At 71.9% G+C, this 56,070-nt stretch carries 53 protein-coding genes (1 of these 53 only partly in view); 18 read left to right on the top strand and 35 right to left on the bottom strand.

What is annotated here, in order from left to right; all coding sequences use genetic code 11:
* The 3 genes in view from ACFYPS_RS22695 to hutH are tightly spaced (each overlapping or abutting the next) and all read left to right on the top strand, a layout consistent with a single transcriptional unit that may run on beyond the window.
* On the top strand, positions 1–841 hold the 3' portion of the coding sequence (locus ACFYPS_RS22695; RefSeq protein WP_354967994.1) for a formimidoylglutamate deiminase. The gene continues 515 nt to the left of window position 1, outside the view; only the last 841 of its 1,356 coding nucleotides appear in the window; its start codon lies off the left edge, out of view; the stop codon is at positions 839–841.
* Positions 838–2,022, top strand: a complete 1,185-nt coding sequence (gene hutI / locus ACFYPS_RS22690) for an imidazolonepropionase (RefSeq protein ID WP_354967966.1) — start codon at positions 838–840, stop codon at positions 2,020–2,022. Before ACFYPS_RS22695 ends, hutI begins: the two co-directional genes overlap by 4 nt.
* The gene (gene hutH / locus ACFYPS_RS22685; RefSeq protein ID WP_354967965.1) at positions 2,019–3,557 is read left to right on the top strand and encodes a histidine ammonia-lyase; all 1,539 of its coding nucleotides are present in this window, start codon (positions 2,019–2,021) and stop codon (positions 3,555–3,557) included. Before hutI ends, hutH begins: the two co-directional genes overlap by 4 nt.
* Positions 3,558–3,615: 58 nt before the next feature.
* Here hutH and ACFYPS_RS22680 read toward each other — a convergent pair whose 3' ends face one another.
* The 15 genes from ACFYPS_RS22680 to ACFYPS_RS22610 all read right to left on the bottom strand — a co-directional run bounded on the left by ACFYPS_RS22680 (position 3,616) and on the right by ACFYPS_RS22610 (position 19,927).
* Positions 3,616–4,980 carry a lipopolysaccharide biosynthesis protein gene (locus ACFYPS_RS22680; protein ID WP_387326835.1) on the bottom strand — a complete coding sequence of 455 codons (1,365 nt, stop codon included), beginning with the start codon at positions 4,978–4,980 and terminating at the stop codon, positions 3,616–3,618.
* A 10-nt stretch (positions 4,981–4,990) separates the two neighbouring features.
* On the bottom strand, positions 4,991–5,947 hold the full coding sequence (locus ACFYPS_RS22675) for a glycosyltransferase (protein WP_354967963.1): 957 nt from the start codon (positions 5,945–5,947) through the stop codon (positions 4,991–4,993).
* Complete coding sequence (locus ACFYPS_RS22670) at positions 5,944–7,272, bottom strand: hypothetical protein (RefSeq protein WP_387326832.1); 1,329 nt, start codon at positions 7,270–7,272, stop codon at positions 5,944–5,946. The genes ACFYPS_RS22675 and ACFYPS_RS22670 overlap by 4 nt, the downstream gene beginning before the upstream one ends.
* 327 nt (positions 7,273–7,599) lie before the next feature.
* A complete protein-coding gene (locus tag ACFYPS_RS22665; protein ID WP_387326829.1) occupies positions 7,600–9,660 on the bottom strand; it encodes an acyltransferase family protein in 2,061 nt (686 codons plus the stop codon).
* A 199-nt stretch (positions 9,661–9,859) separates the two neighbouring features.
* Positions 9,860–11,278, bottom strand: a complete 1,419-nt coding sequence (locus ACFYPS_RS22660; protein ID WP_354967960.1) for a glycosyltransferase family 39 protein — start codon at positions 11,276–11,278, stop codon at positions 9,860–9,862.
* Positions 11,279–11,584: 306 nt separating this feature from the next.
* The gene (locus ACFYPS_RS22655) at positions 11,585–12,853 is read right to left on the bottom strand and encodes an alginate lyase family protein (protein ID WP_387326826.1); all 1,269 of its coding nucleotides are present in this window, start codon (positions 12,851–12,853) and stop codon (positions 11,585–11,587) included.
* A gap of 109 nt (positions 12,854–12,962) precedes the next feature.
* A complete protein-coding gene (gene rdgB / locus ACFYPS_RS22650) occupies positions 12,963–13,583 on the bottom strand; it encodes an RdgB/HAM1 family non-canonical purine NTP pyrophosphatase (protein ID WP_354967958.1) in 621 nt (206 codons plus the stop codon).
* Positions 13,580–14,305, bottom strand: a complete 726-nt coding sequence (gene rph, locus ACFYPS_RS22645; protein ID WP_354967957.1) for a ribonuclease PH — start codon at positions 14,303–14,305, stop codon at positions 13,580–13,582. The genes rdgB and rph overlap by 4 nt, the downstream gene beginning before the upstream one ends.
* A 133-nt stretch (positions 14,306–14,438) precedes the next feature.
* Positions 14,439–15,182, bottom strand: a complete 744-nt coding sequence (locus ACFYPS_RS22640; RefSeq protein WP_354967956.1) for an MBL fold metallo-hydrolase — start codon at positions 15,180–15,182, stop codon at positions 14,439–14,441.
* 224 nt (positions 15,183–15,406) lie between these two features.
* Positions 15,407–16,372: a PLP-dependent cysteine synthase family protein gene (locus ACFYPS_RS22635; protein WP_387326821.1), complete on the bottom strand. Its 966-nt coding sequence runs from the start codon at positions 16,370–16,372 to the stop codon at positions 15,407–15,409.
* Between the two features lie 11 nt (positions 16,373–16,383).
* Positions 16,384–16,773: a MoaD/ThiS family protein gene (locus ACFYPS_RS22630; protein ID WP_354967955.1), complete on the bottom strand. Its 390-nt coding sequence runs from the start codon at positions 16,771–16,773 to the stop codon at positions 16,384–16,386.
* A gap of 66 nt (positions 16,774–16,839) precedes the next feature.
* Entirely contained in the window at positions 16,840–17,328 is a 489-nt protein-coding gene (locus ACFYPS_RS22625) for a M67 family metallopeptidase (protein WP_354967954.1), read from the bottom strand.
* 53 nt (positions 17,329–17,381) lie between these two features.
* Positions 17,382–17,876: a DUF2017 domain-containing protein gene (locus ACFYPS_RS22620; RefSeq protein ID WP_354967993.1), complete on the bottom strand. Its 495-nt coding sequence runs from the start codon at positions 17,874–17,876 to the stop codon at positions 17,382–17,384.
* Between the two features lie 61 nt (positions 17,877–17,937).
* Complete coding sequence (gene clpS, locus ACFYPS_RS22615; protein ID WP_354967953.1) at positions 17,938–18,228, bottom strand: ATP-dependent Clp protease adapter ClpS; 291 nt, start codon at positions 18,226–18,228, stop codon at positions 17,938–17,940.
* Between the two features lie 148 nt (positions 18,229–18,376).
* Positions 18,377–19,927, bottom strand: a complete 1,551-nt coding sequence (locus tag ACFYPS_RS22610) for a hypothetical protein (RefSeq protein WP_387326817.1) — start codon at positions 19,925–19,927, stop codon at positions 18,377–18,379.
* A gap of 197 nt (positions 19,928–20,124) precedes the next feature.
* On the opposite strand from ACFYPS_RS22610, the gene ACFYPS_RS22605 reads away from it, so the two are divergent.
* The 4 genes from ACFYPS_RS22605 to ACFYPS_RS22590 are packed head-to-tail and all read left to right on the top strand — an operon-like array spanning position 20,125 to position 26,033.
* On the top strand, positions 20,125–22,803 hold the full coding sequence (locus ACFYPS_RS22605; protein ID WP_387326815.1) for a LuxR C-terminal-related transcriptional regulator: 2,679 nt from the start codon (positions 20,125–20,127) through the stop codon (positions 22,801–22,803).
* A gap of 16 nt (positions 22,804–22,819) precedes the next feature.
* Positions 22,820–24,106, top strand: a complete 1,287-nt coding sequence (locus tag ACFYPS_RS22600) for a nicotinate phosphoribosyltransferase (protein WP_387326812.1) — start codon at positions 22,820–22,822, stop codon at positions 24,104–24,106.
* A 51-nt stretch (positions 24,107–24,157) separates the two neighbouring features.
* Positions 24,158–24,739, top strand: coding sequence for an isochorismatase family protein (locus tag ACFYPS_RS22595; protein ID WP_387326809.1), 582 nt, complete (start codon positions 24,158–24,160; stop codon positions 24,737–24,739).
* 40 nt (positions 24,740–24,779) lie between these two features.
* Entirely contained in the window at positions 24,780–26,033 is a 1,254-nt protein-coding gene (locus ACFYPS_RS22590) for an MFS transporter (RefSeq protein WP_387326806.1), read from the top strand.
* A 386-nt stretch (positions 26,034–26,419) separates the two neighbouring features.
* Here ACFYPS_RS22590 and ctaD read toward each other — a convergent pair whose 3' ends face one another.
* Entirely contained in the window at positions 26,420–28,180 is a 1,761-nt protein-coding gene (gene ctaD, locus ACFYPS_RS22585) for a cytochrome c oxidase subunit I (protein ID WP_387326803.1), read from the bottom strand.
* Positions 28,181–28,299: 119 nt separating this feature from the next.
* A complete protein-coding gene (locus ACFYPS_RS22580; protein WP_387326800.1) occupies positions 28,300–29,406 on the bottom strand; it encodes an FAD-dependent monooxygenase in 1,107 nt (368 codons plus the stop codon).
* Between the two features lie 303 nt (positions 29,407–29,709).
* On the opposite strand from ACFYPS_RS22580, the gene ACFYPS_RS22575 reads away from it, so the two are divergent.
* Entirely contained in the window at positions 29,710–30,849 is a 1,140-nt protein-coding gene (locus tag ACFYPS_RS22575) for a cellulose binding domain-containing protein (protein WP_387326797.1), read from the top strand.
* Between the two features lie 133 nt (positions 30,850–30,982).
* Here ACFYPS_RS22575 and ACFYPS_RS22570 read toward each other — a convergent pair whose 3' ends face one another.
* The 3 genes from ACFYPS_RS22570 to ACFYPS_RS22560 form a co-directional block, all read right to left on the bottom strand.
* Positions 30,983–31,948, bottom strand: coding sequence for an N-acetylmuramoyl-L-alanine amidase (locus ACFYPS_RS22570; RefSeq protein WP_387326794.1), 966 nt, complete (start codon positions 31,946–31,948; stop codon positions 30,983–30,985).
* The gene (locus ACFYPS_RS22565) at positions 31,948–32,100 is read right to left on the bottom strand and encodes a hypothetical protein (RefSeq protein WP_354967943.1); all 153 of its coding nucleotides are present in this window, start codon (positions 32,098–32,100) and stop codon (positions 31,948–31,950) included. Before ACFYPS_RS22565 ends, ACFYPS_RS22570 begins: the two co-directional genes overlap by 1 nt.
* Positions 32,101–32,227: 127 nt before the next feature.
* The gene (locus ACFYPS_RS22560; RefSeq protein WP_387326790.1) at positions 32,228–33,013 is read right to left on the bottom strand and encodes an aldo/keto reductase; all 786 of its coding nucleotides are present in this window, start codon (positions 33,011–33,013) and stop codon (positions 32,228–32,230) included.
* Between the two features lie 93 nt (positions 33,014–33,106).
* On the opposite strand from ACFYPS_RS22560, the gene ACFYPS_RS22555 reads away from it, so the two are divergent.
* Together ACFYPS_RS22555 and ACFYPS_RS22550 are read left to right on the top strand one after the other, a co-directional pair.
* Positions 33,107–34,189, top strand: a complete 1,083-nt coding sequence (locus ACFYPS_RS22555) for a DNA polymerase ligase N-terminal domain-containing protein (protein WP_387326787.1) — start codon at positions 33,107–33,109, stop codon at positions 34,187–34,189.
* Positions 34,190–34,203: 14 nt separating this feature from the next.
* Positions 34,204–35,394 (top strand): threonine synthase, encoded by a 1,191-nt coding sequence (locus ACFYPS_RS22550; RefSeq protein ID WP_387326784.1) that lies wholly within the window; start codon positions 34,204–34,206, stop codon positions 35,392–35,394.
* A gap of 52 nt (positions 35,395–35,446) precedes the next feature.
* Here the strand turns inward: ACFYPS_RS22550 and ACFYPS_RS22545 are convergent, their stop codons facing one another.
* From ACFYPS_RS22545 to ACFYPS_RS22530, 4 genes are all read right to left on the bottom strand, one after another.
* Positions 35,447–36,799, bottom strand: a complete 1,353-nt coding sequence (locus ACFYPS_RS22545) for a pectate lyase (RefSeq protein ID WP_387326781.1) — start codon at positions 36,797–36,799, stop codon at positions 35,447–35,449.
* Positions 36,800–37,056: 257 nt separating this feature from the next.
* Positions 37,057–38,856 (bottom strand): glycoside hydrolase family 15 protein, encoded by a 1,800-nt coding sequence (locus ACFYPS_RS22540; RefSeq protein WP_354967938.1) that lies wholly within the window; start codon positions 38,854–38,856, stop codon positions 37,057–37,059.
* A 48-nt stretch (positions 38,857–38,904) separates the two neighbouring features.
* A complete protein-coding gene (locus ACFYPS_RS22535) occupies positions 38,905–39,297 on the bottom strand; it encodes a cupin domain-containing protein (protein WP_387326778.1) in 393 nt (130 codons plus the stop codon).
* Positions 39,298–39,562: 265 nt separating this feature from the next.
* Positions 39,563–40,456 carry a sulfotransferase domain-containing protein gene (locus tag ACFYPS_RS22530; protein ID WP_387326776.1) on the bottom strand — a complete coding sequence of 298 codons (894 nt, stop codon included), beginning with the start codon at positions 40,454–40,456 and terminating at the stop codon, positions 39,563–39,565.
* 91 nt (positions 40,457–40,547) lie between these two features.
* Between ACFYPS_RS22530 and ACFYPS_RS22525 the strand changes: the two genes are divergently transcribed.
* Positions 40,548–41,648, top strand: a complete 1,101-nt coding sequence (locus ACFYPS_RS22525) for a hypothetical protein (protein WP_387326773.1) — start codon at positions 40,548–40,550, stop codon at positions 41,646–41,648.
* Positions 41,649–41,654: 6 nt separating this feature from the next.
* On the opposite strand, the gene ACFYPS_RS22520 is transcribed toward ACFYPS_RS22525, so the two are convergent.
* Both ACFYPS_RS22520 and ACFYPS_RS22515 read right to left on the bottom strand, forming a co-directional pair.
* The gene (locus tag ACFYPS_RS22520; RefSeq protein ID WP_354967934.1) at positions 41,655–41,936 is read right to left on the bottom strand and encodes an adhesin; all 282 of its coding nucleotides are present in this window, start codon (positions 41,934–41,936) and stop codon (positions 41,655–41,657) included.
* Between the two features lie 193 nt (positions 41,937–42,129).
* Entirely contained in the window at positions 42,130–43,203 is a 1,074-nt protein-coding gene (locus ACFYPS_RS22515; RefSeq protein ID WP_387326770.1) for an NAD(P)-binding domain-containing protein, read from the bottom strand.
* Between the two features lie 109 nt (positions 43,204–43,312).
* Here ACFYPS_RS22515 and ACFYPS_RS22510 point away from each other — a divergent pair, with 109 nt between their 5' ends.
* Positions 43,313–44,029 carry an MIP/aquaporin family protein gene (locus ACFYPS_RS22510; protein ID WP_387326767.1) on the top strand — a complete coding sequence of 239 codons (717 nt, stop codon included), beginning with the start codon at positions 43,313–43,315 and terminating at the stop codon, positions 44,027–44,029.
* 67 nt (positions 44,030–44,096) lie between these two features.
* On the top strand, positions 44,097–45,680 hold the full coding sequence (gene dacB, locus ACFYPS_RS22505; protein WP_387326764.1) for a D-alanyl-D-alanine carboxypeptidase/D-alanyl-D-alanine-endopeptidase: 1,584 nt from the start codon (positions 44,097–44,099) through the stop codon (positions 45,678–45,680).
* 35 nt (positions 45,681–45,715) lie between these two features.
* Here dacB and ACFYPS_RS22500 read toward each other — a convergent pair whose 3' ends face one another.
* The 4 genes from ACFYPS_RS22500 to ACFYPS_RS22485 form a co-directional block, all read right to left on the bottom strand.
* The gene (locus ACFYPS_RS22500; protein ID WP_354967930.1) at positions 45,716–46,045 is read right to left on the bottom strand and encodes a hypothetical protein; all 330 of its coding nucleotides are present in this window, start codon (positions 46,043–46,045) and stop codon (positions 45,716–45,718) included.
* 115 nt (positions 46,046–46,160) lie between these two features.
* Positions 46,161–46,598, bottom strand: coding sequence for a nitroreductase family deazaflavin-dependent oxidoreductase (locus tag ACFYPS_RS22495; RefSeq protein WP_354967929.1), 438 nt, complete (start codon positions 46,596–46,598; stop codon positions 46,161–46,163).
* Positions 46,599–46,688: 90 nt separating this feature from the next.
* Positions 46,689–47,705 carry a hypothetical protein gene (locus tag ACFYPS_RS22490; RefSeq protein ID WP_387326760.1) on the bottom strand — a complete coding sequence of 339 codons (1,017 nt, stop codon included), beginning with the start codon at positions 47,703–47,705 and terminating at the stop codon, positions 46,689–46,691.
* A 137-nt stretch (positions 47,706–47,842) separates the two neighbouring features.
* On the bottom strand, positions 47,843–48,436 hold the full coding sequence (locus ACFYPS_RS22485) for a pentapeptide repeat-containing protein (protein ID WP_387326757.1): 594 nt from the start codon (positions 48,434–48,436) through the stop codon (positions 47,843–47,845).
* 96 nt (positions 48,437–48,532) lie between these two features.
* On the opposite strand from ACFYPS_RS22485, the gene ACFYPS_RS22480 reads away from it, so the two are divergent.
* Positions 48,533–49,765, top strand: coding sequence for a serine hydrolase domain-containing protein (locus tag ACFYPS_RS22480; protein ID WP_354967926.1), 1,233 nt, complete (start codon positions 48,533–48,535; stop codon positions 49,763–49,765).
* Between the two features lie 47 nt (positions 49,766–49,812).
* On the opposite strand, the gene ACFYPS_RS22475 is transcribed toward ACFYPS_RS22480, so the two are convergent.
* Complete coding sequence (locus ACFYPS_RS22475; protein WP_387326754.1) at positions 49,813–50,871, bottom strand: hypothetical protein; 1,059 nt, start codon at positions 50,869–50,871, stop codon at positions 49,813–49,815.
* A 161-nt stretch (positions 50,872–51,032) separates the two neighbouring features.
* On the opposite strand from ACFYPS_RS22475, the gene ACFYPS_RS22470 reads away from it, so the two are divergent.
* Positions 51,033–51,674: an NAD(P)-dependent oxidoreductase gene (locus tag ACFYPS_RS22470; protein ID WP_387326751.1), complete on the top strand. Its 642-nt coding sequence runs from the start codon at positions 51,033–51,035 to the stop codon at positions 51,672–51,674.
* A gap of 17 nt (positions 51,675–51,691) precedes the next feature.
* On the opposite strand, the gene ACFYPS_RS22465 is transcribed toward ACFYPS_RS22470, so the two are convergent.
* Entirely contained in the window at positions 51,692–52,156 is a 465-nt protein-coding gene (locus tag ACFYPS_RS22465; protein ID WP_354967923.1) for a PPOX class F420-dependent oxidoreductase, read from the bottom strand.
* A gap of 42 nt (positions 52,157–52,198) precedes the next feature.
* Positions 52,199–52,834, bottom strand: coding sequence for a DUF6642 family protein (locus ACFYPS_RS22460; protein WP_354967922.1), 636 nt, complete (start codon positions 52,832–52,834; stop codon positions 52,199–52,201).
* Positions 52,835–53,138: 304 nt separating this feature from the next.
* Here ACFYPS_RS22460 and ACFYPS_RS22455 point away from each other — a divergent pair, with 304 nt between their 5' ends.
* Positions 53,139–53,927, top strand: coding sequence for a D-Ala-D-Ala carboxypeptidase family metallohydrolase (locus ACFYPS_RS22455; RefSeq protein WP_387326747.1), 789 nt, complete (start codon positions 53,139–53,141; stop codon positions 53,925–53,927).
* A 100-nt stretch (positions 53,928–54,027) separates the two neighbouring features.
* Here ACFYPS_RS22455 and ACFYPS_RS22450 read toward each other — a convergent pair whose 3' ends face one another.
* Both ACFYPS_RS22450 and tnpA read right to left on the bottom strand, forming a co-directional pair.
* The gene (locus ACFYPS_RS22450; protein ID WP_354967920.1) at positions 54,028–54,495 is read right to left on the bottom strand and encodes a hypothetical protein; all 468 of its coding nucleotides are present in this window, start codon (positions 54,493–54,495) and stop codon (positions 54,028–54,030) included.
* Between the two features lie 139 nt (positions 54,496–54,634).
* Positions 54,635–54,997: an IS200/IS605 family transposase gene (gene tnpA / locus ACFYPS_RS22445; RefSeq protein WP_387326743.1), complete on the bottom strand. Its 363-nt coding sequence runs from the start codon at positions 54,995–54,997 to the stop codon at positions 54,635–54,637.
* A 23-nt stretch (positions 54,998–55,020) separates the two neighbouring features.
* Here tnpA and ACFYPS_RS22440 point away from each other — a divergent pair, with 23 nt between their 5' ends.
* Both ACFYPS_RS22440 and ACFYPS_RS22435 read left to right on the top strand, forming a co-directional pair.
* Entirely contained in the window at positions 55,021–55,428 is a 408-nt protein-coding gene (locus ACFYPS_RS22440; RefSeq protein ID WP_387326740.1) for a hypothetical protein, read from the top strand.
* A partial coding sequence (locus ACFYPS_RS22435; RefSeq protein WP_387326737.1) for a hypothetical protein occupies positions 55,428–56,070 on the top strand: 643 nt, incomplete at its 3' end. The genes ACFYPS_RS22440 and ACFYPS_RS22435, both read left to right, overlap by 1 nt.

Raw genomic sequence — 56,070 nt, 5'->3', positions numbered from 1 at the left:
GGACGGCCGGGCCCTGGCCGGGCCGCAGCGACGCTTCGGCGACGGCGACGCGGCCCGGTGGGCCGAGCGGGTGACGGCGTTCCAGCCGACGGACGGGCACTCCCGGGTCGGCGCGGCCGTGCACTCGGTACGGGCGGTCCCCGCCGACCAGCTCGGCACGGTGGCCGACTGGGCGCGGGACCGGCGGGCGCCGCTGCACGTGCACCTCTCCGAGCAGCCCGCCGAGAACGACGAGTGCCGGGCCGTGCACGGGCGTACGCCGACCGCGCTGCTCGCCGAGCACGGCGTGCTCGGGCCGGACACCACGGCCGTGCACGCCACCCACCCGACCAGCGGTGACCTGGCGCTGCTCGGGGAGAGCAGGACCGGGGTGTGCCTGTGCCCGACCACCGAACGGGACCTCGCCGACGGGATCGGCCCGGCCCGGCGGATGGCCGAGGCGGGGATCCGGTTGAGCCTGGGCAGCGACAGCCAGGCGGTGATCGACCTCTTCGAGGAGGCCCGGGCGGTGGAGTTGGACGAGCGGCTGCGCACCCGACGCCGCGGCCACTTCACCCCGGCCGAGCTGCTGATCGCCGCCACCTCCGCCGGGCACGCCGCACTGGGCTGGGCCGACGCCGGGCGGATCGCCGTCGGCGCCCGGGCCGACCTGGTCACGGTACGGCTGGACAGCGCCCGCACCGCCGGGGTGCCGCCGGTGGGCGCGTTCTTCGCCGCCGGGGCCACGGACGTCGTACAGGTCGTCGTGGACGGGCGGGTGGTGGTGGCCGAGGGCCGGCACCTGACTGTGGACGTGCCGGCTGAACTGTCGGCCTCGATCGAGGCGGTGACTCCCACATGAGCAGCCTGCTGGTGGACAACATCGGGGAGCTGGTCACCAACGGCGCTGGCGAGGGCCCGCTGGGCATCCGCCGCAACGCGGCCGTGCTCGTCGAGGAGGGTCGGGTGGCCTGGGTCGGGCCGGCGGCGTACGCGCCGGCCGCCGACCGGCGGGTCGACGCCGACGGGGCCGCCGTGCTGCCCGGATTCGTGGACAGCCACGCACACCTGGTCTTCGCCGGGGACCGCGCCGCCGAGTTCGCCGCCCGGATGGCCGGCCAGCCGTACACCGGGGGCGGCATCCGGACCACGGTCGGCGCGACCCGGGCGGCTTCCGACGACGAGCTGCGCGCCACCGTGCGCCGGCTGCGCGGGGAGGCGCTGCGGCAGGGCACCACCACCATGGAAATCAAGAGCGGGTACGGGCTGACCGTCGCCGACGAGGCCCGCTCGCTGCGGATCGCCGCCGAGGCCAGCGCCGAGACCACCTTCCTCGGCGCGCACGTGGTGCCCGCCGAGTACGCCGACCGCCCCGACGACTACGTCGGCCTGGTCTGCGGGCCGATGCTGGCCGCCGCCGCGCCGCACGCCAAGTGGATCGACGTGTTCTGCGAGCGGGGCGCCTTCGACGTCGACCACGCCCGGGCCATCCTGGCCTGCGGGCAGGCCGCCGGGCTGGGCGTGCGGTTGCACGCCAACCAGCTCGGCCCCGGCCCCGGGGTGCTGCTCGGCGTGGAGCTGGACGCGGCGAGCGTCGACCACTGCACCCACCTCAGCGATGCCGACGTGGCCGCGCTGGCCGGCACCGCCCACACCGACGGGTCGGGGACCCGCACGGTGGCGACCCTGCTGCCCGGCGCCGAGTTCTCCACCCGCTCGCCGTACCCGGACGCCCGCCGCCTGCTCGACGCCGGCATCACCGTCGCGCTCGCCACCGACTGCAACCCCGGCTCGTCGTACACCTCGTCGATGCCGTTCTGTGTGGCGCTGGCGGTCCGCGAGATGCGGATGACCCCGGCGGAGGCGGTCCGGGCCGCGACGCTGGGCGGCGCGCGGGCGCTGCGCCGCGACGACATCGGCGTGCTCACCCCCGGCGCCCGGGCCGACCTGGTCGTCCTGGACGCGCCGTCGTACCTGCACCTGGCCTACCGGCCCGGTGTTCCACTGATCCGCCAGGTCCTGCTCAACGGAGTGCCGCAATGACGACCGTGACCATTCAGCCCACCGGGGTCTCCCCCGCCGACGTGCTCGCGGTGGCCCGCGGCACCGCCAAGGTCGTCCTCGACCCGGCCACCATCGACGCCATGGCGACCAGCCGGGCCATCGTGGACGGCATCGAGTCGTCCGGCCGCCCCGTCTACGGGGTCTCGACGGGATTCGGGGCGCTCGCCAACACGTTCGTCGCCCCGGAGCGCCGGGCCGAGCTCCAGCACGCGCTGATCCGCTCGCACGCCGCCGGGGTGGGCGCGCCGATGCCGCGCGAGGTGGTCCGGGCGATGATGCTGCTGCGGGTCCGCTCGCTCGCGCTCGGCCACTCCGGGGTCCGCCCGCTGGTCGCCGAGGCGCTGCTCGACCTTCTCAACCACGACATCACCCCCTGGGTGCCGGAGCACGGCTCGCTGGGGGCCTCCGGCGACCTGGCGCCGCTGGCGCACTGCGCGCTCGTGCTGCTCGGCGAGGGCTGGGTGCTCGGGCCGACCGGCGAGCGGCAGGACGCGGCCGACGTGCTGACCGCCGCCGGGCTCAAGCCGATCGAGCTGGCCGCCAAGGAGGGGCTGGCACTGATCAACGGCACCGACGGGATGCTCGGCATGCTGTTGATGGCCATCCACGACGCCGCGCACCTGTTCACCATGGCCGACGTCACCGCCGCGCTGGGCATCGAGGCGATGCTCGGCTCCGAGCGGCCCTTCCTGCCCGAGCTGCACGCCATCCGTCCGCACCCCGGGCAGGCGGCCTCGGCGGCGAACATCCACCGGCTGCTCCAGGACTCCCGGGTGATGGACTCGCACCGGGACGACCTGGCGCACGCCGTGCAGGACGCGTACTCGATGCGCTGCGCGCCGCAGGTGGCCGGGGCGGCCCGGGACACGCTGGAGTTCGCGCGGACGGTGGCGGCCCGCGAGCTGATCTCCGTGGTGGACAACCCGGTGGTGCTGCCGGACGGCCGGGTCGAGTCGACCGGTAACTTCCACGGGGCTCCGCTCGGCTTCGCCGCCGACTTCCTGGCCATCGCCGCCGCCGAGGTGGGCGCGATCGCCGAGCGGCGGGTGGACCGGCTGCTGGACGTCACCCGGTCCCGGGAGCTGCCGGCGTTCCTCTCCCCCGACGCCGGGGTCAACTCCGGTCTGATGATCGCCCAGTACACGGCGGCCGGGATCGTCGCGGAGAACCGCCGACTGGCCGCGCCGGCCTCGGTGGATTCCCTGCCCACCAGTGGGATGCAGGAGGACCACGTCTCGATGGGCTGGGCGGCGGCCAAGAAGCTGCGCACCGTGCTGGACAACCTGTCCAGCGTGCTCGCGGTCGAGCTGCTGGCGGCGGTACGCGGCCTTCAGCTGCGCGCCCCGCTGGTGCCGTCGCCGGCCGGCCGGGCCGCGGTGGAGGCGGTCCAGGCGTTCGCCGGCGAGCCGGGCCCGGACATCTTTCTCGCTCCGGCGATGGAGGCGGCCCGCCGTACGGTGTCCGACCGCGACCTGCGTACCGCCATCGAACGCGAGGTCGGTCCGCTGGCCTGACCATCGGCGGCCCCGATGACCGGCGTCGGGGCCTGCCAGGTCACCCGTCGAAGCGGGCTCAGCTCCTGATGACCGTCCGTCGGATCTCCGCCCAGGAGGGTAGTTCGGCGCCCGCCACGACGTCGCGCTTCGCTCGGGACCAGAACAGGACGAGAACGATCGCCTCGGACAGCACCGTCGCCCATGCGGCGCCGGCCACACCGAACAGCGGGATCGCGGTGGCCAGCGCGGCCAGGTAGGCGAGCGAGCCCAGCCCCTGATACAGCACCTTCTGCCGCACCAGGCCGCCGCTCATCAGCAGCGACTCGACACTGGCAGCGCCGAAGCGCAGGGGGATCGCCAGCGCGAGGATGGCCATCACCGGGACGGAGGTCCGGTACTCCGCGCCGAAGATCAGGGGAATGGCGTACCGGCCGACCAGCGCGACGACGGCGCCGAGGAGCAGACCGAGACCGATCATCCCGACCGTGCCGGCGCGGTACGCGATGAGGACCGCGTTGCGGTTGGAGCGGGACCACCGGTGCAGCTTCGCCAGGAAGTACTGCTGGTAGACGATGCGCGGCAGCAGGTAGATCGCGGTCAACAGCGTCATGGGCACGGCGAGCACCGCGGCGGACTCCGAGTTCAGAAACTCGGCGGAGACGACGATGCCCAGTTGCATGCCGAGCTGGTAGAACAGGCTGCCCAGCAGGAACAGCCACGTGGCGGCGACGAGGTGGCGAGCCCGGGGTGGACGCGCCGGGCGACGGCGCACCGGAAGGTGGCCCTCCAGCGTCGCCCGCCCGTACCAGAACGGCGTGATCATCAGGACACTCATGGCCACCGTGACGGCAGCCACGAGCGCGTAGCCCAGTGCCACCATGAGCGCCGACAGCCCGAAGGACAGGGTCAGAACGGCCACGAGGAGTCGACCGACCTGCGGCGCCAGTTGCAGCGCCGCGAGTCGCCCGTAGGCGCCCTGCAACTGGAGGGCCGACCCGGACAGCGCCATCGCGACAAGCGACAGGATGATCGGGGCGAGCCCGATCCGAAGGTCACCGGTGTCGGGATCATGCCGGTCGAGCAGCCCCCACCCGACGAGCGCGACGACCAGCAGGCCGGACGTGACCGCGACCAGTGCGATGGACGGCCGTACCCAACGGAACGCCCGAGACCCCTCGCGTCCGAACCGTTGCAGCCAGAACTCGGCGACCCCGAAGATGGCCAGCGGCCCGGCCAGCGTGACCAGGGACATCACCGACATGAAGGCGCCGAAGTCCGCCTTGGGCAGGCTACGGGCGAGCAACACCTGGGTGAGGAACGCGAGCACGGTGACGCCGGCCTGGCTGATCCCGAGCAGGCCCAACTGGCGGAGGCGGCGCGCCATGCCGCTGCCGGACCGGCTGCCTGCCGGCGGGCCGGTCCGCACCTCGACTCCGGTCATCGTCCGACCATCACGCGGCCGCTCCGGCCGGCACGTGCGATCGCAACATCTCCAACTCGGCCTCCGTGCGACCCATCCACGCCTCGCGAGCCGCCGTGATCCGCCCGGCCGCGGCCGGGTCCTCGTCGATGGCCTCGCGGACGCCGGCGACCAGGGCATCGCTCTGGTTGGCGACGAGCGTGGCGAAGCTCCCGAACAGAGCCTCGGTGGTCCGGGTGCGAGACAGGACCAACGGCCGACCCGCGCTCAGCGCCTCGCACGCGCCACTGGGCTGCGTGGCGTCCCGGTCGGTCAGCACGACAACCGCGCGCGAGGCGGCGACGGCCGCCTCGTAGTCGGGGAGGTCGAGGAAGCCCAGGGTGGTGAAGTTGGGTAGGCGCTCCGCGCGCTCACGAAGCGGCGGCGGCAACCGGTGCAGTGGCGCGGTGGTCGCGAAGGTGACGTCCGGCATCGCCTCGATCGCGTCGATGAGGACGTCCATCGGCTCGTCCGGAGCGACGGTGGCCACGACGAACACCCAGCCACGTGGTGCCGCCGGCGGGATCTCCCGAAGCGGATCGTGCACGACGAGCGTACGCAGGCCCGGGAACTCCGCACGGGCGATAGCGTCGGCCTCTTCGGTGTGGGTCAGAACCAGTTGCGCCCCCCGCAGGATCGACGCGGTGCTGGGAACCCGGCGCCACCGCGACTGGAACTGCCCGTTGTGCGCGTCGACGATGTACGGAACCCGGCTGAGGTAGGGGGCCAGCGCGGACAGGTGGGGCTGCGCCTGCGCGACCACGAACGATGGCCGACGCGAGCGGAGCAGTTGGAGATCGTTCCACGTGTGGGCGACGTAGTCGAAGGGGCGAAGGATCTTCGGCGTCGCCTTGGACGGGCGCCACGCCACCTCGGCGCCCAGCGCCTCCGCCAGCACGTCGGATCGACGCTGATAACGCTTCCACGAAATGAACAGGGGGGAGCTCATTTGTGATCACCACCAGCATCGGTTGGCGCGCCGGCCGGCGTGCTCGAAAGGGGGAAGAATCTGACAAGAAGAATGAGGGAGAGGAAGAACAACCACATGAAGTACGAGTAGGAGGTCGGCTTCTGCGTGAGAGCGGAGATGACCGTCAGGACGTAGAGGATGGTCAGCATCCACCTCGCCTCGACCGCGATGGCCCGCTTCGTCACCCGCCACAGGTTGACGAAGATAATCGTCATGAGAATGAGCCCGAGCAATCCCCACACCACGAAGACGCGCAACGGATCGGCGTGGGTGTTCCAGGGTTCGTAGCCCAGCCCGATGAGCCAGACGTCCCACGGCGCGTCCTGCCACACTTCCGCTACGCGGAACCAGATCTGCCCTCGACCGTGCAGGAACTCGTCGTTGGTCGGATTGAGTGAGCCGATCTGCGTGACGAGAAAGAGCGCGCGATCCAACAGATAGGCTCCCCAACGGATCGCCGCCAGGGCCACGAGGACGACGAGGACGACCGCTCCCCAGACGGCGGTGCGGAACGGCAGGTTGGAAATCTGCCGGAGGAGCTCCGGGAGCCGGCGCAGCTCGAACGCGACGATCACCAACGCCACACAGAGGATGGTGATCCGGTGTGTGCTGACGACCGCGGTGGCGGCCAGGAGCGCGACGGCGGCGTAGCGGGCCACCGGACTGACCCGTAGCCGGTCACCGGCGGCGTAGAGGATGAACACCGCGAAGATCAGGAGCCGGCCGAGGGACGCCGGATGGAAGTAACCCCCCGACGCCCGCCCGACCTTGCCGCTCATCAGGTTGAAGAAGTAGGTGTACGGGACGACGCCGACGACCTGCAGCCAGGCGATCACGGAATGCGCGACGGCGCCGAGGACCACGAGCAGCAGCACCCACCGCAGCCGTTCGACGGAGAACCAGTCCGGCTTGCGGAACATGACCGCCAACAGCATGATCGGCGCGAACCCGACCGCGAGCTGGGCGCCCTGCGTGATGACCCCGCTCTTCGGCGCGACGTCCGGACCGAAGAGCGCGACCACGTCGGCCGTGGTGAAGATCTGGAGGAAGTCCTCCCGCGCGGATATCGCCAGCAGGCCGATGATGGAGAACAGGCCGAGAACCAGCAGCGCGACGATGGAGGGCGCCAGATCCGTCGGGAAACGCTTCATCGCCACGACGATGGCGACAAAGGACCCCGCCATGAAGAGGGCGCCAATCACCGTCGCCACCATGCCGGCGTCAACGGTGTCGGCCGCGACCTTTTCGCCGAAGATGTCGAAGAATGATTTCACGCCGATCATTACCATGGCGAGTGCGGCCATGATCTGGGCTGTGGCCAACGGATAACGCCCGAGGCGCCGGCCACTGCCCTCAGTCGGGGCAGCCGCCGCCTTTCGAGGCATTATGTCCATTTCGTGATCCTCTCAGCGCCATCCCTCGGGGCACTATACGCGAGCGTCATAACCGATAGAGGTTGCCCGGGTCGACGGCGAACCGACCGGCGACCGCCACGGCACCGAGTGCGATTTCCCCTCTTTCGCCCACTTTCCGCGACCACGCCGCCGGAGCGAGAAGTCGAGGTGACCGCAATGGACTGTTCGGCTGCATCTCGCGGTGAACTTCCATGCCTGTGGGTCGCGGGCTCGGCGTTACATTGCGAGTCGTGCCGCGACACGCTCGACGAGGTGGGACCCCAGGGTTCGCGCGTAGGTCGCCGTCATGTGGTGCGTGTCGCGGTAGACGATGACGTTGCCGATCACCAGCGGACACTGGGTCGCGGTGCAGAACAGGTCGGTGAGATCGACCGTCCGCACCTTTCCGTCGGTCCGCTTCGCGGCCTCCTCGAGGGCGTCCCGGGTGCCGAGCGCCGCCTGCCGGTCGACGGCGCATCGCCTCGGATCCCCTCCGTTCGCCGCGTCGTCGACGAGACAGCTCAGGTCGGCCGAGCCGAGCCCCGGATTGTCCACCACCACGACGATCCTGGTTCCCCGCTCCAGCACCGGGCGCCACGCCTCGACGTATTTGCGGATCTGGCCGCCCGCCGCCCGGGGGTCGGCGCTCGCGTTCCGCCTCCCACTGACGATGACGAGGTCGTACTTCGGGCCGTCGCCAAGCCTCTGAGCCATCGCCTGCCGTCGCGCGTAGCACGGATCGGACTGGTCCGCGGCGTCGACCGTCGCCCAGATGCACCCGCGGGCGACGTAGGTGTCGACCGCCCAGTTCCGAGCGTCGAGCTGACCCTCGATCGCCGGAATCAGCATCGCCGCGTGCGAGTCCCCGACGAGTGCGACCCGGGTCGCGTCGGGCCGCTGCGATCCGATGCGACACGACGTGAGCGTGGCGCCCGGCTCCTGGTCGTAGCACCGGTACGCGGAGCCCGTGTCCTTGGTGAGCATCGACATCTCGGGGAACAGCTCCCGGCCGAGGGCGCCGTCCTCGCAGCGTTGCGGCTCGACTCTGGCACCCGCCCCGAGGCACGGCGTGCCCGCCGCCAACAACTGCTCGAGACGCGAGGTGTTCGCCTGGCTGCCCTGTTCGAGCAGGCGGTTTCCGGCGACGACGACGGACAGGACCAGTGCCATCGACATCGCCGCGGCCGCGTACTGCGGCCACAACCGGCGCCCGCGGGTGAACACGCCGAACCGCACCGGGTCCTCGACGAGGCGCTTGGTCAGCGCGGCCAACACCACCACACCCGCGATGACGACGAGCTTCACCGGCCAGATCATCCGGTCGCCGGTCGCCAGCTGGAAAATCACGATGGGCGGCCAGTGCCAGAGGTAGACGGAGTACGACCAGTCGCCGAACTTCTGCACCGGCGCCCAGGCCATCGGCCCGAGAGGAGACCAGCGCGGACCGGGTGCACCGGCCCAGATGGCGGCGAGCGTGCCGACGACCGGCAGCGCTGCGGCGTAACCCGGGAAGGGGGTCCCGGAATGGAGTACGAAAGCGGCGACGCCGATCAGGAGCAGGCCCAGCCAGGAGACCGCCGCCCGGGTACGCTCCCCGGCCGACCGGCCGAGCCCCGGCAGGGTCGCGAGCATCGCGCCGGCCCCGAACTCCCACGCCCGAGTGGGCGTGACGAAGTAGGCGGCGGCACTGTTCGCGGACGTCTCGTAGACGGAGTAGGCGAAGGAGGTTGCGACGATCAGGGCGAGCGTGACCCGGATCGCGCCCATCGGGTCCGTCCGCCGGAGCCGGCCGGCGATCACCACCGCGAGCACGATCAACAGGGGCCAGACCAGGTAGAACTGTTCCTCCACCGAGAGTGACCAGTAGTGCTGCACCGGCGACCGGACATTTTCCGCGGCGAGGTAGTCCACGGCGTCGTGCGCCAGTTGCCAGTTCTCGACGTAGATGGTCGCCGCCGCGATCTCGCGGAGTATCTGCGGCCAGTAGAGCTGTGGCACCCAGATGAAGACGGCCGCCGCGGTGGCGACGAGGACGAGCAGGGAAGCCGGCAACAGGCGCCGGATCCGGCGGGCCCAGAAGGCCCGGAGGCGAACCGAGCCGGATTGCCGCACCTCGCGCACGAGGTGCGCCGTGATGAGGAAGCCGCTGATCGCGAAGAAGACGTCGACGCCGACGTATCCGCCCGGGATCCGGTGCGGCCAGAAATGAAACAGCAGCACCAGGAGCACGGCAAGGGCCCGCAGTGCTTGGATCTCCGGCCGCAGCAGCCCACGAGACGTCGGCTTCGAGTCGCTCACTGTGCCTCACCACTGCGGTAGGGGTGGGGTGGCGTGTACCCGCCACACCGCCATGCACTAGCGGCGACGGCGAGGGTATACGGCCGGAACGCCCGTACTCCATCCGGGGACCGTCGGTGCGCAGGCGGTGCGCGTCAGCTCCGTACGAGCGGTCGCCGGACACAGTGGACATCGGTCACGGTGCGTCGGAACTCCCTGCTCAGGCCCGTCCCGTGGCTTGCCACAGTGACACGGTGACCCCGGTGAGCCGGACCACCCGGACCTGCTCGAACCCGGCGAGCTGCTGGCTCAGCGACGGATTCATGCCGGTGCGCTGGTCGGCCTCGGTCGACCCGCTGACCAGCCACAGCCGCTCGGCCGTGCGGAGACAGTCGCCGTTCCGGCAGGTCCGCCCGTACGTCGCGACGCCGCCGGGCCAAGCGGTGAAGACCGTGTTCAGCTCCGGCCCGTCGGCCCGGCGAAGGTAGTAGTTCACACCGTCCTGCAGTCGACTGGCGTATCCGGCATGGATCCCGACCGCGTCGCCAGCGTTGGCCTCCGCCGCGAGGACCGCCACCGCGCCCCGCAGGTCGGGCTCGCCCGGCACGACGTTTTCGCGGTTCGTCGCGTGCATCGGCAGCGCGAAGGCGGCGCAGAGCACGACCAGCAGCGCGGGCAGGACGGCCCGCCGCCAGGACGACGTCGCCGTACCGGGCGCCGGTTGGGCGTGCCGGGTCACGGTCGCGACGGCCAGCAGGCACCACGCCGGCAGGGTGAACAGCACGTACCGATGGATGAGCAGCGCCGCCACCGGTGAGATGAGCAGCAGTACATAGAACGGCGCGACCGCCCACGTGCCGAGCAGAGCGCCACGACGCCCCAGCGTCACGGCGCCGAGGAGGGCCAGCCCGATGATCAGCGCGCTGACCGTGACACTGCCCGTCACCCGCACGATCTCGTTGTTGGTGCTGTCCCAGGTGGCCTCCGGAATCCACGACACCTGCTTGGCCTGCTCGGACCCGATCCAGGCCAGGGGAAGCACGGGGATGACAGCCGCGACCGCCGCCAGGAACCAGCGCAGGATCACCCTCTTCTGACGGAGGCTCAGGACGTACACCATGTGCGCCGGCAACAGCAGCAGCGCGACCATGTGCAGCAACCCGGCCACGGCCACCACCACGGCGTACGCGAGCCACCGCAGCCACGTCGGCCGCTCCGCCGCACGCAGCATCAGCAGGGTCGCCAGCGCCACCGCGGCGGCGGCGAGAGCGTAGGGGCGCGCTTCCTGCGCGTACCGGGAGACGGTCGGCAGCACGGCGACGAGCAGACCGGCGAACAGACCGGTCGTCGGGTCGAACAGCTTGCGGCCGATGACCGCGGTCATCGCGGCGGCGAGCGCCACCGCGATGATGGACGGCATCCGCAGGGACGCCTCCGATTCGCCGAACACCGCGATCCAGCCGTGCATCAGGATGTAGTAGGGCGCGATGACCGCGTCGGTCACCTCCACCAGGCCCCGCAGCGCCCCCATTGACTTCGTCGACGCCGCCCACGTGGCGATCTCGTCGCGCCAGAGCTGCCGGCGCTCAAGGCCGTAGAGCGCGATGAGGAACGCGGCGAGGGCCGGTACGACCGGCACCGACCAGCGTGCGAGTCGATCCGTCAGGGGAGCTGAAGGGCGTGCTTCCGCGCGCGCCTCACCCGCTGCGGTCACCTCCGGCGAACTGGTGGAGGGGGCCAACTCGACCATTCGTCCTGGTCCTTTGGATCGCGCTGGGCCGGCACGGCGGCCGCCGCCCGGGATGTGGCTCGCAGCTGCGTAGCCTAGACGCCCCTGGTTGCGACCGGCCACGGGGTGCTGCCGGCCGTTGCGCGCAGGCCAGGGCGCGTCGACAGGGGTCCAGCGGTCAGAGCTGGCCGCGGTGGCGGGAGAGCCGACGTGCGGTCAGTTGGGGTTACCGGCGTGGGTCAGCGTCTCCCAGGCGAAGAAGTAGGCGGCCGGCCCCGCGGGCCGGTCGGCCTCCACCACGCGCCTGGTGTTCGGCAGGTCGAGCCCCATCCTGGTGGCGTAGTGGTTGAAGGCGATCTCGGGTGACGGCGCCAACCCGGTGACGAGCCGACCCCCGCACAGCCACGGCGGCGCCGGCCTGCCCAGCTCGAAGCCGGTGTGGAACTCCAGCGCACGAGTGAGCCGCTCGCGCGCCTCGGCGTACAGGTCCCGCCCCTGGATCCACGCCGTCTCGGCGACATGCGCCGCCGCTGCGAGGCCCCACCCGGTGTGCAGAAAGTCGCGGCAGGTCTCCTGGGCGAGCCCGTCGACGAGCGGGTTCTGCCCACCCCAATAGTCGATGAGCTGCGTCTTCGTGAAGACGTCGCCGGGTGGCGCGTAGGGCAGGGGGCCGTCGCCACTGAGATAGACGTACGCCCGCAGCCGCAGCCGCCACTTCTCGACGGCCTTGAGGAACGAGGCGCGATCGTCGAGGAAGACCGAGATGCCCACCGCCGCGTCGAGCATGATCAGTTCCCAGTTCCCCGCCCTGGAGCCGTTCGTCCCGGCGAGGACCGTCGGTAGGTAGACAGTGCGGAGCATCCGCTCCGTACGGGCCAACCAATCGGGGGGCCAGCCGGTGTAGGTGTGCTTGATCAGTTCCGCGGCTCGCGCGAACGTCGCCCCGGCCCACCCCGCCTGCAGCGGCGCGTTGGCGTTGGTGTGCTCCTTGAGAACGCCCGACCACGCGTCCAGGATGTCGATGGCCTTCTCCGCGTACCTGCGGTCACGCGTGAAGGACCACATCAACGCCTGGGTGTACGCGGCCACCGCGTCCTCGGCCTCGGCGGTGCATCCGCTGTCCGGCTGGGAGTAGAAGCCGCAGTCCACGGTGGACACCGGTCGGGGGCGCCAGGACAGCTCGGCGTACTGGCTGCGCTGCATGGCGAGCCATGCCGAACGCCAGGGCTCCTCACCAGCCCTGACCTTGCGGCTCACGAAGTTCAACTGCTCGCTGCGCACCAGCACGCCAGGGTGGACGAAACCGCTGCGGGCGTCGCGCGACTCGGTCAGCGGTGGCGCCGGCGGGATGGGCTCCACGACCCACGCGCCGGCCGCCTCACCCTCCGGCGTCTTGGTCGAGAAGGCCAGGAGACCACCGCTGGCGGCCAGCAGGGCAAGACCCATCAGTGCCGCCAGCACGCCGCGCCTACCGGCCCACGCCATCCCGTCTCCCCGACCACCTGCCGATCCGGATGCCCGGACTTCCGGATTCAGTACATGCCATCGTCTGATCACCTGGCCACCCCGGGCTGCCGACCGGACTGTCCCGGTCTCAGGCCGCGGTGGGCGGCAGCACCTTGGCGATCAGCTTGGCCAGCTCGCGCAGCGCCTTGCCGCGATGGCTGACCGCGTCCTTCTCGGTCGGGGTCAGCTCGGCGTTGGTCCGGTCCTGTCCATCGCCCAGGAAGATCGGGTCGTAGCCGAACCCACCATCACCGCGCGGAGCGCGCAGCACCTGCCCGGACTGCCGGCCGTCGACGAGGTGCTCCTTGCCACCGGGCAGCACCAGCGCCACCGTGCAGACAAACGAGGCGGCCCGCTGCTCGTCGGGCACGTCAGCGATCTGATCCAGCACCAGCTGAAGGTTGGCGTGGTCGTCACCGTGCTGCCCGGACCAGCGGGCGCTGAACACCCCCGGCATCCCGTTGAGCGCGTCCACCGCGATCCCGGAGTCGTCGGCGATGGTCGGCAACCCGGTACGCCGGCAGCCCTCCCGCGCCTTGATCAGCGCGTTCTCGCCGAAGGTCAGACCGGTCTCCGGCAGTTCCGGGTACTGCTCGACGTCGTCCAGCCCGAGGAGGGCGATCCGGTGCGCGCCGAGCGCGCCGTCCAGGATCCGCTGGAGTTCGACCAGCTTCTTGCGATTGCGGGTGGCGAGCAGGACCTTGTTCATGAGAGAGCCTTCCGCTGGGCCTCGGCCAGGTCGGCGCAACCGGCGACGGCCAGGTCGAGCAGGGTGTCGAGTTGCTCCCGGGCGAACACGCCCGCCTCACCGGTGCCCTGCACCTCGACGAAATCGCCCGCGCCCGTGCAGACCACGTTCATGTCCACCTCGGCGGCCGCGTCCTCCTCGTAGCAGAGGTCGAGCCGCGCCTCGCCGGCGATGATCCCCACGCTGACCGCGGCCACCGAACGGTGCATCACGTTCTCCGGCTTCCCGGCCAACGCCTTGCGGGCGGCCAGCCAGTCCACCGCGTCGTGCAGCGCCACGTACGCCCCGGTGATCGCGGCGGTCCGGGTGCCGCCGTCGGCCTGGAGCACGTCGCAGTCGAGCACCACAGAGTTCTCGCCGAGCGCCTTCAGGTCGATGCAGGCGCGCAGGCTGCGGCCGATCAGCCGGGAGATCTCGTGGGTCCGGCCACCGACCCGACCCTTGACGCTCTCCCGGTCGGAGCGGGTGTTGGTGGCCCGGGGCAGCATCGCGTACTCGGCGGTCACCCAGCCGAGCCCGGAGCCCTTGCGCCAGCGGGGCACGCCCTCGGTGACGCTCGCCGTGCAGAGCACCCGGGTGCCGCCGAACTCGACGAGCACCGAGCCCTCCGGATGTGTGCTCCAGCCTCGGGTCAGGGTCACCGGTCGAAGTTCATCGGGCCCTCGCCCGTCAGGTCGCGCCATGCCTGCACCCTATGCGGTGCGGCGCCGCACCTGCCCCGGGGTGCCCCGACCGGACACCACCGACGGCGGCGCCCTGCACCTCGGGCAGCGCGCTGGTCGCATCGACCACCACGTGCGGCCGGGGCGAGGTGGGTCAGACGTCGTAGCTGGCGCCGGCCCGGACCACCTCGAGCGGCCCGGTGTACGCGGCGGCGGCCGACTCCAGCGTGTGCGCCTCGCTGCCCCAGGCGGCCACCAGGTGGGTGAGCAGCAACCGGCCGACCACGGCCTTGGTCGCCGCCTCACCGGCTTCCCGGCCGGTGAGGTGCAGGTCCGGTGGGTTGTCCACGCCGTCGAGGTAGCTGGCCTCGCAGAGGAGGACGTCGGCGTTCTGGGCCAGCCGCAGCAGCGCGTCGCAGGGCGCGGTGTCCGAGGAGTAGCAGAGCGACCGACCGCCGTGCTCCAGCCGCACGCCGTACGTCTCGACGGGGTGGTTGACCCGGTCGACGGTGACCGTGAACGGGCCGATCGGGAAGGTGCCCGGTTGGAGGGCGTAGAACTGGTAGACGTCCTCCACGGAGCCGTCGTCGCCGTAGGCGGCGCTGAGCCGGTCCGGTGCGCCGGAGGGCGCGTACACCGGCAGCGCCGGGTAGGGACCGTCCGGGGCGTACCGGCGGACCACCACGTACGACACGGCGTCGAGGATGTGGTCGCAGTGCAGGTGGGTCAGGAGGATCGCGTCCGGGGCGTGCAGCCCCGCGTACCGCTGGAGGCTGGACAGCGAACCAGGGCCGAAGTCGACCAGTAGCCGGAAGCCGTCGGCCTCGACGAGGTAGGCCGAACACGGCGACTCGGGGCCGGGGAAGCTACCGGCGCAACCCAGGACGGTCAGTCGCATCAAGTTTTCTCGCTGTCACTGTCAGTAGCACCTGAGCCGGCCGTCGTCCCGGCCATGATCTCTACCGACGCGTACGCCACGCTGCGCAGCCTACGCTGGGGTACGCGGCCGCAAGAATCATCCAATGGAACTTGTCACGAACGTGACACCTGCTCACGGCGCGGCGGGCAGCGTACGGGCCGTCGACGTGCGCATCGACGGCCCGTACGCGGAGACCAGATCGGTCACGCCCAGAGCTGCCCCTCCAGGGCGTCCTCGGCGTCGGCCAGCGTGCCGCCGTACGCGCCGGTCGACAGGTACTTCCAGCCGCCGTCGCAGACCACGAAGGCCACGTCGGCGCGGTGGCCGTCGCGGACCGCCTCATGCGCCACCGCGAGGGCGGCGTGCAGGATCGCGCCGGTGGAGAAGCCGGCGAAGATGCCCTCCACGTCGACGAGCTGCCGGGTACGCAGCACCGCGTCCCGCGTGCCGACCGAGAAGCGCCGGGAGAGCACCGAGGCGTCGTACAGCTCCGGCACGTACCCCTCGTCGATGTTGCGCAGGCCGTAGACCACCTCGCCATAGCGCGGCTCGGCGGCCACGACCTGGATGCCGTCGACCTTCTCCCGCAGGTAGCGCCCGGTGCCCATCAGCGTGCCGGTGGTGCCCAGGCCGGCCACGAAGTGCGTGATGGTGGGCAGGTCGTGCAGCAGCTCCGGGCCGGTCGTCTCGTAGTGCGCCCGGGCGTTGGCCTCATTGCCGTACTGGTAGAGCATCACCCAGTCGGGATGCTCGGCGGCGATCTGCTTGGCGGTGGCGACGGCCTGATTGGAGCCACCCGCCGCCGGCGAGAAGATGATCTCGGCGCCGTACATCCGAAGCATTTGGACCCGCTCGGTGGAGACGTTCTCGGGCATCACGCAGACCAGCCGGTAGCCGCGCAGCTTGGCCACCATGGCCAGCGAGATGCCGGTGTTGCCGCTAGTCGGTTCCAGGATGGTGTCACCCGTCCGGAGCCGGCCGGCCTCCTCCGCGGCGCGGACCATGAACAGCGCCGCCCGGTCCTTGATGCTGCCGGTCGGGTTCCGGTCCTCCAGCTTGGCCCAGAGCCGCACCGGCGGGGCGCCCTCGGGCACCGTAGGGGAGAGCCGGGGCAGGCCGACCAGCGGCGTGCCCCCGCAGGCGTCGAGCAGGCTGTCGTACCGCGCCATGGCGGCCGCCCTCAGCGGGCGGCGACGGCACCGCGACGGCTGTCGCGGGCTGCCGCCGTCGCGCTCTGCTGGCTGGCCACGGCGGCACTGTGCTGGCTGATCGCCGCTGCCGCCGCGAAGCCGAACGCGCCGCCGGCCACGGCCGGCAGGATGGTGATGCTGTCGCCGTCGGAGAGCTTGGCGTCCAGCGCGCCGAGGAAACGGACGTCCTCGTCGTTGACGTAGACGTTGACGAAACGGTGCAGCGTGCCAGCCTCGGTGACCAGCCGGCCCCGCAGCCCGGCGTGCCGGGAATCCAGGTCGGCGAGCAGGTCGCTCAGGGTGTCGCCGGAACCTTCGACGACCTTGGCGCCGCCGGTGTAGCTGCGCAGGATGGTGGGGATGCGAACCTCGATGGCCATGATGTCGTGCTCCTCATTCGGGTGTGCCAGGGGTGACGGGACGGAACGGGTGCGGACGCTGACGGGTCAGCGGCCGGAACACTCGTAGTCGACCGTCGCCGGGCTCTGCCCGAACATGTAGGACTGGACGGCGTGCGGGTCGACCCCAGCCGCCACGATCCGAACCGGCTCCTCGGTCACCACGCCGTCGACGATCCGGAACGACCGGATCTCCTCGGAGTCGGGCTCGCGAGTCGAGACGAGCAGGTAGTGCGCGCCCGGCTCGCCCGCGAAGGAGACGTCGGTGCGCGAGGGGTACGCCTCGGTGGCGGTGTGCGAGTGGTAGATGACAACGGGCTCCTCGTCCCGGTCGTCCATCTCCCGCCACACCCGCAGCTGCTCCATCGAGTCGAACTCGTAGAACGTCATCGACCGCGCGGCGTTGTCCATCGGGATGTGCCGGGTCGGTGTGTCGCTGCCGAGGGGACCGGCGACCACGCCGCACGCCTCGTCTGGGTGGTCCCGGCGCGCGTGGGCGACGATCGCGTCGATGATCGACCGGTCGATGCTCAGCACGTGCACCAGCCTAACGCCTGCCGGGTACCGGCCTGAAGTGGTGCCGGTCACGCCTAATCGATCAAGGCGTTGAGCAGCGACTCCTGTAGATATCCGAGGTACGCGTAGACCGACAGCTGGAACACCCGGCTGGAGGCCGGGTCCTCGGCGACCGCGTCGTCCAGCTCCTCACCCAGGTCCGTCCCGTCCTTGATCTCCAGCCGGACGCCCATCGCCAGCCGGGCGTCGTTCAGCGCCCGCAGCCACGCCTCGGCCGCCTCGGCGTCCAGCCGCACCTCACCGCCCGCCTCATCGGGCAGCGCGGCCAGGATGGCCCCCGCCTGATCGATCTTCGCGGTCTTCAGGTCGCCCTCGGTGTAGCGGCGGAACTCGGCGGAGCCGGCCGCGTCCTCGGGGTAGGCCGCCGGGAAGAGCCGGCCGACGACCGGGTCAGTGTGGTCGAAGCCGTCGGTGAGCAGACCGACCACCTCGGAGGCGACCTTGCGCAGCACCCGCACCTCGTCGACGGCGAAGGTGGCGACGTAACGGCCGGCCTGGCGGCGGAACATGCTCACGATGCCCCCCCTGTTCGCGACTGCGGGGCTCGCAGAACCGGCTCACTCCTCGCGCTCACGAGCGGTCCACCGTCGCCCACAACCCGTACGCGTGCAACTGCGACGCGTCGTGCTCCATCCGCTCCCGGGCGCCGGTGGAGACCACGGCGCGGCCCTTGTGGTGCACGTCCAGCATCAGCTGCTCGGCCCTCTCCCGGCTGTAGCCGAAAAGCTTCTGGAAGACCCAGGTCACGTACGTCATCAGGTTGACCGGGTCGTCCCACACGATCGTCACCCACTGCCGCTCGGACGCCGGCACCTCGTGAGTGGCCGGCGTCTCGACCGGTGCAACCTGCGGAGCCGCCATGCCCCCCATCGTGCCACCGGTTTCCCGGAACCGAGGAACCGGAACGCCGGCCCGGCGAGGATCACCCAACCCGGCGTCCCCGGCCTCGCCCTGAACGCTGTTGGACGCGAGGTCTCGCACGAGGCCGGAGCAGGGCACAGGCACGCCGTCAGGCGAGCAGGATGCCGTGATCGACTGCATCGGAGAGAACCGCGCCCAGCGAGAGGCGGATCACCTCGAACCGTCGGGAGATCTCCCGGGACAGCCCCAGCTCGACCTCCCGCAACGCCCGCTGGGACCACGCCCGGGCGGCGTTGTGGTCGTCATTGCCGGGCGTACGCCACTGCTGCCAGCATCCACCGGACAGCGCCACCGCGACCGGCGGGAGCACCTCGTCGCGGGACGCCCGCGGATAGCCGTCGAGCGCGTCGATCGCCTCCGGACCGGTCAGCGAGGCCACGCCGGCCGTGCTGGTGATCAGCAGCACCTTGTCCAGGTCGCGGCCGGGCCGGTGATCGGTCAGGCCGTACTGCACGGCGGTGGCGATCCGGCGGCGCACACCCCCGGCCGGTGGCGCGCCGAGCACCCGGGCCGCGGCGTCCGCCACGATGCCCCGCACCGCGTGGTCGCACTGCGCGGTGGCCAACAGCGACAACGCCGCCATCTCCCGGTCCAGCAACTCCGGCAGGCCGACGCAGCCGACCCCGAAGACGATCTCCTGAACCACCCGCAGGTGGGCGTTCGCCAACTCCAGCGCGAGGTGCTGGCGGATCCGCTGTGCGCAGGAGCGGGTCTGCCGGTCGAGCTGCTCGGACCAGTCCCCCGGGTCGGACACCACCGACACCCGGTCGTGCTGGCCGGGCAGCACCGGCGGATCCGCACTGGCCCGCCGCAGACCCTCGTGCGCCGCCCAACCCACCAGCGCCCGGCGCAGGTCGGCGGCGGACTCGGCGTCGTCGACCGGGAACCACCGCGCGCTGGCCAGCGAGGGCACCGCGGCCAGCAGCGCCGCGCGGTGCGCCGCCACGGTCACCGCGACCGGGTCCACCTTCCCCGGCACGCCGTGTGCCGGCGGGACGGACGCCCCCGCGTCCTCCGTCGTCGCCGCGCCGTCGGGCAGCGGGGCCCAGCCCGCCGCGCCGGGGGTGACCGCGAAGACGACCTTCACCGCGGCCGGGGCCACCTCGGCGAGCAGGTTCAGCTCCGCGGCGGTGAACGCCTGATCGGCCGCAATCACGAAGAGCAGCGCGCCGGCCCGGCCGACCGCGTCGAGCAGCACCCGGCCGCCGGCGACGCCGAGCGTGCCGGTGTCCGGCGTGTCGACCAGGGTGAAGTGCCGCAGCAGCGGCTCGGGCACGCTCAGCTCGACCCGCCGGGGCGGGCGGGCCAGCGCCGGGCCGGCGGCGTCCCGGTCCGCGCCGTAGGAGTGCGGTTGGCGGTAGCCCGGCACGTACGCCGCCCGGGTGGGCGCCTTGGCGTGTCGCACCACCAGCCAACTGCCCGCCGGCACGGTGAGCATGACCGGGTCGAGCCCGAGCAGGGTGGCGAGCACCCCGCGACGCTCGGCGCCGGCGGGGCCGACGGCGACCACGCCGAGCGGCTCGTCCGGAGCGGGGCCGGTCACCCCGATCCGGGTGGGTAGCGGGCCGCAGCGCGGCAGGTCAGCTGGGCCGGCCATGTCGCCCGGCGAGTCGACCGAGGGGAGAGGGCCCTGCTTCATCGGGTGGCCTCCCATTGCAGGCGACCGGGCATCCGGTCGCGTGGAAATACCGGTAACGGTACCCGGATGCCGGAAGACTACGGGCGGCCCGATGACCGGGCGGAACACTTCGAATACTCACCGGTAATCGCGAGATTACTCAACTTCGGTGCGTGACGGTACCGGCGCAGACAGGTCTCGATGGATATGCTGCCGGGATGAGTCGATGGCAGTTCGTCGGCCGAACCGACGAGCTCAACCGCATGCTGGCGACAGTGACCGGGCAGGCCGGCCGAGGGCTCTTCTTCAGCGGCAGCGCGGGCATCGGCAAGAGCCGGCTGCTGCGCGAGGGCGTGAGAACGCTGCCCACCGACCGGTACGCGATCTGGTCCATCGCGGCCAGCGCCACCACGGCCGCGCTGCCATTCGGCGGGCTGGTGCAGGTCCTCCCCGCCGAGCAGCCCCAGGGCCTCTCGCCCGCCGGCATCCTGCGCTGGGCGCTGGGCGTGCTGCAACAGCAGGCCGCCGGCCGGCGGATCGTGCTCGCCATCGACGACGCGCACCTGCTCGACCCGCCCTCCGCGGCGCTGGTGCACCTCGTCGCCCGCGCGGAGAACGCCACCGTGGTCGGCACCCTGCGCGACGGCGAGCAGATCCCGCTGCCGATCCGCGCACTCTGGACCGACGACCTGGTCGAGCACGTCGAGCTGACCCCGATGCCACCGGCGGAGACCGCCGGGCTGCTGGCGGCGATCCTGGACGGCCCGGTCGACGCCGGCTCCGCCGACCGGCTCGGCCGGCTGTCGGCCGGCAACCCGCTACTGCTGCGCGAGCTGGTGCACGCCGCCAACGGCAGCGCGGAGCTCAAGCGCACCTACGGCATCTGGAAGTGGACCGGGCGGCTGGAGCTGGCGCCCAATCTGACCGACCTGATCGACACCCGGGTCGGGCAGCTCACCGACGGCGTCCGCGCGGTCGTCGAGCTGGTCGCCTTCGGCGAGCCCCTGGGCCTGCACCTGCTCAACCAGGCCGCCAACCCGGCCGACGTGGAGACCGCCGAGGAACGTGGGCTGATCAGCGTGGTGCAGCACGACCGGCGGACCAACGTCCGGCTGGCCCACCCGCTCTACGGCGAGGTCATGCGCCGCCGCTGCCCGGTCAGCCGCACCCGACGGCTCCAGGCGCACCTCGCCGAGCTGCTCGAGCGAGTCGGCAAGCGCCGCCGCGACGACCTGTTGCGGGTGGCGGTGTGGCGGCTCGACTCGGGCACCGCGCAGGACCCGGCCCTGCTGCTGGACGCCGCGGTGCAGGCATTCACCCGCTACGACGTGCCGCTGGCGACCCGGCTGGCCCGCGCCGCGCTGGACGCCGACGGCGGGTCGGACGCGGCGGAGCTGCTGGCCACCATCCTGATGTTCGCCGACCGGCCGGAGGAGGCCATCGAGGTCCTGGACGCGGTGAGCCCCGACCCCAGCGACGAGCGGCGACTCTGCCGATGGCTGACCGTGCGAGGGATGGTCAGCTACTGGGGGCTGAGCCGGGAGTCCACGGTGGAGGAGCTCGCGTCCCGTGTCGAGCAGCTCAGCGACTCCGCCGACCGGGCCCGGGTGCACGCCTTCGAGGCGATCATGCGACTGCACCGGCTGGACACGACCACCGCCGTACGGCTCAGCCAGCGGGTGCTGGACCGGCCGGCGGCCAGCGTCGCCGCCCGCGAGCTGGCCCGCAGCACCATCGCATACGTCCAGGCCGCGCAGGGCCAGCTGAGCAGCAGCGGTACGGCGATCGCCCAGGTGCACTCCGCCGCGGCCAGCTGGCGTACCGACATGCCGTACCTGCAACTGGCCCTGGAGTTGGCCCGCGGCACCCGGCTCATGCTCACCGGTGACCTGGTCGGCATCGACGCGATCGTCGCCGACGAGTTCGCCGACCTCGCGGGTGCGGGGGACTTCCGGCTCGGCACCGGATACCTGGCCATCCTCCAGGCGTACGCCGCCCGCATGCGCGGGCAGAGCGACGGGGCGATGCGGACGTCACTGGGCGCCTGCGCGGTGCTGGCCACCAGTCGGGTCTACGCCGGTCTGGCCCAGGCCGAACGGGCGCAGGCGGCGGCGCTGCGCGGCGACGCGGCGCAGGCCACCGAGGCGATGGCCGAGGCGGACCGCACCCAGGCACCGGGCATGGCGGTGCTCTACCCGTGGCTGGAGCAGGCCCGCGGCGCGGTGCTCGCCGCGTCGGGCGATCTGCCCGGCGCGATCAAACAGCTCAACAACCTGATGGACCGGCTGCGCTCGGACGGCTTCGCCGGGCACGAGGTGCACGTCCTGCACGACCTGGTCCGGCTGGATCAGGCCGGCGCGCCGGTCGGGCCGACCTGCTCCGACGGCGGCCGGCGCACCGTCGCGCAGCGCCTCGCCGAGCTCTCTGAGCAGGTCGACGGCGTGCTCCCGCCGCTGCTGGCCCGGCACGCCCGGGCCGCGGTGACCGACGCCGCCACGGATCTGCTCGCGGTCGCCGACGACTACGTCGCGCTGGAGCTGCACGTGTACGCCGCCGAGGCCACCGCCCAGGCCCTGCACCGGCTGCGTCGGCGGCACTCGGCGGCGGCCGGCGACGCCCGGGAGCGCCTCGCCGGGTTGCTCAGCCGCTGCGACCTGATCCGTACGCCGGCGCTGCACGCCGGGGCGCCGGTGCTGACCGAGCGGGAGTGGCAGGTGGCCCGGCTCGCCGCGCACGGCGCGACCAGCCGAGCCATCGCCGAGCGGCTCTACCTCTCGGCACGAACGGTGGAGAACCATCTCCAGCGGATCTACACCAAGCTCGGTGTGACCGGCAGGGCCGAGCTGTGGGCGGCCCTCCGGTCGATCCCGGGCCACGAGGGCGGCGACGCGAGCTGAACCTTAGGCTGGGGCGGTGAGCACCCTCCGCCCCTCGCTGCTGACCGACCACTACGAGCTGACCATGGTCAGCGCAGCCCTCAAGGACGGCACCGCCGACCGCCGCTGCGTCTTCGAGGTGTTCAGCCGCCGGCTACCGACCGGGCGCCGGTACGGCGTGGTCGCCGGCACGGCCCGGCTGATCGAGCTGATCCGCGACTTCCGGTTCGACCCGGCGGAGATCGACTTCCTGCGTCGGACCGGGGTGGTCGACGACGCGGCGGCGGCCTGGCTCGCCGACTACCGCTTCACTGGCGACATCGACGGGTACGCCGAGGGTGAGCTCTTCTTCCCCGGTTCGCCGATCCTCACCGTCTCCGGCGGCTTCGCCGAGTGCGTGGTGCTGGAGACGCTGGCGCTCTCGGTGCTCAACCACGACAGCGCGGTGGCGGCGGCGGCGGCCCGGATGGTGACCGCGGCACGCGGCCGGACGCTGATCGAGATGGGAGCGCGCCGGGCGCACGAGGGGGCCGCGGTGGCCGCGGCGCGGGCCGCGTACCTGGCCGGTTTCCGGTTCACCTCCAACCTTGCCGCCGGTGCGCACTACGGCATCCCCACGGCGGGCACTGCGGCACACGCGTTCACGCTGCTGCACGACGACGAACGGGCCGCGTTCGCCTCGCAGGTGGCCACGCTGGGCAACAACACGACGCTGCTCGTCGACACGTACGACATCAGCCAGGGCATCCGCAACGCGATAGCGGTGGCCGGGCCGGCACTGCGGGCGGTGCGAATCGACTCGGGTGACCTGGCGGTGATCGCCCAGCAGTCCCGGGAACTGCTGGACTCGCTGGGCGCCACCGAGACCAAAATCATCGTTTCCGGTGACCTGGACGAGTACGCGATCGCGTCGCTGGCCGCCGGGCCGGTGGACATGTACGGCGCTGGCACGGCCGTGGTCACCGGCTCCGGGGCTCCCACCGCCGGGCTGGTCTACAAGCTCGTCGAGGTCGATGGGCGGCCGGTGGTGAAGCGCTCCGAGCACAAGGCGACCATCGGCGGCCGGAAGGTCGCGGTCCGCCGGCACAAGCCGACCGGCACCGCCACCGAGGAGGTCATCTGCCCGCAGGGCGTGCCGGACCGACAGCCCAACGACCGGATGCTCCAGCGCTCGTATGTGGTCGACGGCGAACCGGTGGAGTTGCCCACCCTCGACGAGTCGCGGGAACACCTGCGGGAGTGCCTGATCTCCATCCCGTGGGAGGGGCTGAAGCTCTCCGCCGGCGACCCGGCCGTGCCGGTCACCGTCGTACCCGCCGACTGAGATCACCCGGGGCCCGCCACACGGGCGCGGCCGTGACGAGAGGAGCGCCCGGTGCGCAATGCGCTGATCATCGTGGACGTGCAGAACGACTTCTGCGAGGGCGGCTCGCTGGCCGTCGCGGGCGGCGCGGGGGTGGCCGCCGGCATCTCCCGGCTGCTCGCCGCCGAGCCGGACCGGTGGGCGCACGTGGTCGCGACCAAGGACTACCACATCGACCCGGGCGCGCACTTCGGCGATCCGCCGGATTTCGTGGAGTCCTGGCCCCGGCACTGCGTGGTCGGCACCAGCGGCTCGGAGTTCCACCCCGACCTGGACACCGAGCGGGTCGAGGCGATCTTCCACAAGGGTGAGCACGCGGCGGCGTACTCCGGGTTCGATGGGCACGCCGACGACGGCGAGTGCCTGGCCGACTGGCTGCGCCGGCACGACGTGGACCGGGTCGACCTGGTCGGCATCGCCACCGACCACTGCGTCCGGGCGACCGCGCTGGACGCCGCCCGGGAGGGCTTCGCCACCACCGTGCTGCTGGAGCTGACGGCAGCGGTCGCTCCGGACACCACCGACGTGGCGCTACGGGCGATGGACGGCGCCGGGGTGACCCTGCACGGCCAGCCTGTGATCAGGGCCGCATGAGGCGGTAATTGGTTGGTCATCGGCCCGCCGCCGGTCGAAGATGTCGCCGGAGGTACGGACCCACGTGAACATGAAGCCTTACCGGGAAGCGCTCGCTCTGCCCGGCCTGCGGTCGCTGCTGCTGGTAGCCGTCCTCGCCCGGATCCCGCTCACCGCGACCGGGGTGACGCTAACCTTTTACGTGGTGCTCGACCTCGATCGGGGCTACGGGGCGGCCGGCCTGGTCGGCGCGGCCATCACGGTGGGCGCGGCGATCGGCGGCCCGTTGCTCGGTCGGCTGGTGGACCGGCGTGGCCTGCGCCCGGTCCTGGTGCTCACCGGCATCGCCGAGGCGGTGTTCTGGGCCACCGCGCCGTCGCTGCCGTACCCGCTGCTGCTGCCTGCCGCCTTCGTCGCCGGCTCGCTCGCCCTGCCGATCTTCTCGGTGGTCCGGCAGTCCATCGCCGCGCTGGTTCCGGAGGACCAGCGCCGCCCGGCGTACGCGCTGGACTCGATGTCGGTGGAGCTGTCCTTCATGATCGGCCCGGCGCTGGCGGTGGCCCTGGTCACCGCGATCTCCGCACGGACCACCCTCTACCTGGTCGGCGCCGGCATCGTTGCCGCCGGGATCGCCCTGTGGCTGCTCAATCCACCGATCCGCGGCGCCGCGGAGCCCACCGGCCCGCGGCGCAGGGTGCCCCGCCGGGAGTGGCTGACCCCCCGGCTGCTCGCCGTCCTGGCGGTCAGCGCCGCCGCGACCCTCGTGCTCGGCGGGACCGACGTGGCGGTGGTCGCCGTGCTGCGGGAGAGCGGTGAGGCCGGCTGGACCGGCGCGGTGCTGGCCGGCTGGGCGGTCGCCTCGTTGTTCGGTGGCTTCGCCTACGGTGCCGTGCACCGCTCACTCTCCCCGCTGGCGCTGACCGCGGCGCTCGGCCTCTGCACCATCCCGGTCGGGCTGGGCGGCGCGCACTGGTGGCTACTCTGCCTGGCGCTGATCCCGGCCGGGGCACTCTGCGCGCCGACCATCGCGGCCTCCTCCGACGCGGTCAGCCGGCTGGCACCGGCAGAGGTGCGCGGTGAGGCGATGGGCCTGCACGGATCCGCGGTCACCGTGGGCATCGCCGTCGGCGCGCCGCTCGCCGGTGCGGTGATCGACGCCAGCGCCCCGCTCTGGGGTTTCGTGGTGACCGGCGCGCTGGGTGCGCTGGTGACCCTGGTGGTGCTCCCGATCGAGCTGCGTCGCCGCCGCAACGCGGACGCGGCCACCCCGCCCCCGCCCGTCGAGACCGACCTCACCCCCGCCGCGGCCCGCTGAAGCCGGCACGTCGCGGCCTTGCCACGAACGAACCTCCCCTGCCTGGCTGGCCAACGAACCTCACCGGCTCGGGTGGGAAGTCCCCCGGGCTCGGGCGGGAACCGGTTTGCCGTGCCGCCCGTGCCGCTGCCCGGCGGGCCTGTGCCGGAGAAGGGTTATACCTGTGAGTCATCGATATACCTCAGAGGTATAAGGCTCAACAGGTACAGGTGGCCCGGGGAACCCGTCAGGCGGCGGGCCGGCGCGGGCGGTGACGAGCCGGCCCCAGCCGTGACGGGCCGAGCCGAGAAGCGCCGGGCCGAGCCGAGGCGAGGCGGGAATGGCGACGGGCGCCGCTTCCGGTGGTCCCGGTGGCGGCGCCCGTCGTACAGCTACGGAGCTGAGTGTCAGTTCCGGTCGATGTCGCTGGCGGTGTCCTCGCGGTAGCTGGCACCGCCGTCCGACTCGCTGGTGAGCGGCTTAGAGCCACCCTCCGGCGGGCCGGCCAGGCTCTGGCCGCCGGCGGCCAGCTCCGGGAACTTCGCGTCGAACGCCGGCCGCTCGGAGCGGATCCGGGGCATCCGGTCGAAGTTGCGCAGCGGCGGCGGGCTGCTCGTCGCCCACTCCAGCGAGTTGCCATAACCCCAGGGGTCGTTCACCTCGACCACCGGGCCGGTCTTGTACGACTTCCAGCAGTTGTAGATGAACGGCAGCGTGGAGATACCGGTGATGAACGCGCCGATGGTGGAGATCACGTTCAGCGTGGTGAAGCCGTCGCTGGGCAGGTAGTCGGCGTACCGGCGGGGCATGCCCTCGTTGCCCAGCCAGTGCTGCACCAGGAACGTGGTGTGGAAGCCGATCATGGTGAGCCAGAAGTGCACCTTGCCCAGGCGCTCGTCGAGCATCCGGCCGAACATCTTCGGGAACCAGAAGTAGATGCCACCGAAGACGGCGAACACGATGGTGCCGAAGAGCACGTAGTGGAAGTGCGCCACCACGAAGTACGAGTCCGACACGTGGAAGTCGACCGGCGGGCTGGCCAGCAGCACGCCGGTGAGACCGCCGAAGAGGAAGGTCACCAGGAAGCCCACCGCCCAGAGCATGGGCGTCTCGAAGCTGATCTGGCCTCGCCACATGGTGCCGATCCAGTTGAAGAACTTCATACCGGTGGGCACGGCGATCAGGTAGCTCAGGAAGCTGAAGAACGGCAGCAGCACCTGACCCGTGGCGAACATGTGGTGCGCCCAGACGCTCATGGAAAGCGCGGCAATCGAGATGGTCGCGGCCACCAGACCCTTGTAGCCGAAGATCGGCTTGCGGGAGAAGACCGGAATGATCTCCGAGATGATGCCGAAGAACGGCAACGCGATGATGTACACCTCGGGGTGCCCGAAGAACCAGAACAGGTGCTGCCAGAGCATCGGCCCACCGGTCGCCGGGTCGTACACGTGGGCCCCGATGATTCGGTCGGCGGCGAGCGCGAAGAGCGCGGCGGCCAGCAGCGGGAAGACCAGGATCACCAGCAGGCTGGTGACCAGGATGTTCCACGTGAAGATCGGCATCCGGAACATGGTCATGCCCGGCGCGCGGAGAGTCAGGATCGTGGTGATCATGTTCACCGCGCCGAGGATGGTGCCCAGGCCGGAGACGGCCAGGCCCACCACCCACATGTTCCCGCCGACGCCCGGCGAGTGCTCCGCGGTGCTCAACGGGGTGTAGGCGGTCCAGCCGAAGTCGGCGGCGCCGCCGGGGGTCATGAAGCCGGCGATCGCGATCGACCCGCCGAAGAGGAACAGCCAGAAGGCGAAACTGTTCAGCCGCGGGAAGGAGACGTCGGGTGCGCCGATCTGGATCGGCACGATGTAGTTCGCGAAGGCGAACACGATCGGCGTCGCGAAGAACAGCAGCATGATCGTGCCGTGCATCGTGAAGAGCTGGTTGTACTGCTCGGGCGACAGGAACTGCAGCCCGGGTTGGGCCAGCTCAGCCCGCATGATCAGGGCCATCAGGCCGCCGATCATGAAGAACGCGAACGCGGTGACCATGTACATGATCCCGATCTGCTTCGCGTCCGTGGTACGCAGCAGCCGCGCGATGGCCGACCCCTTGACCGGCTCCCGGACCGGCCAGGGCCGGGTCACGACCGGCTTGGGTGCGACGGTGGTCACGAGTGGCCTCCGGTTCTCGTTTGTCCCGCTCGGCACACGCTGGTTATCTGCGGGCCGTCATCCGCAAGGAGGATAGTCCCCGGCAGGTCGCAGCGCCGCGTGGGGTGGCGGGACACGATCTACAGCGGGCCGACCAGCAGCCGGTAGTGCTCCCCGAAGATCCGGCCGCCGCGTCCACGCAGCAGCGGGTCGCGCAGCGCCGGCGGCACGTCCCGGGTCCGGTTGCGGTCCCGGGTCCGGTCCCGCACCCATCGGGTACGCGGGCGGCGGCGGCTCTCGTACGCCACCAGCGCCGCCTCCACGCTGCCGGCGGCGCGCAGCGACTCGGCCAGCACCACGGCGTCCTCCAGCGCCATCGCCGCGCCCTGGGACAGGGTCGGCGCGGTGGCGTGCGCGGCGTCGCCGACCAGCAGCACCCGCCCCCGGTGCCAGCGGCCCAGCTCCACCTCGTCGGTGATCGCGACGTGCACCCGGTCGAGCGCCGCCAGCACCTCGGGCACCGGGCCGCGGTAGTCGGCGAAGAGTTCGCGCAGCCGGGCCAGCGGGTCGGCGGGCGGCTCGGTGCCCGCCTCGTCGGCGTAGCAGTGCAGCCGACCGGCACCGATCGGCACCATCAGCAACCCGCAGCGCTGACCGAGCAGGGCGGTCCACTCGGTGACCGGAGGGCCATCGCGGAGCACGGCCCGGTAGACCACCTGCCCGACCGGGCGGGGCGGCCCGCCGAGGGAGGCCAGGGTACGGACCGAGGATCGCGGCCCGTCGGCACCGATGACCAGGTCGTACTCGGTGCTGGTGCCGTCGGTGAAGGAGACCCCGACCCCGCCCGGGAGCAGATCCAGGGTGCGGACCTCGGCGCCGTGGCGGACCGCGCCGCCGGCTCCGCTGAGCAGCACCCGGTGCAGATCCGCCCGGGGCAGCGCCCGGCACTCGCCGACGCCGGCCCAGAGAGTGTCGAGGTCGACCTCGCAGAGCGGCACGCCGGCGGCGTCGAAGAAGCGCTGGCGGTGGATCACCTGCCCGAGTGGGCGGACCGGGTCGTGCAGGCCCAGCCGGTGCAGCGCGCGAGCGGCGTTGCCCGGTAGGTAGAGGCCCGTGTCGGTGGACTCCCCCGGTGGCAGCTTGTCCGTGACGTCCGGCCGGAAGCCCACCAGGCGCAGCGCCCGGGCCACGGCCAGGCCGGCAATGCCCGCGCCGACGACGAGGATGCGCAGGGGGGAGCCACCCATGGTGGTGTACGCCTCCGGAGGGGATACGGCACGCGTTGGAGGCAACACGCTACTCGGCGCTATCGGCGCACACCAGGGCCCGATCGGCCCGCCCGAAGCCGATCGTTGGGCGGCCCGCACCGGTTAGCTGGATGTCCGCCGACGGCCGTGCGGCGCGGGCGTGGCAATCCTCACATTTCACCAGTTTGACGCGTACGGTTGCGCCCTAGTTTCAGACATGTAAATGTGTCTTTGAGCGTGGGAGCGCTCCCGCCTTCGCCCCGACCCGTCCGGCGCCGGCACGCGCCGCAGTCAAGGAGCGTCATGAAACGTCCACTTCGGGCCCTGGTCGCCGCCGGCCTGCTGCTCGGCGGCTCGATCGTCGCCGTGGCACTCGGCGGCAACGCCTCCGCCGACACCCAGATCTGCGAACAGTACGGCTCCACCGTCATCCAGAGCCGGTACGTGGTGCAGAACAACCGCTGGGGCACCAGCGCCCAGCAGTGCATCAACGTCACCAGCACCGGCTTCGAAATCACCACCCTCAACGGCAGCAGCCCCACCAACGGCGCCCCGACGGCCTACCCCTCGGTGTTCTTCGGTTGCCACTACACCAACTGCTCCCCCGGCACGAACCTGCCGATCCAGGTGAGCCAGATCAGCAGCGCCACCAGCAGCATCAACTACAGGTACGTCAGTGGCGCCACCTACAACGCCTCGTACGACATCTGGCTGGACCCGACGCCCAGTCGGGACGGCGTGAACCAGATGGAGATCATGATCTGGCTCAACCGGCAGGGCTCGATCCAGCCCATCGGCTCACCGGTCGGCACGGCCACCCTGGCCGGCCGGACCTGGGAGGTCTGGCGGGGCAGCAACGGTTCCAACAACGTCATCTCGTACGTCGCGCCGTCGGCGATCTCCAGCCTGAACTTCAGCGTGCTGGACTTCATCAACGACGTCCGCAACCGGGGTGCGATCACCAACAGCTGGTACCTGACCAGCATCCAGGCCGGCTTCGAGCCCTGGCAGGGCGGCGTCGGCCTCGCGGTGACCTCGTTCTCGGCCGCCGTCAACGGTGGCGGCACGCCGCCCACCACCCCACCGCCCACCACGCCGCCCCCGACCACGCCGCCGCCGGGTGGCGCGGGTTGCGCGGTGAAGTACACGCCGAACTCGTGGAACAACGGCTTCACCGCCGACGTGCAGATCACCAACACCGGGTCCAGCGTGCTGAACGGCTGGACGCTGACCTACAACCTGCCCAGCGGGCAACAGGTCACCAACGCCTGGAACGCCACGGTGAGCCAGAGCGGGTCCGCGGTGACCGCCCGGAACGTCGGCCACAACGGTTCCGTTCCACCCGGGGGTACCGCGAGCTTCGGGTACCAGGGGACGTTGAGCGGGGCGTACTCGTCACCGACGAGCTTCTCGCTCAACGGGGCGACCTGCGCCCGCACCTGACCGGCCAACGGTGGGGCGTGGCCATCCGGTCACGCCCCACCGGTGATGTCCACTCGGGTTCCTTGAAGTCGGGGCGTCCTCGCACCTGGGATACCCCGACTTCTTGGAAATCGAGTCGATCTGGCAGTGCGGGTCAGACCTGGGTAAGGCGGACGGCGTCGGCGATGACCAGGCCGGTGCCGTTGCTCCACCGGCTCACGCCCACCCGGTTGGCGTCACCGGCCGGCAGGGTGAACGTGCCGAGGACACGCCACTGCCCGCCGGTGATCCGCTGGTCGACGCGGACCGTCTGGTTGCCGGTGGTGGTGGCGACGATGTACGGCGCGGCGCTGTTGTAGCCGGCGTTCGCGGGCCACCAGGCCTCGACGCGGTAACTGGCGGTGGCCGGGACGGCGAACCGGTACCACGCGACGTCGCTGGCCGCGACCGGATCCGCGTACCGGTAGTCGGCGCCGTACCGCTGGCCGGAGTACGAGGACACACCCCAGTTGGCGCTGGCGGTGAAGCGGCCGGCGGTGGTGTTGTCCACGGTGGAGGACCACGCGGTGCCGCCGCCGGCCATCCTGGCGGCCACGTCGGACCGCATCACGTTCAGGTCGATGAAGGACGGGTCGATCTTGCCGCTGGTGCTGGTCTCCCGGTGCCCTCGGGCGTAGCTGCTGTCCCTGCCCAGCCGGGTGAGCACAGCGGCGGTGGCGGCGATCGACGCGTTGTACTGCGCGGCGGTCATCTCCTGGTTGACGCCGTTGTAGTCGATCTCCCACCCGATCATGAGCGTGTTGCCGTCTCCCGACGGGATCGGTCCGCTGCCACCGCTGACCCCGGCGTGGTTGCACCGGCCGGCCGAGATGACGTGGAACACCCCGTTGTAGTCGACCAGCGCCTGGCAGAGCGGGCCGGCCAAATCCGGTCGGCCGTTGATGCAGATGCCGAGCGCCGGGTGCGGGTTGCTTGCGCTGGAGGTCGAGGCCGTGTGGTGCCAGAGCACCCCGATCGGGTCGAAGGAGCCGGGCCGCATCCGGTTGAGCCAGTCCCCCTCGACGACGACCTGGACCCCGGCGGCGCGCAGCACGTCGACCAGCCAGGGAATGGTGGCCATCAGGAGCCCCCGAGCAGGTCGGCCAGGCACTCGGCCTTCGGCGCGGCGCTCGCCGGGGCGGGCCGGGCGACGGTGGTCAGCGCGGCGGCCACCAGGGCGGGGATGGCGAGCATCCCTCGGCGGCGCAGACGGATGGATGGTGACCGGGCCATGGCGATCCTCCAGCGACGGCGGGTTCGAACGCATCGACGAACGTGATGACGGGCACGCTATACCGTCATGAGCGTCGATGTCGATACCCTTCACACACGCGCCGTTCACTGAAGGAATTTGGCAGAATCAGGCGTTGCCGAGCGCGTCGATCTCGCGCATCTCCTCCGCCGTCAACGAGAAGTGGAAGACGTCGAAGTTGGCGCTGATCCGCTCCGGGGTCACCGACTTCGGGATCACCACGATCTCGTGGTCGATGTGCCAGCGCAGCACCACCTGCGCCGGCGAGACGCCGTGCGCGCCGGCGATCCCGGTGAGTACCGGATTGCTCAGGTCGGTCGTCTTGAACGCGCTGTACCCCTCCAGCACCACTCCCCGGTCCCGGTGCTCGGCGTGCCGCTGCCGGTCGTACAGCATCGGGCCCCACCGAATCTGGTTGACCGCCGGATTCTCCTCGGTCGACTGGATCAGCTCGTCCATCTCCGCCGTGCTGTAGTTGCTGACCCCCACCGCCCGGGCCAGGTTCTCGTCCCGGGCGGCCAGCAACTCCCGCCACATCGGGATGCTGTCGGTGGCGGACGGCGGCCAGTGGATCAACCAGAGATCCACCTGGTCGACGCCGAGCGCCTCCAGACTGGCCTCCAGCGTCTCCCGCTCCCGGCCCACCCGGTCCGGCGGGACCTTGGTGGTGATGAAGATGTCCTCGCGGCGCATCCCGCTCTCCTGGACCGCCCGGCCGACCTCCCGCTCGTTGCCGTACAGGGTGGCGGTGTCGATGTGCCGGTAGCCGGTGTCGAGCGCGGCCAGCACCGCGTCGTAACCGGCCTGGCCGGTGGCCTTCCAGGTGCCGAACCCGAGCAGGGGCATCCGCACGTCACCGGGGAGCAGGACGGTGGGCTGGTCCGTGTTGTCCATATGGACCGTTCTACCCGCCCGACGCCCGGCCGGCGAGCGAACCGGACACTCAGGTGTCCAGCGGGACGGTCCGGTTTGCCGGAGAATGCGGGTGTGACGGACCGGCTGGAGGAGTACCGGCGCCGGCGGGACGCGGCCCGCACACCCGAGCCGGTGCCGGCGCGGAGCCCGACGGCGGCCGGCCCCGGCGACGGCGCCGCCCGCTTCGTCATCCAGCAGCACCACGCCCGCAGCCTGCACTGGGACCTGCGCCTGGAGCACGAGGGGGTGCTGGCGTCCTGGGCGGTGCCGCGCGGCCTGCCCCGCGACCCCGGCCACAACCACCTCGCCGTGCACACCGAGGACCACCCGATGGAGTACCTCGACTTCCACGGCGAGATCCCCGCCGGCGTGTACGGCGGCGGCCGGATGGTCATCCACGACCGCGGCACCTACCGCTCAGAGAAGTGGCGCGACGACGAGGTGATCGTGACCCTCGCCGGGGAGCGGACCGCCGGGCGGTACGTGCTCTTCGCCACCGGCGGCCGGGACTGGATGGTCCGGCGTACCGACCCGGCCCCGCCCGGATGGACGCCGATGCCCGAGCTGGTCCGCCCGATGCACGCCACGCCCGCCGCCGGGCTCCCCCGGGACGTCGCCGGGTGGGGCTACGAGCTGCGCTGGGACGGGGTTCGGGCGATGGCGTACGTCTCCGGCGGGCGGCTGCGCCTGCTCTCGGAGACCGACGAGGAGATCACCGGCGGATACCCGTGGCTGCGCGCGCTGGCCGAGGCGCTGGCCCCGACCGAGGCGGTGCTGGACGGTGTGCTGGTGCGCATCGACGGCGCCGGCCGGGTGCGCCCGGCAGGCGCGTCCAGCGCCGGCCGGGTGCGCCCGGCAGGCGCGTCCAGCGGCGGCCGGGTCCCGGCGGGCGCCCAGTACCTCCTGGTCGACCTGCTCTGGCTGGAGGGCGTGAGCAGCGTGGACCTGCCGTACGCGCAACGCCGGGAACTGCTCGACGGGCTGGCGCTGACCGGTACGCACTGGCAGACTCCGCCGTGGTTCCCCGGCGCCGGCGACGAGGCCCTGCGCACCGGGCGTGAGCAGGGCCTGCCCGGCGTGGTCGCCAAGCGGCTGGACTCGGTCTACGAGCCGGGGAAACGCAGCGGGCGCTGGCTCAGCATCGACGCGGTCTGACGGCGAGGAGCGACGTGTACCTGACCCACCTGGACTGCCCGCGCTGCGGCCGGGAGTACGCCGCCGGCCAGTTGCAGAACCTGTGCGAGTGCGGCTCCCCGCTGCTGGCCCGCTACGACCTCGCGGCGGTGGCGAAGGCGGTCACCCCGGAGCGCTTCCCGCTGCGCCCGGCCGACCTGTGGCGCTACCGGGAGCTGCTGCCGGTCGCCGACCCTCGACACGTCACCACGCTCGGCGAGGGTTGGACGCCACTGTTGCGCGCCCCGGCGTACGGAGCCGAGATCGGCATCGAGGACCTGATGGTCAAGGACGAGGGGCTGATCCCGACCGGCTCGTTCAAGGCGCGCGGCGCCGCGGTCGGCGTGAGCCGGGCCCGCGAGCTGGGCGTCGAGCGGATCGCCATGCCCACCAACGGCAACGCCGGCTCGGCCTGGGCGACGTACGCGGCGCGGGCCGGGATGGGAGCCACCATCGTCATGCCGTTGGCGGCGCCGAGCATCTGCCGGCGTGAGTGCGTGGCGGCCGGCGCCGACCTGCGCCTGATCGACGGGCTGATCAGCGACGCGAGCCGGCGGGTGGCCGAGTTGGTCGCGGAGTCCGCCGGGGCGATCTTCGACGCCGGCACGCTGCGCGAGCCCTACCGGCTGGAGGGCAAGAAGACGATGGGGTACGAGATCGTCGAGCAGCTCGGCTGGCAGACGCCCGACGTGATCATCTACCCGACGGGCGGCGGTGTCGGGCTGATCGGCATCCACAAGGCGTTGCACGAGCTGCGCGAGCTGGGCTGGATCGGCGACAAGCTGCCCCGGCTGGTGGCGGTGCAGTCGACCGGCTGCGCGCCGATCGTGCGGGCCTTCGCCGCCGGCGAGGATCGGGCCCGGCCGTGGGCCGGCGCCCACACCGTCGCGTTCGGCATCACCGTGCCGGCGCCGCTCGGCGACGAGCTGATCCTGGCGGCGCTGCGGGACTCCGCCGGCACGGCCGTGGCCGTCGACGACGCGGACATCCTGGCCGACCTGCGGGCCTTCGCCACCCGGGAGGGGCTGCTGCTCTGCCCGGAGGGGGCCGCCTGCCTGACCGCGGCACGACAGTTGCGCGCGGGCGGTTGGATCCGGGCCGGTGAGCGGGTGGTGGTGCTCAACACCGGCGCCGGGCTGAAGTATCCGGAGACCGTCGACGTCTCCGGCGTACCCGTGCTGGCCTGAGCCGGCGGGCGCCCCGCGGACCGTGCGGTCCGCGGGGTGCCGCGGTGCCGGCCTACTGGTAGGTGATGTCGGACGGTGCGTAGAGGCAGTTGACGCCGTCGGCGCCCTCCCCGATCTGGACGGGCTCGCTGCCCTTCGGCACGCCCCGGTACTTGACGCAGATCGAGGTGTCCCGGTCCGGGTCGCCGACGATGGTGATCCGGCTGAACCGGGCGGTGTCGCCCCAGTTGGTGTTGATGCCGGCGATCGCGTCGGTGTCGCGGACGATCACGTTGTCGATCACCACGTGCCGCTGGTACGAGGTGTAGCAGTTGCCGCAGGCCCGGTAGAGCTTGCCGGCGTTCTCCACCCGGAAGTTCCTGATGGTGACGGTGCCGGAGCCGTTGTGCTGGAAGACCTTGTCGCTGGCCGAGCGGGCGCCGCCGCCGTCGACCGTGTACGTTGTGCCACCGCGGAAGGTGGCCGCGTCCTCGCCCACGTCCTCCCACCAGACGTTGATCAGGGTGCAGTTGCCCTCGCAGTGCACGCCGTCACCGGCGGGCGCGCCGATGATGACGTTGCGCAGGGTGGCACCGGCGGCCAGCTCGAACATCGGGTCCTGGCTCTCGCTCTGGCCGCCGTCGCCGATGCCGTAGTAGCGCCTGAGCCCGCCGTCGAAGGTGCCCGAGACCGGGATCGTCGCGTCCACCTTCTGGTTCCCGGTGGGCGTCGGCCAGCCCGCGGGCGGCGGGTTGGTCGGGCCCGGCGTGGTGGGCGGCGGGGTCGTCGGGGGCGGGGTGCCACCGCCGGACGCGTCCACGATGACGTCGTCGAAGCCGCCGCTGGCGTACGCGGTGACCAGGCCGATCCGGCCGGCGCCGACCAGGCTGTTGCTGCCGGCGGCGATCTGGGTGCCGTTGACGAAGCCGCGGATGGTGCTGCCGCTGGCCTCGATGCGCAGGGTGTACCAGTTGCCGGTGCCGATGCCCAGCGACGCGGAGCCGATCGAGGTGATGGCGCTGCCGTTGACGGCCTGGAGTTCGGCCCGTCCGGAGCCGAGCAGGGCCAGCCGGTACATCTTGGTGCTGCTGCTGGACCGGGCCGCGAGCCCGACCAGGGCGCTGGACGAGCCGAAGCTGGCCGGCCGGACCCGGGCCTGCACCGAGTAGTCGGTCCAGCTGGTCTGGCCGGCGAACTGCCGGGCCAGCGAGCTGCCGGCGTTGGACTGGTTGAGCACGCCCGAGCCGTCGACGGTCCAGGTGCCGCCGGACTTGGACCACCCGGTGGTGTTGCCGTCGTTGAAGTCGTCGTTGAAGACGGTGGCCGCGAAGGCCGAGGTCATGCCGGCCGCGAGGGCGGCCACGGTCGCGCCGGCGCCCACCGCGAGCAGCAGTGGTCGTCGGCCGGGGAGTCGTCTCTTCTGCACAGCTGTCCTCCTTGACGCGTGTGGTGGCGATCCCGCGGCCGTCCGTACGGGGACGTGCCGGCACGGCGTGACGCCATGGCCTGGGATCGGTGCGCCCCGTCGGATGCCCGGTGTCCGGAGCGGGGTGAAGCGGGATCAAAGCCGTGGGAAAGGGCTTTCCCGCATCTTCGAGGCTAGGACCGCGTACGCATCAACGTCAATGCCTTGCGCCTGCAGGTCTGTTGCAGGATTCACCGGAAGGCGGGGCGGTCGACCGGTCAGAAGCTGTACGGATCGGTCAGCCGCCAGGCCGCGTTGATCAGGCCGATGTGCGACAGCGCCTGCGGGGTGTTGCCGAGCTGCGCACCGGTGACCAGGTCGATCTGCTCGCTGAACAGGCCCACGTCGTTGGCTCGCCCGACCACCCGCTCGAACAGCTCCTCGGCCCGGCGCCGCTCGCCCGCCAGCATCAGGCACTCCACCAGCCAGAACGAGCAGAGCACGAAGCCGGCCGGGTCGGTCGACCAGCGGCGTACCAAACCGTCGTCGGTGCCCAGCTCCCGCTCCACCACCTCGATGGTGGAGCGCATCCGCCGATCAGTGGCCGGCAGGAAGTGCACCACCGGCAGGAAGAGCGCCGATGCGTCCAGCTCGGCCGAGCCGAACGCGCCGGTGAACGCGCCGATCCGCTCGTTCCAGCCCCGCCGGAGCACCTCGTCGCGGATCTCGTCGCGGATCCTGGCCCAGCGGTCCGGGGCGGCCCGCTCGCCCAGCCGGTCGGCGAGCCGCACCGCCCGGTCCATGGTCATCCAGCAGAGCACCTTCGAGGAGAGGTAGTGCTGGTCCCCGTCGCGGGCCTCCCACATGCCCCGGTCCGGCAGATGCCAGGTGCTCGCCACCTGCTCGGTCAGCCCGAGCACCATCTCCCGCAGCTCCCCGTCGAACGTCCCGCCCAGGTAGTCGCGCAGCCGCCAGACCGCCGACATCACCTCCCCCGGCACGTCCAGCTGTCGCTGCCGCCAGGCGTCGTTGCCGATCCGGACCGGCCGGCTGCCGGCGTAGCCGGCCAGCTGCGGGCAGTCGTGCTCGGTGAGGTCACGCTCCCCCTCCAGCCCGAACAGCACCGGCACCGGCTCGTCGCCGATCCGGCCGATCGAGCGGGACACCCAGGCGAACAGCTGGGACGCCTCGTGGGGGCAGGCCGCCACCCAGAGCGCCCGCATGGTCATCGAGAAGTCGCGCAGCCAGGCGAAGCGGTAGTCGTAGTTGCGGTCACCGCCGATCTGCTCCGGCAGGGACGTGGTCAGCGCGGCGGTGATCGCGCCACTGCGGGAGTACGTGAGACCGGTCAGCACGGTCGCGCTGGGCCGGACCAGCTCGGGGTACCGGCCCGGATACTGGTGCGGCTCCCGGTACGCCTCCCACGCCCGTACCGTGTCGGCGAGCGCGGCCACCGGGTCCAGCCGGACCGGCGGGTCGCCGTACGTGGCGCCGTACGCCACGTCCATCCCGATCACCTGGCCGGCGGAGACCTCGAACTCGTGGGTCACCCGGTCCCGGCCGGCCCGTAGCGGCAGCTCCGCGGAGCGCAGCAACAGTGTCACCGGGCCCGCCCCGGCCACGACCGTGCCGTCCGGCTGCTCGTGCAGGTACGGGGTGAGCAGGCCGTACTCCGGACGGGGTGCGAAGTCCAACGCCATCCGGACGCGCCCCGACAGCCCCTCGATCACCCGGATCAGCACGGCGGGTGAGTTCTGGCCGAGTTCGTGCGCACGGGCGCCGAACTCGGCGGCGAGCGCGTCGGTGACCGCCACGCTGCCGTTAGGGGTGTGGTGCACCGTGCGCAACACCAGCGTGTCCGGCCGGTACGAGCGCTCCACCCGGTATCCCTGCCCGCCCACGCCCACCGGCGCCAACCGGAAGTGCCCGGCGCGCGGGTCGAGCAACCGCCCGAACACGGAGGCGCCGTCGAACCGGGGCGGACACCACCAGTCGATCGACCCGTGCTTGCTCACCAGCGCGCCGGAGCGGGAGTCGGACAGGAATCCGTAGTCGGAGATCGCCGGCTGCTGCTCCACCCGTCGCGGGTACCCCGATCGGCCCGGATCAGACCGCCGTCGGCCGCGTCACGCGGTGGGTGGCTCGTCCTCGCCGGCCTCCTCGGCCGCGTCCGCCTCCTCCTTGGTCCGGTGCACGGCCTGGTCGGCGTGCTCCGGCGGGCCGTAGACGGTGTAGAGCACCAACGGGTTGGGCCCGGTGTTGACGAAGTTGTGCCTGGTGCCGGCCGGCACCACGACCAGGTCGCCGGAGACGACCTCCCGCTTCTCGCCGGCGACCCGCGCCTCGCCGGTGCCGCTGACGAAGGTCAGGATCTGGTCGATCTCCTCGTGCACCTCCTCGCCGATTTCCCCGCCCGGCGGGATGGTCATGATGACCAACTGGGTGTGCTGTCCGGTCCACAGCACCCGTCGGAAGTCCGGGCTCTTCTCGGCGACGGTCGCGATCGTGAAATGCTCCATGTCGGGCTCATACCCCGTTCGGCGCCGAGCCACGCCGGGACTCGCAGATGGTGGAATTCCCCACGGTTGGCAGGTTTGGATCCACGCCGGCCGGGGATCGACATGTCTGACCGGCGCGGGCGGCCGGTCGAGCCAGGTCCCTGCCGGCGTACCGCCGAACGGCTGCGGTGGTGGGAGACGGCCAGAGCGCGGCGACGTTCCGACCACGGTCGAAGCGGCGCCGTGCGCTCGTCTGCGCACCCCTGCGTCGTGCCACGCCGGCCGGTCAGCCGTCGTGGTGCAGCCAGGTGAGCAGGTCGGGTGGCGCGAGCGCCGCCGTTCGCGCCCGGTAGCGGGCCAGCGCGGGCGCGTCCAACAGGTCCCGTCCCTGTCCCGATCCGCCATGACGGAAGAAGGCCCGGCGGTCGCGCAGCACACGGAGCGTGTCCGGTGCGAGCCGGTCGGCGCGCTCCCGCATCCGGCCGAAGGTCGCCGCCTCGACCAGGTCGGGCCAGTGCTCGGGTGACACCGCGAGGCCCCACCGGTCGGCGAGCCGGCGCATCTGGCCGCCCAGGTCGGCCCGCAGGTCGTCGTAGTGCACCAGCTCGACGTTCGGCTCGTGCCGGCGCGCCCAGGCGTCGCTCAGGTGCAGGAGCACCCCGGGCAGCGAGTCCAGCTCGGCGCGCGGGTCCGCCTCCCGGTCGACCCAGCTCGACAGCCACTGCCCCACCGGCATCCGTGCTCGCGGCGGCCCCGCCGGGACTGTCTGGCCGGTCAGCTGGCTGAGCCGCACCCGGTCCAGATTGCCGGCCTGGTGGTACAGGGAGACCGCCATGTCCAGCGGGTGCCGGGCCACCACCACGTAGTGCACCCGGGGGTCGAGCGGCAGACCGTCCAGCGGCGTGTGCGTCTTGATGAACCGCCGATGCGGCTGGGCGGCCAACCGGCGGTACACCGCGTCCTGCGGCTCGACCAGCCAGTCCAGCCACGGTGACAGCTCGGTCAGCGGCGCCGGCAGCTCCGGGGTGCCCAGCACCAGCAGCGCGCAGATCATCTGCATCCAGGTGGTGCCATTCTTGGATCGGGTGCTGATCACGATGTCGCCGTCCCGGAACGGGAAGCCGGCCCAGCGGGCGCTGTCCTCGTCGTCGGACCGGTAGCGGTGAGCTGGCGCGAGCATCGGGCGAGCGTAGTCGCCGAGCCGACAGCCGGACAGCCGAATTCCGGCTCGACGAGCTGGGACATATGCCTATGCCTGGCTAGATTGAAGTATGGTGCCCGCCCACGGGGGCCGGGCGGCGGAACCGGTCTACCGCCCCATCCTCGCCAGCCGTCGCGGCGAGCTGGACGCCTTGAGTCATCTCGACCCGGCGGCCGCCGCGATGCTCGCCCCGATCCTGGAGGTCGGCGCGGTCGACCGCACCACGATGGACGTACTGCGCCGGCTGCCGGTCGGGCTGCTGCCAGCCGTCGACGTCAGTACCCTGCCCGACGCGCCGGACGTGGAGCTGGCCCGTTGGGGCGTACCGCTGGTGCCCGTGATCGGGCTCGTGGAGAGCGACCGGCGGCTGGTTGCGCACGGCACGGCGGCCCGGGCGTACGCCCGGCGGGCGCTGGTCCGGCTGCGGGCCGGTCAGGACCGGGCCGGGCCGGACGAGGACACCGCCGCCGTCGAGCGGATCTGGCGGTTCACCGGCCTGGCGCCGGAGGAGTGCGACCTGCTGGTGGACGCGGGCGACGTGTGCTGCCCGGCGGACGTGCGGCTGGCCGAGCCGCGGGTACGCCGGCTGCTGGACTGGGCCCGTCGGCACGCCTGGCGGTCGGTGACGGTGGCGGCCGGCGGGATGCCGCCGACGCTGTCCCGGCTGCCCACCGACGAGCCGGTCCGGCTGGACCGCTGGGATTGGCTGCTCTGGCAGCGGCTGGCCGACGCTGGGGTCGACTACGGCGACTACGGCGTCGGCCCGGCCGTACCCGGCACCGGTGAACCGGGTGACCGGTTGCCCACCGTGCGATACACGGCCGACGGCGGTTGGTGGGTTTACCGCTGGTCCCGGCGGGGCGGGCGGGGCGACGACCGGTTCGCTGACCTGTGCCGCACGTTGGTCTCGGCGCCGCACTGGCCGCGCACTGGCGCGGCCTTCTCCTGGGGTGACCATGAGCTGCTGCGCCGGGCCCGAAGGGGCGCCGGCGCCGGCTCGGCCGCCAACTGGGCGGCCTGGAGCACGTCGCACCACCTGGCGCACGTGCTGACCGCGCTGCTGCATCCACGCGCCGACGCCGACCCGGGGTGGCATCCCGGGCCGGAGCCGCCGCAGCGGGGGCGGTCGCCGCGGCAGTCGCGCGGCGGTGAGACCCGCCGTGCCGGCTGAGCCCTGCTACGCCTTCTCGGTGAACCCGAACTGGATGATGCCCTCGTCGTCGACGGTGGCGTCCACCGAGGCGTCGCCGAGCAGTTCGACGGCGTCCTCGTCGAGGAAGATCCGGGCGCCCTGGTTGTCGACCACGTGGTCGCCCTGCACCGGCTCGGGCACCAGTTCCACGGTGAGCGATCCGGCGTCGGCGTCGGCGGCGATACGCACCCCACCGTCCTCGCCGACGTCCTGTTGGTTGGCGAGGTCACGGATGACGAGCACGGCATTGTCGGTCATGGTGAGCATTGGCGGAACTCCTCGTGGATTCTCGGCTCGCGGTCGGTTACCGCACAGACCGGACAATCGGTCCGCGTACGAGCACACGTGGGAGGCGACAGGAGGGGCGAACGGTCGTCGCCGTCGCATCGTCGGGGCAGCTGACGGGCCCCGTCACCGCCTACGTTGCCCGCTGCCGGGCGATCCGTCAAATAGAGGCGGATCAGTCGAGAGCGTGGGCCGGGGCGAGCAACGCACGGATCTCGTTGACCGCCGCGCGGCCGGCCCGGTTCGCTCCGATCGTGCTCGCCGACGGGCCGTACCCGATCAGGTGGATCCGCTCGTCGGCGACCACGCGGGTGCCGTCCATCGTGATACCGCCGCCCGGCCCGCGCAGCCCCAGCGGGGCCAGGTGGTCGAGCGCGGCGCGAAAGCCGGTGCACCAGAGAATCATGTCCGCTGGCACGAACCGTCCGTCCGCCCAGGCCACCCCGTCGGGCGTGATCCGGTCGAAGACGGGTAGCCGGTCGAGGACGCCTCGCTCGCGCAGCCGTCGTATCTCCGGGGTGACCGGCAGCCCGGTCACGCCCACCACGCTGCCCGGTGGGCGCCCGGCCCGTACCGCCGCGTCCACCCGGGCCACCGCGGCCCGGCCCAGCTCGGTGTCGAACTCCTCGTCGCGGAACAGGGGTGGCCGGCGGGTCACCCAGGTGGTGGCGGCCGCGACGGTGGAGACCTCGGCGAGCAGTTGCACCGCGGAGGTGCCGCCGCCGACCACCACCACCCGGCGGCCGGTGAACTCGTCCGGGCCCCGGTAGTCGGCGGTGTGCAGTTGCCGGCCGCGGAATGAGGACCGACCCGGGTAGTACGGCCAGAACGGCCGGGTCCAGGTGCCGGTCGCGTTGATCAGGGCGCGGGTGGTCCACTGGTCGCCGTCGGTTTGTACGTCCAGCCGTCCGTCCGGACGGGAGTGCACCGCGCGGACCCGCACCGGCCGCCGGACCGGCAGTTCGAAGGCTCGCTCGTACCCCGCGAAGTAGGCGCTGACCTGCTCGGCGGCCGGCCGTTGCGGGTCGCCGGGCGGGAAGGGCCGCCCGGGCAGGTCGTGAATGCCGTGCACCCGGTCCAGCAGCAGGGTCGGCCAGCGGTGCTGCCAGGCTCCGCCGGGGCCGTCGTCACCGTCGAGGATGACGAAGCCGCTGCCCGGGGCGAAGCCGGTGCGGCGCAGGTGGTAGCCGGCGCTCAGGCCGGCCTGGCCGGCCCCGATCACCACGACGTCGACGGAGTGGGTGTCCACGCGAGGTACAACGCCGAACGCGGCGCCGCTCTGCCCGCCCTGGCCGTCGCACCGATCACAGACCATGATTCGAGCACCGGGTCGCCCGAATTGTCCTTACGCTGACGAAATGGAAGATGCCCGTCGTGCGGCCGCCGAATTCCTCGGCACGTTTCTGCTGGTCTTCTTCGGGGTGGGCAGCGCCGTCGCGGCGCGCGTCCAGGGCGGGGTGGCGGTCGTCGCCCTGGCCTTCGGGTTCGTCATGCTGGCTCTGGTCTACACGATCGGCCCGCTCTCCGGCAGCCACGTCAACCCGGCGGTGACGCTCGGTGTGCTGCTCTCCGGGAAGATCTCGGTGATCGGTGCCGTGGCCTACTGGATCGCGCAGTTCGCCGGCGCGACCGTGGCCGGCTTCCTGCTCTGGGCGCTGACCCGCTGGGGCGACGTGGTGGACCAGACCGGGGCGCTGGGCTCGAACGGGTACGGCGCGAACATCAACCGGGGCGGCGCGGCCGTGCTGGAGATCGTGCTGACCTTCCTCTTCGTGCTGGTCGTCCTGGTGGTCACCAGTCGCAGCGAGAATCCGGGCACCGCCGGCGTGGCGATCGGGCTGGCCCTGGCCGTGACCCAGCTGGTCGGCGTGACGCTGGACGGCGCCGCCGTCAACCCGGCCCGCGCCTTCGGCCCGGCCGTCTTCGAGGGCGGAGTGGCACTGCGGCAGCTCTGGCTGTTCATCGTCTTCCCGCTGCTCGGCGGGGCCCTCGCCGCGCTGGTGGCACCGCTGGTCATGGGGGCGCAACGACACTACTGGGGCGGGCACGACAGGTCGGTCGGCCGACCGACGTAACGGGGTTTGGCAATATCCTTCGCCCGAGACCCTTCTCCGGCGAATACCTTCGTGGCAGCATCAGCGCATGCATCGCCGTCTCTTTCCCCGGCTCCTCGCGCTGGTCGCGCTGGTCGCCACCGCGGCCACCGCCGGCGCGCCCGTCGCCACCGCCGAGTCGCCCACCCCCGCGACGACCCGCCTGCGCGCGGCCATCGACACGATCCTCGCCGACCAGCGGCTGACCGGCGCGCAGGCGTCGGTGGTCGTGGTCGACACCGGCACGGGGCAAACCCTCTACGACCGCAACGGGGACCGGCGGCTGATCCCGGCCTCCAACACCAAGCTGCTGACCTCCACGGCCGCCCTGGAACTGCTCGGCCCGGGGCACCGCTTCGGCACCGACGTACGCACCACCGGCAAGCGCCGAGGCGGGCTGCTCTCGGGCAACCTCTACCTGCGCGGCGGCGGCGACCCGACCATGCTCGCGGCCGACTACGACGCGCTCGCCGCACAGGTCGCGGCCGACGGTGTCCGGGTGGTGACCGGCAACCTGATCGCCGACGACACCCGGTACGACCGCACCCGGCTCGGCCCCGACTGGACCTGGGACGACGAGCCCTACTACTACGCCGCCCAGGTCTCCGCGCTGACCGTCGCGCCGGACACCGACTACGACGCGGGCACCGTGATCGTGCACGCCGCCCCGGCCGACCGGGCCGGCGCCCCGCCGGTCGTCAACACCACCCCACCCACCGGGTACGTCCAGATCGACAACCGCGCCGAGACGGTCGCCGGTGGTGAGACCTCGATCTCGATCGAACGCGAGCACGGCGGCAACACCATCGTGGTGACCGGGCAGATCGCGGTCGGCGACGAGCCGGCCAGCGACTGGGTGACGGTCTGGGAGCCCACCGGCTACGCGGCCGACGTGTTCCGGGCGGCACTGCACCGGCACGGCGTCCGGGTGCTCGGTCGAACCGTGCTCGGTCAGCCCACCCCGGAGGCCGCGCATCCGGTGGCCCGGCACGACTCGATGAGTCTGGGTGAGCTGATGACGCCGTTCCTCAAGCTCTCCAACAACGGGCACGCCGAGGTGTTGACCAAGGAGATCGGCCGGGTGCTCTCCGGCTCCGGCACCTGGTCGGCCGGGCTGACCGCGATCAGCGAGTACGTCGCCGACACCGGGATGGACACCGGCACGCTGCGCCAGCGCGACGGCTCCGGGCTGTCCCGGCGCAACCTCGTTCCGGCCACGGAGTTCGTCGACCTGCTGGCCGCCGTCCGGGCCGAACCCTGGTTCGCCACCTGGTACGCGGCCCTGCCGATCGCTGGGCAACCCGACCGGTTCGTCGGCGGCACGCTGCGCAGCCGGATGGCCGGCACCCCGGCGGCGGGCAACGTGCACGCCAAGACCGGCAGCCTGACCGGGGTCTCCGGGTTGTCCGGCTATGTCACCAGCGCCGACGGCCGGCTGCTGGCGTTCTCCATCCTGCTGAACAACTACCTCACCGCGTCCGTGAAGCCGCTGGAGGACCAGATCGCCGTGGCGTTGGCCGGTTACCGCGAGGACGGCGCGGCCACGGCACGGATTGCACCGCCGGCGGTGCCGGAGACGCCACGGACCCCGGAGGGCGTGGAATGCTCCTGGGTCAAGCCGATCACCTGCTGACCGACGGCCGGGGGCGCCCCGCGCCCCCGGCCGGATCAGGCCGGGCGGTCCGGTGGGGGAACCACCGCGGTCGGGTCACCCCGCTCGATGAGCGCGGCGATCTCGGCGGCCCGCAGCCCGCGCAGCGCCAGCACCCGGGTGCCCCAGCGGTGCAGCCGGCGTGGGTGCGGGCTGGCGTCGTTACGGCAGACCATGCCGCCGGACCACCGGCGGGGCGCGTGCACCACCACCGCCCGCACCGCGAACTGGGTGTCCTCCCCCGTCACGTATGGCGGCAGGGGGATGTCGCGGAGCACCTCCCCCGGGGCTTCACCGGCACCGGACGAAACGGCCGGACGGACACGGTGGGCGGTACTGCTGCTCATCTGCGGTGCCTCCACACTGGACGGTGGGACGGAGACGGCAGAAAGTTACGTCGCCCTCGACCACGTGCGACGGACAAACTTTCCCGCCGTCCGGCGCGGCATGACGGACGCCAGGTCAGAACCGTTCCAGCACCACCACCGGGATCTCCCGGTCGGTCCGGGCCTGGTAGTCGTCGTACGCCGGCCAGATGGCGGTCATCGTGGCCCACATCCGCGGCTTCTCCTCGGGCGTCGCGATGCGCGCCCGCGCGGTGAACGTCTCCGGGCCGACCTGCACTTCGACCTGCGGCTCGGCCAGCAGGTTGAGGACCCAGGCCGGGTGCTTCGGGGCGCCGCCCTGCGAGCCGACCACCAGGTGGTCGTCGCCGTCCCGCCCGTAGATCAGGGCGGTGCGGCGCCGCTTGCCGCTGTGCCGGCCCCGGGTGGTCAGCAGGAGCGTGTAGACCCCGGGCCGCCACTCGTGCCCCTCGGCGCCGCCGGTCTCGACGTACCGCCGGATGTGCTCGGCGACCCAGCCACTGGGGCTGTCCACCACCTGCTCGCTGGACGTCATCGGCACTCCTCACGGATCGGTGGCCCTCGCGCCCAGGCTACTGCCGCCATCCGTGGCGGGCAGCCCGAACACCGTGGCGACAGCCGCCGGTCAGCGCACCGCCACGGCCTGGAGGCCGACGTTGCCGCAGTGCTCGGTGAAGGCCTTCTCGACGGTCCAGGTCAGCAGCAGCCGGGCGCCCTTCGGCAGCTTGAACCGGATGGTGAACTGGGCGCTCTGGCTGGTGTACGGGTCCTCCAGCCGCGCGGTGCTGACCGGGCCGCCGGTGGACAGCCGGGCCTCCAGCCGGCCCCGGGCCATCCAGGTCCCGGCGTAGAGCTGGACGACACGCGGCTCGCCGCTGCCGGCGACGGCGAGGCTGAACCCGTTGCCGGCGCCGCAGGTGTAGACGCCGTTCGGGCTGCCGCTCACCGAACGCTCCGACGTGCCGTCCCGCCAGCTGACAACCTCCTGGTTGCCGTCCCAGCCGACCCGGGTGCCGACGCCACCCCCGTCGATGATCTCTCCGGAGCCGGCGCGCTTACGGACCGTCGACTTGCCGCCGTGCAGGCCCCAGTGCATCCAGTCCCGGGTGCCCACGGCGGTGAGGTCGACCTCGGCGGGCACCTCCGCCCGGCTCACCGACAGCACCGGCGCTGACGGGGACGGCGGCGGCGGGGCCGGCGCGCTGACCGACGGCGTCGGGTCGGGCGAGGGCGGACGCTGCCGAGGACGCAGATTGGGCGTCGCCGGCCCGGCCTCGAGGGTGCGACCCTCCGCGCCCGGGAAGCCGGTGGGGCGGGTGGCCCCGGCGGGCACGCCGCCCGGGCGGCCCGCCTGATCGTCGCCGGACTCCGGGCCGGACCGGGTGCCGAGGTACAAGACGAGCCCCACCAGGCAGACGAGCACGGCGAGCCCCTGCACCGCCCAGCGCCGCCGCTTCCGGTCACTGGTGAGTCGGCGCAGTGTGCTGCGGGCATGCCCGGTGATGCCGGCGCGCGGCCGGTGCCTCGCTGGTCGGTCGGACGGCTCGTCACCGGCCCCCGAATCCGCCCGCGTGCGGTCTTCGTCCGCCACCGACCCCTCCACCTCCACCGCCCGGCCGCCATCCAGCGTCGCGGATCGCACCGTCCACTGTGGGCCGTTTTGCGCTCGCATCCGGCGTGGACGACACGCTAGATCCGGACGGGCGGGCGTGTCCAGTCCGGAACCGGACGGTATCGGGCAGCCGGCCGGGACTCCGGTCGATCCTGACCGCCCTCGCGTCAGCCGATCCGGAAGCCGAGCGCCTGCGCGATGACCACGGCCTGCTCGGCGTCGACGATGGCACCGGCCCGCTCGACGACCGTCGGGTCCAGCGCGGTCAGGTCGCTGCCGCGCAGGTCGGCGTCGCCGAGCCGGGAGCTTTGCAGCTGCGCGCCGGAGAGGTCGACGCCGGTCACGGTGGCGCCGGTGAGGTTGGCGCCGGTCAGGTCGACCTCGCGCATCCGCACGTCGGTCAGACGGACGCCGCGCAGGTCCGCGCCGGGCAGCGCGACGAACGACCAGTCGCCGCCGGCCACCGTCAACGGGCGCAGGTCGCACTGGGTGAAGGTGCTGCCGACCAGCTTGCAGCCGGTGAACTCGACCTCGAAGAAGTTGCACCGCTTGAAGACGCAGCGGGTGAAGGCGGAGTCGACGTGCCGGGAGGCGTTGAACAGCACGTTGCCGAACGTGCAGCCGGTGAACACCGCGCCGCGACTCACCGCCTCGGTCAGGTCCACGTGGAAGAACTCGCAGCCCACGAAGTGCCGGTCGGTCAGCTCCTCGCCGTACCAGTCCTCGTGGCGGAAGGTCACGTCCTCGGTCAGCTCCGGCATTCGGCCAGGCTAGTGCCGGCCGCCGACAGCCGGCCGGCCGGTCGGTCGGTGGCAGCCCCTTCCGGTACCGGCGTACCGGCTAGTAGGTTCGGCGGCGTGAGTGTGGCGCGGAGCAAGGACCCGGATCAGATCGGCTTCGACCCGGCGCGGCTGGCCCGGATCGACGAGCACTTCGGCCGGTACGTCGACGACGGCCGGCTGGCCGGCTGGCAGGTGGTGGTCACCCGCCGCGGCGAGGTGGCGCACTCCTCGACGTACGGGCTGCGGGACCGGGAGTCGGGCGCTCCGGTCGAGGCCGACACGCTCTGGCGGATCTACTCGATGACCAAGCCGGTCACCTCGGTCGCGGCGATGATGCTGTGGGAGGAGGGCCGCTTCGAGCTGACCGACGAGATCAGCCGCTGGCTGCCGGAGTTCGCCGACCTGCGGGTCTACTCGAAGGGGTCGACGCTCAAGCCGTACACCGTGCCGGCGATCGAGCCGATCCGGGTCTGGCACCTGCTCACCCACACCGCCGGTCTGACGTACGGCTTCATGCAGACCTCCGTGGTCGACGGGCTCTACCGGGCGGCCGGCTACGACCTGTACCCGCCGGCGGACGTCGACCTGGCCGGCGCCTGCGCGGCCTTCGGCGAGCTGCCGCTGCTGTTCCAGCCGGGCACCGCCTGGGGCTACTCGGTCGCCACCGACGTGCTCGGCCGACTGGTCGAGGTGGTGTCCGGGCAGAGCCTCGACGCGTTCTTCGCCGACCGGATCTTCGGCCCGCTGGGCATGACCGACAGCCGATGGTGGGTCGAGGGCGACGAGGCCGAACGCCTGGCCGCGCTCTACGTCCCCGAGCCGCGCAGCGGCCGGGCGGTCCGCTACGACAGCCTCGGCTCGCTGGCCTACCGCAAGCCCGCCCTGTTCTCCGGTGGCGGCGGCCTGATCTCCAGCGCCGCCGACTACCACCGCTTCACACAGCTGCTGCTGCGCGGCGGCGAGCTGGACGGGGTACGCCTGCTCGGGCCGCGCACGGTGCGCTTCATGACCCGCAACCACCTGCCAGAGGGTCAGGACCTGGGCACCCTGTCCACCGGCGGCTTCGCCGAGACCACCCTGGACGGGATCGGCTTCGGCCTCGGCTTCGCGGTCGTCGACGACCCGATTCCCAGCCGGGTGCCGAGCAGCGTCGGCGAGTACTACTGGGGTGGGGTGGCCAGCACCGCGTTCTGGGTGGACCCGGCCGAGGAGATCACCGCGCTTCTCTTCACCCAGTTGATGCCGTCGAGCACGTACCCGCTGCGCTCCCAGCTGCGCCAGCTCGTCTACGCCGCCCTGGTCGACTGACCGGTACCGGGGGCCCGTCTGCCACGACGGGCCCCCGGTGCCGTGGCTCAGCCGAGCTGCTGCGCCTGGATCGCGCGCACCTTCGCCGTACCGGTCGCGGACAGCTTCAAGATCAGGTACGCGCGCACGGTCCCGTCCGGGAACACGGCCCACAGGTCGGCCACGCCGTCGGCGTTCAAGTCGGCGGCGGTGAGGCCGCTGATCGCGACGCCGGTGTTCCAGCCGGAGGCGAGCTGGTACTGGGTGTAGGCGAGCGTGCCGGTCCCGTCGCCGTTGTCGGTCATCGTGACGCCCTGCCAGAGGTAGAGGTCACCGCTGGTGGCGTTACGCAACACCAGCGCCGCCCCCGACGCCAGCTCGGTGCTGGCCAGGGTCCAGTTCTGCCAGTCGCTGCCGCCGGTCGGGGTGGCGTTGTTGAGCGGCAGACGGGGGAAGTAGAGGCCGGGTGCCCCGATGTTCGGGTAGTAGTTGACGCGGTATCCGTTGGTCTCGTCGCCCACGATGCCGATCAGGTCCGGGATGGCGGTGTCCACGTCGTCTGCCGTGTACCCGTTGACGAGCTGGATCGGGAAGTTACCGTACTCGTCGGCAAGGAATTCGGACATGAGGCTCACCTGGCCGCCGCCACCATAGGGATTGACCATCGTGCCGTCGCCGACGCCCGCGATGAAGCTGCCGCCCCCGGTGTTGATGCCACTCGGGTAGTAGGCGAGGAAGTCCTGGTTCGCAGTGCCGAAAAAGCGGCCGGTGATCACCTGGGCGCCGTCGAACTCCGACGGCGGGTTGTCTGTGCCGTAAACCCCGTTGCCGTACACCCCGATGTTCACGGCCGGGACCTTCACGCGGCCGGTGCCCGCGCCGGTGGTCGCGTTGACCCGGCCCCGCGCCGTCCAGACACCGGAGCCAAGGCCGGCGGTGCCGCCGACGGTCACCAGGTCGGGTACGCCGTCGCCGTTGAGGTCCTTGTCGACCGGGCCGACGACGGCCGGAGTCGGGGTGCCGGCTGCGGCGGCGTGCGCCGGGAACGCGGGTCCGAGAGCGGTGAGCGCGAGCGTGACCGGCGCCGCCCAGGAGAGCAGCCGACGTCGGGCAGAGAGATGCTTCATGACTCCCCCGTTGGGTTCAATGGATCTTGCGCGACTCACCGTATTCGATCTATGCGAGCCTTCGAGTCACCCGAACGTACGGCCGGGTTCGTCGTTACGGCACCTCCCGGGCGGCCGCTCCCTAGCCTGAAGACGGGTCCAGGTTCGGGTGGGAGGCGATCGTGAGCACCATCGTCGTGTTTGGCGCGGGCGGCACCGCCGGGTCGCGGATCACCGCCGAGGCGGTCGACCGGGGGCACCGGGTGATCGCCGCCGTCCGCCGCCCGGAGGCCACCTCGTACCTGCCGGCGGGGGTACGGACGGTCACCGGCGACGCGACCAGCGAGCGGAGTGTGCGGGAGCTGGCACCGGACGTGGACGCGCTGGTCGTGGCCATCGGCGGCGGCGAACGCGAGCTGTGGCGGAACGCGGCGGAGAACCTGGTGACCACGCTGCGCGGGATGCCGGCTGCGCCGCGGATCATCCACCTGGGCGGCGGGTCGACCCTGCTCACCCCACGTGGCACCCGCATCGTGGACGAGCCGGACTTCCCGGCGCAGTATCGGGACTCGGCGCTGGGCCAGGCCGACGCCCTCGACTACTACCGCACCGCCGCCGATGGGGTGAGCTGGACGTACGTCTCGCCGCCCCCGCTGGAGTTCCACCCCGGCGAGCGCACCGGGCACTACCGCACCGGCACCGACCAGCCGGTCACCGACGACCAGGGCCGTTCGGTGCTGACGTACGAGGACCTGGCGGTGGCGATCGTCGACGAGATCGAGCAGCCGCGGCACCAGAACGCCCGCTTCACCGCCGCGTACTGAACACCACCCGCCAACCGTCAGTCGGCGAGCCGGGCGGGGAAGCCGCCGGTGGCGATCGGGCCCCAGGAGTCGATGGTGACCCGGATCAGCGACTTGCCCTGGCGCACCATCGCCGCCCGGTAGTCGTTCCAGTCCGGGTGCTCGCCGGAGATGCTGCGGAAGTACTCGACCAGCGGCTCCAGCGCCTCGGGCAGGTCCAGCACCTCGGCGGTGCCGTCGAGCTGCACCCAGGGCCCGTTCCAGTCGTCGGACAGCACGCAGGCCGAGACCCGTGGGTCGCGGCGGATGTTGGTGACCTTGGCTCGCTCCGGGTAGGTGGAGACGACCAGCCGGCCCTGGCCGTCCACGCCCGCGGAGACCGGGGAGGACTGGGGGCGGCCGTCCGCCCGGGTGGTCATCAGCACGACGCGGTGTCGCGGCCGGAGGAAGTCGAGCAGGGTGTCCCGGTCGACCCGGGTGTTCTTCGCGATGCTGGGCGCCATCATCCGTTCCTACCAGGGCGATCGCGACGCGGCGACGGCGGGTCAGCTGGGCCGGGCCGCGCGGTGCGCCGCCTGGGCCGGCACCCGGGGGCGACCGGCCGGGCGCCAGGCCCGGCCGTTTGCGTAGATCACCCGGAAACCGAGGTACGAGGCGAGCGGCGCCCAGTGCGCCGAGCCCATCCGCAGTTCGGCGGCATTGTGCCGCTGACCGTTGGCCAGCACGTCGAGCAGCACGGTTTCGAAAGCGGCCGATTCGACCCAGTCGACTTCCCGGGTGAAACCGCAGATCAGAGCGGCTCCGGTGACTTCGAGGAACTCGCGCAGCACCGCGTCCGAGGCGCGCAGCACCGAGCAACTGCCGAAATAGAGCCGGCGCCCCTCGCAGCGGCCGGCCATCAACTCGGCCACCTCGTTCAACTCCACGGACTGCCAGTCGGTGAGGCAGAGTCGGCTCGGCTCACCGTGCATGGCGAAGAAGGCGACCCGGTGGTCGGCGTACTGCTTGAGCAGCCAGCGGTCCAGGAAGTAGAAGAGCTCGTCGCGGGTGGCCGCGTCCTTGTGGATGAACCGGATCTTGCCGAGCCGTTCCAGCAACTCGAGGGTGGGCAGCACGGAACCCCGCTCGTTGAGGTCTCGGTGCCACTGGCCCTCGACACAGAAGACGCCACCGCGTGCCACGTGCACCTCCGCCAGTCCGCCGCCCGAGGCTGACGTTACCGGCCGCCAATGGCCGAGGAACATCACCCTCGGTGCGATTGATTGCGACGTTCGGTGTGGTTGCCCTTTGGCGGGGTGATCGGGAGTGAATGGCTGTTTCGCAAATCAGTCGAATTCCCAGGCGATACCCAGGCAAGGCCAATCGTGAGGACAATTCTCGTTAATTGCCGCCAACCGCACTGATCAGTGCGAGGGTGGAAATCACGGGATGTCTCGGTCGATGTCCTGAAACCACCCCATTCGGTCTCCTATCGGGAGGACTTCTGTGCGCGTAAACACCTTGAAGCGAGCTGCCGTCGCATTCGCCCTGGCGCTGCCCGGGGCCGCGATCGCCTCGGTGGTCGCCGCGCCCGCGGCCCACGCGGACGGCTGCTACACCTGGGACCGCACGCTGTCCCAGGGCCGCTCGGGCAGCGACGTCCGCCAGTTGCAGATCCGGGTGGCCGGTTGGGCCGGGTACCGGGACATCGTCGAGAACGACGGCATCTACGGACCGAAGACCGCCGCGGCCGTCAAGCGGTTCCAACAGGCGTACGGGCTGCGCGCCGACGGGATCGCCGGGCCGCAGACCTACGCCAAGCTGTACCAGCTCCAGGACAACGACTGCACGCCCGCGCACTTCAGCTACAACGAACTGGACAACGGGTGCGGCGGGAGCGGGTGGAGCGGCGGTCCGCTGTCGGCGAGCCAGACCAAGCAGAACGCGCTGCGCACCATGTGGAAGCTGGAGGCGCTGCGCAAGGGCCTGGGCGACAAGCCGCTCTACGTCTCGGGCGGCTTCCGCAGCCGGAGCTGCAACAACCAGGTCGGCGGCGCATCGGACAGCCAGCACCTGTACGGCAACGCGGCCGACGTCACCTCGCGGACGTCGTCGCTGTGCCAGGTCGCCCGCGGCGCGCGCAACAACGGCTTCAGCGGTCTCTACGGGCCGGGCTACCCCGACCACGACGACCACGTGCACGTCGACTCGCGGCGGGAGAACAACAGCGACAACAGCTCGAACACGACGAGCTGGTCCGCGCCGGACTGCGGGATCGGGGCCGGCAACGACTGAGGCTCGGACAGCACGACGCCGGCCCGGCGCGGGTGGGGAACATCTCCGTCGGGCCGGCATCGTGTCGCCCCGGGTCGGGCGGGCGAGGGATAGCGCCGCTTCAGCTCGCCCGGGGCCAGCGCGGCGCGGTGACGGGGGGAGTCACCGGCCGGCCGGGAGCGGTGGGTCGTACCCCGGGTGGGACGACCCGCGCGGCCGGGTGTCGCGCCGTCAGCCCGTTGGTACGCGCGGCCTGGGCCGAGTAGCCGGCGGGACGGGCGGAGGACGGCCCGGTCGCGGTGAACGGGAAGGGCACGTGCACGAAGGGGTTGCCGTGCCGGATCAACGCCTCGATCTGTCGCTCGTTGAGCCCGTGTGTCTCGAGCACCCGCCGCCCCCAGCGGTGCAACCGGCAGGGGTAGGAGGCGCCGTCGTTACGGCACAGTGGCCCGGTGGGCCACTCCTCGGCGGTGTGCACCACCACCGCCCGGACCGCGAGCCGGACATCCTCGGGGGTCAGCGGTGCCGGCAGCGGCACCTCCCCCAGTACCTGATCGATGGGATCCGTCGACTGCTCACCAACTCGCACGGCAGGCCTCCCGCAGTTCGGCAGCGATACGGCGGACCAGCCGCATCGACATCCTCGGGCAGTGGTACGGCCCACACCGGACGAAAGTTCAACTGGACTAGCGAGGAATCCCGGCCCTTCAGGGCCGGGAGGAATCGCGTCACGGACCGGGACGTTTCTGCCCCTTGATGTAGTCCTTGATCACTTCCAGTGGGGCGCCGCCGCAGGACGCGGCGAAGTACGAAGGGGACCACAGGTGCCCATGCATGATGTGCCGGTTGATCCGGCCGGTGAACTCCTTGCGCAGGTAGTGCGCCGAGACGCCCTTGAGTCGGTTGACCAGCGTGGAGATCGGCAGCTTGGGCGGGTAGGGCACGAGCAGGTGGACGTGGTCGTCGGTGAGCATCGCGTCGTTGAGGACGTCCCGCCGATACGTGGTGACGAAGACAAGATGTACGTGCAGGTTGTAGACAACGCTTCTACCTCTGCGACTATGCGGGTCCGGGGTCCATCGTGGTGACATAGATAAGATGAGACGGTGTGGGCATGCCTGCGAAACTGGACAAGGTCGTGAAGCCGAGATGGGCGGCCAAGGTCCTCGGCATCGACTACGCGGACCTGCCGAAACTCGACCGCCCCTGGACCCAACGGGACGTGCGGTCGCTGCGTGACAGCAGGCCCGGTTGGCTGACCGAAGCGCGACGCCGCCGCGCGGCCAGCGTGCAGCAGGCCAGCGAGGCGCGGGCAGCGGAGCTGGACGTCGCACTGGCACGTCTCGGCTACGACGCCCCGGACCTCGGCACGGCCGACCAGCCGGTGCTGTACATCGACGGCGCCCTGACCCACCTGATGATCGAGACACGCTGCTCCGAAGACGAATCGGACCGGGCTGCCTGGCGGCGGTGGCCGAAGTCGATGGCCGCCGAAGAGGACTACGCCGACCAGGACGCCTAGTGAAGATCGTCGTGCAGGTCCGGTTGTTCCCGGACGCCGCTCAGCATGCGGCGCTGCGGGCAACCCTGGACCGGTGCAACGACGCCGCGAACGTCGCCTCCGGGCTGGCGTACCAGCGGCGGGTGTTCGCCAAGCGGTCGTTGCAGCGGCTCACCTACGGCCAACTGAAGGGCATGGGCCTGTCGGCCCAGCCCGCGATTCACGTCGCCCGGAAGGTGTCCGGCGCGTACGCCACCCTGACGGCCAACATCCAGGCCGGCAACCTCGGCAAGCCAGGGTCGAAGAGGCGCCAGGCCGCCGAGGGTAAACCGATCCGGTTCCGTCGCGACGCGGCGCAGCCGTTCGACGACCGTTGCCTGTCCTGGCAACTGGCTGCCCGCACCGTGTCGATCTGGACGGTCGCTGGCCGATCCGGGCCGATCCGGTTCGGCTGCTCCAACCAGCAGCACGCCACCCTGGTCGCGCACCGCCGCGGCGAGTCGGACCTGGTCTGCCGGGACGGCAAGTGGTTCCTGTACGCCACCTGCGACATCCCCGACGCACCCACCAAGGAACCGGACGGGTTCCTCGGCGTCGACCTCGGCATCGCCAACCTCGCCACCGACTCCGACGGCCGCCACCACAGCGGCAAAGCCACAAACC

The organism is Micromonospora sp. NPDC005087, from assembly GCF_042872965.1.
Lineage (GTDB): Bacteria > Actinomycetota > Actinomycetes > Mycobacteriales > Micromonosporaceae > Micromonospora.
Note: the sequence above shows the minus strand (reverse complement) of the source record. Positions and strands in the feature narration are given on the sequence as shown.

What these genes read in the sequence shown, in the direction of transcription:
- hutI (WP_354967966.1), top strand. Translation starts at nt 838, where the DNA reads ATGAGCAGCCTGCTGGTGGACAACATCGGGGAGCTGGTCACCAACGGC.
- hutH (WP_354967965.1), top strand. Translation starts at nt 2,019, where the DNA reads ATGACGACCGTGACCATTCAGCCCACCGGGGTCTCCCCCGCCGACGTG.
- ACFYPS_RS22680 (WP_387326835.1), bottom strand. Translation starts at nt 4,980, where the DNA reads ATGACCGGAGTCGAGGTGCGGACCGGCCCGCCGGCAGGCAGCCGGTCC.
- ACFYPS_RS22675 (WP_354967963.1), bottom strand. Translation starts at nt 5,947, where the DNA reads ATGAGCTCCCCCCTGTTCATTTCGTGGAAGCGTTATCAGCGTCGATCC.
- ACFYPS_RS22670 (WP_387326832.1), bottom strand. Translation starts at nt 7,272, where the DNA reads ATGGCCGCACTCGCCATGGTAATGATCGGCGTGAAATCATTCTTCGAC.
- ACFYPS_RS22655 (WP_387326826.1), bottom strand. Translation starts at nt 12,853, where the DNA reads ATGGCGTGGGCCGGTAGGCGCGGCGTGCTGGCGGCACTGATGGGTCTT.
- rdgB (WP_354967958.1), bottom strand. Translation starts at nt 13,583, where the DNA reads ATGAACAAGGTCCTGCTCGCCACCCGCAATCGCAAGAAGCTGGTCGAA.
- rph (WP_354967957.1), bottom strand. Translation starts at nt 14,305, where the DNA reads ATGGCGCGACCTGACGGGCGAGGGCCCGATGAACTTCGACCGGTGACC.
- ACFYPS_RS22640 (WP_354967956.1), bottom strand. Translation starts at nt 15,182, where the DNA reads ATGCGACTGACCGTCCTGGGTTGCGCCGGTAGCTTCCCCGGCCCCGAG.
- ACFYPS_RS22635 (WP_387326821.1), bottom strand. Translation starts at nt 16,372, where the DNA reads ATGGCGCGGTACGACAGCCTGCTCGACGCCTGCGGGGGCACGCCGCTG.
- ACFYPS_RS22630 (WP_354967955.1), bottom strand. Translation starts at nt 16,773, where the DNA reads ATGGCCATCGAGGTTCGCATCCCCACCATCCTGCGCAGCTACACCGGC.
- ACFYPS_RS22620 (WP_354967993.1), bottom strand. Translation starts at nt 17,876, where the DNA reads ATGTTCCGCCGCCAGGCCGGCCGTTACGTCGCCACCTTCGCCGTCGAC.
- clpS (WP_354967953.1), bottom strand. Translation starts at nt 18,228, where the DNA reads ATGGCGGCTCCGCAGGTTGCACCGGTCGAGACGCCGGCCACTCACGAG.
- ACFYPS_RS22610 (WP_387326817.1), bottom strand. Translation starts at nt 19,927, where the DNA reads ATGAAGCAGGGCCCTCTCCCCTCGGTCGACTCGCCGGGCGACATGGCC.
- ACFYPS_RS22605 (WP_387326815.1), top strand. Translation starts at nt 20,125, where the DNA reads ATGAGTCGATGGCAGTTCGTCGGCCGAACCGACGAGCTCAACCGCATG.
- ACFYPS_RS22590 (WP_387326806.1), top strand. Translation starts at nt 24,780, where the DNA reads ATGTCGCCGGAGGTACGGACCCACGTGAACATGAAGCCTTACCGGGAA.
- ACFYPS_RS22580 (WP_387326800.1), bottom strand. Translation starts at nt 29,406, where the DNA reads ATGGGTGGCTCCCCCCTGCGCATCCTCGTCGTCGGCGCGGGCATTGCC.
- ACFYPS_RS22575 (WP_387326797.1), top strand. Translation starts at nt 29,710, where the DNA reads ATGAAACGTCCACTTCGGGCCCTGGTCGCCGCCGGCCTGCTGCTCGGC.
- ACFYPS_RS22570 (WP_387326794.1), bottom strand. Translation starts at nt 31,948, where the DNA reads ATGGCCACCATTCCCTGGCTGGTCGACGTGCTGCGCGCCGCCGGGGTC.
- ACFYPS_RS22565 (WP_354967943.1), bottom strand. Translation starts at nt 32,100, where the DNA reads ATGGCCCGGTCACCATCCATCCGTCTGCGCCGCCGAGGGATGCTCGCC.
- ACFYPS_RS22560 (WP_387326790.1), bottom strand. Translation starts at nt 33,013, where the DNA reads ATGGACAACACGGACCAGCCCACCGTCCTGCTCCCCGGTGACGTGCGG.
- ACFYPS_RS22535 (WP_387326778.1), bottom strand. Translation starts at nt 39,297, where the DNA reads ATGGAGCATTTCACGATCGCGACCGTCGCCGAGAAGAGCCCGGACTTC.
- ACFYPS_RS22530 (WP_387326776.1), bottom strand. Translation starts at nt 40,456, where the DNA reads ATGCTCGCGCCAGCTCACCGCTACCGGTCCGACGACGAGGACAGCGCC.
- ACFYPS_RS22525 (WP_387326773.1), top strand. Translation starts at nt 40,548, where the DNA reads ATGGTGCCCGCCCACGGGGGCCGGGCGGCGGAACCGGTCTACCGCCCC.
- ACFYPS_RS22520 (WP_354967934.1), bottom strand. Translation starts at nt 41,936, where the DNA reads ATGCTCACCATGACCGACAATGCCGTGCTCGTCATCCGTGACCTCGCC.
- ACFYPS_RS22510 (WP_387326767.1), top strand. Translation starts at nt 43,313, where the DNA reads ATGGAAGATGCCCGTCGTGCGGCCGCCGAATTCCTCGGCACGTTTCTG.
- dacB (WP_387326764.1), top strand. Translation starts at nt 44,097, where the DNA reads ATGCATCGCCGTCTCTTTCCCCGGCTCCTCGCGCTGGTCGCGCTGGTC.
- ACFYPS_RS22500 (WP_354967930.1), bottom strand. Translation starts at nt 46,045, where the DNA reads ATGAGCAGCAGTACCGCCCACCGTGTCCGTCCGGCCGTTTCGTCCGGT.
- ACFYPS_RS22495 (WP_354967929.1), bottom strand. Translation starts at nt 46,598, where the DNA reads ATGACGTCCAGCGAGCAGGTGGTGGACAGCCCCAGTGGCTGGGTCGCC.
- ACFYPS_RS22485 (WP_387326757.1), bottom strand. Translation starts at nt 48,436, where the DNA reads ATGCCGGAGCTGACCGAGGACGTGACCTTCCGCCACGAGGACTGGTAC.
- ACFYPS_RS22475 (WP_387326754.1), bottom strand. Translation starts at nt 50,871, where the DNA reads ATGAAGCATCTCTCTGCCCGACGTCGGCTGCTCTCCTGGGCGGCGCCG.
- ACFYPS_RS22465 (WP_354967923.1), bottom strand. Translation starts at nt 52,156, where the DNA reads ATGGCGCCCAGCATCGCGAAGAACACCCGGGTCGACCGGGACACCCTG.
- tnpA (WP_387326743.1), bottom strand. Translation starts at nt 54,997, where the DNA reads ATGTCACCACGATGGACCCCGGACCCGCATAGTCGCAGAGGTAGAAGC.
- ACFYPS_RS22440 (WP_387326740.1), top strand. Translation starts at nt 55,021, where the DNA reads ATGCCTGCGAAACTGGACAAGGTCGTGAAGCCGAGATGGGCGGCCAAG.